The organism is Azohydromonas lata NBRC 102462, assembly GCF_001571085.1.
Lineage (GTDB): Bacteria > Pseudomonadota > Gammaproteobacteria > Burkholderiales > Burkholderiaceae_C > Azohydromonas > Azohydromonas lata.
In genome coordinates, this window is the sequence record NZ_BCTC01000059.1 from 1 (window position 1) to 41,014 (window position 41,014).

Sequence of the window (41,014 nt, forward strand, 5' to 3'; positions counted from 1 at the left end):
ACCCTCGGCCGGCACGAACTCGTACACGCCCGCGGGGCAGTAGCGGCTCTCCGGCCCGGCGAACTTGGGCCAATTGATGCGTGTGGGCACGCTGGCGTCCTTGAGCGTGAGGTGCGCCGGCTGGTTCTCCTCGTGGTTGGTGTTGCTGATGAACACCGAGGACAGCCGGTCGAAGCTCAGCACGCCGTCGGGCTTCGGGTAGTCGATGCGCGGGAAGTCGGACGCCGGGCGCAGGTTGACGTGGTCGGGCAGCTTGCGCTCCACGGTCCACGGCGCCTTCTTCACCCCCAGGCGCGGCAGCAGCCACTGCTCGATGCCGGTCATCAGCGTCGCGGTGGTGCGGCCCTTCTTGAACCACTGCTTGAAGTTCCTGGCCTGCTGCAGCTCGGTGAACAGCCAGCTCTTCTCGAAGGCCTCCGGGTAGGCCGCGAGCTCGTCGCCGCTGCGCCCGGCCTGCAGTGCCTCGAAGGCGGCTTCGGCGCACAGCATCCCGCTCTTGATCGCGGCGTGGCTGCCCTTGATGCGGCTGGCGTTGAGGTAGCCCGCGTCGCAGCCCACCAGCGCCCCGCCGGGGAACACCGTCTTGGGCAGGCTCAGCAGCCCGCCGGCGGTGATGGCGCGCGCGCCGTAGGAGATGCGCCGCCCACCCTCCAGGTGCTGGCGCACGGCCGGATGCGTCTTGAAGCGCTGGAACTCCTCGAAGGGCGACAGCCAGGGGTTCTGGTAGTCCAGGCCCACGACGAAGCCGATGGCGATCTTGTTGTCGGCCGCGTGGTAGAGAAAAGAGCCGCCATAGGTGTCGGGCTCCAGCGGCCAGCCGGCGGTGTGCACTACCAGGCCCGGCTTGTGGTTGGCGGCGGGCACTTCCCACAGCTCCTTCAGCCCGATGCCGTAGCTCTGCGGCGCCTTGCCCGCGTCCAGGCTGAAGCGCTCGATAAGTTGTTTCCCAAGATGTCCCCGGGACCCTTCGGCAAACACCGTGTACTTCCCGAGCAGCTCCATGCCAAGTTGAAAATTCTCAGTGGGCTCGCCGTCCTTGCCGATGCCCATGTTCCCCGTGGCGATGCCGCGCACGGCGCCGTCCTCGGTGTACAGCACCTCGGCAGCGGCGAAGCCGGGGAAGATCTCCACGCCCAGAGCTTCAGCCTGCTCGGCCAGCCAGCGCGTCACCTCGCCCAGGCTGACGATGTAGTTGCCGTGGTTCTTGAAGCAGTCGGGCAGCAGCCCGTGCGGGGTGGTCTTGAAGCCGGCCTCGGAGAGGAACAGGAACTCGTCCTCGGTGACCGGCTGCTTCAGCGGCGCGCCCTTTTCTTTCCAGTCCGGGAACAGCTCGGTGAGCGCGATGGGGTCCATGATCGCGCCGGAGAGGATGTGCGCCCCGGGCTCGGAGCCCTTTTCCAGCACCACCACCGACACCTCGCGGTCCGCCGCGGCGGCGAGCTGCTTGAGCCGGATGGCGGTGGCCAGCCCCGCGGGGCCGGCGCCGACGATCACCACGTCGTAGTCCATGGACTCGCGCGGGCCGTATTGCTCAAGCAGTTGCTGCGGAGTGGTCATCGGGCACCTCGTGGACTGTGACTCACAGCGCGTTGACCAGCTGGGGCACGACCTCGAAAACGTCGCCCTCCAGGCTGTAGTCGGCCACCGAGAAGATCGGCGCCTCTGGGTCCTTGTTGATCGCCACGATCACCTTGGAGTCCTTCATGCCGGCCAGGTGCTGGATGGCACCGCTGATGCCGCAGGCGATGTACAGGCTCGGCGCAACGATCTTGCCCGTCTGGCCCACCTGCCAGTCGTTGGGCGCGTAGCCCGCGTCCACCGCGGCGCGCGAGGCGCCCAGGGCGGCCCCCAGCTTGTCGGCCAGCGGCGTGAGCAGTTCCGTGAACTTCTCGGCCGAGCCCAGCGCACGGCCACCCGACACGATGATCTTGGCGGCCGTCAGCTCGGGGCGGTCGCTCTTGGTCAGCTCGCGGCCGACGAAGGCGCTCTTGCCGCTGTCGCCCACGGCGGCCAGGTTTTCAACCGCGGCGCTGCCGCCGGTGGCGGGCGCGGCGTCGAAGCCCGTGGTGCGCACGGTGACCACCTTCACCGCGTCGGCGCTCTGCACCGTGGCGATGGCGTTGCCGGCGTAGATCGGGCGCTCGAAGGTGTCCGCACCCAGGACCTTGGTGACGTCGCTGAGCTGTGCCACGTCCAGCTTGGCGGCCACGCGCGGGGCGGCGTTGCGGCCGTTGGCAGTCGACGGAAACAGGATGTGGCTGTAGCTGCCGGCCACGGCCAGCACCTGCGCCGCCACGTTCTCCGCCAGCTGCGTGCCCAGCGCGGGCGAGTCGGCGTGCAGCACCTTGGCCACGCCCTGCACCTGGGCGGCGGCCTGCGCCACGGCGGCGGCGTTCTCGCCGGCCACCAGCACGTGCACCTCGCCGCCGCAAGCCAGCGCGGCGGTGACGGTGTTGAGGGTCGCGCCCTTGAGCTGCGCGTTGTCGTGTTCGGCAATGACGAGTGCGGCCATGTCAGATCACCTTGGCTTCGTTCTTGAGCTTGTCCACCAGCGTGGCCACGTCGGGCACCTTCACGCCGGCGCCGCGCTTGGGCGGCTCTTCCACCTTCACGGTCTTGATGCGCGGCGCCACGTCCACGCCCAGGTCGGCCGGCTTGATGGTCTCCATTGGCTTCTTCTTGGCCTTCATGATGTTGGGCAGCGTCACGTAGCGCGGCTCGTTCAGGCGCAGGTCGGTCGTGACGACCGCCGGCAGCGTGACTTCCACGGTTTCGAGACCGCCGTCCACTTCACGGGTCACCTTGGCCTTGCCCTCCAGAACTTCGACCTTGGAGGCGAAGGTGGCCTGGGGCAGGTCGGCCAGCGCGGCGAGCATCTGGCCGGTCTGGTTGTTGTCGTCGTCGATGGCCTGCTTGCCCAGGATCACCAAGCCCGGCTGCTCCTTGTCGATGAGCGCCTTGAGGATCTTGGCCACGGCCAGCGGCTGCAGCTCGAAGGACGGATCGTTGGGGGTCTCGACCAGGATGGCGCGGTCCGCGCCGATGGCCAGCGCGGTGCGCAGCGTCTCCTGGCAGGCGCTTGCGCCGCAGGAGACCACGATGACCTCCGTGGCGACGCCTTTCTCCTTGAGCCGCACAGCTTCCTCGACGGCGATCTCGTCGAAGGGGTTCATGCTCATCTTCACGCCGGCGAGGTCCATGCCGGAGCCGTCTGACTTCACGCGGACCTTGACGTTGTAGTCCACCACCCGTTTCACGGGCACGAGGATCTTCATGGCTGTCTCCTTGTCTGTCAGAACGCGGCGATGCCGGTCTGGGCTCGGCCCAGGATCAGCGCGTGGATGTCGTGCGTGCCCTCGTAGGTGTTGACCACCTCCAGGTTCACCAGGTGGCGGGCGATGCCGTACTCGTCGCTGATGCCGTTGCCGCCGAGCATGTCGCGCGCCAGGCGCGCGATGTCCAGCGCCTTGCCGCAGCTGTTGCGCTTCATGATGGACGTGATCTCTACCGCATCGGTGCCTTCATCCTTCATGCGCCCCAGCCGCAAGCAGCCCTGCAGACCGAGCGTGATCTCGGTCTGCATGTCGGCCAGCTTCTTCTGGATCAGCTGATTCGCCGCCAGCGGCTTGCCGAACTGCTTGCGGTCCAGCACGTACTGGCGCGCGCGGTGCCAGCAGTCCTCGGCCGCGCCCAGCGCGCCCCAGGCAATGCCGTAGCGCGCGGAGTTCAGGCAGGTGAACGGACCCTTGAGGCCGCGCACTTCCGGGAAGGCGTTCTCCTCGGGGCAGAACACCTGGTCCATCACCACCTGCCCGGTGATGGAGGCACGCAGCCCCACCTTGCCGTGGAGGGCAGGGGCTGACAGGCCCTTGAAGCCCTTTTCCAGCACGAAGCCGCGGATCTTGCCCTCGTCGTCCTTGGCCCAGACCACGAACACGTCGGCAATCGGGCTGTTGGAGATCCAGGTCTTGGTACCGGTGAGCTCGTAACCGCCGGCCACCTTGCGGGCGCGCGTGATCATGCTGCCGGGGTCGGAGCCGTGGTCGGGCTCGGTCAGGCCGAAGCAGCCGATCCACTCGCCGGTGGCGAGCTTGGGCAGGTACTTCTGCCGGGTCGCCTCGTTGCCGAACTTGTAGATCGGCACCATCACCAGCGAGCTCTGCACGCTCATCATCGAGCGGTAGCCCGAGTCCACGCGCTCGACCTCGCGCGCGATCAGGCCGTAGGCCACGTAGTTCAGGCCCGGGCCGCCGTACTGCTCGGGAATCGTGGGGCCGAGCAAGCCCATTTCTCCCATCTCGCGAAAGATGGCCGGATCGGTGTGCTCGCTTCGGAAGGCCTCCAGCACGCGCGGCGCCAAGCGACCCTGGCAGTAGTCGTGCGCGGCTTCGCGCACGGCGCGCTCGTCGGCATCAAGCTGCTGTTCCAGCAGCAGCGGATCGTCCCATTGGAAGGGGCTGGACATCATCGTCTCCTTGGGAATTCAGGCCTGGGCTGCCTGCAGCGCCTCGCGCTGCGACAGTGCGGCGAAGCGCTGCAGGTGGGTGTCGGTGTCGCCCATGCTGGTCTCGATGGCCAGCAGGCGCTTGAACCAGTGGCTGAGCACGAGCTCGTCCGTCATGCCCATGCCGCCGTGCAGCTGCACCGCTTGCTGGCTGATGAAGCGGCAGGCCTGGCCTACCACCACCTTGGCCGCGGACAGCGCCTGGCGACGGGCCTGGTCGTCGGGGTCGGTGCAGCGCATGGTCGCCAGGTAAGTCATCGAGCGCGCCTGCTCCAGGTGCAGCAGCATGTCCGCGGCACGGTGCTGCAGAGCCTGGAAGCGGCCGATGGGCTGGCCGAACTGCTGGCGCGTGCGCAGGTACTCGGTGGTGGCATCCACCGTGGCCTGCAGCAGGCCCAGCGCCTCGGCGCACAGGGCCGCCAGTCCGATGTCGAGCGCACGCTCGATGGCCAGCAGCGCCTGCCCCGGCGTGCCCAGCACGGCCTGCGCCGGCACGAAGCAGCCGCGCAGCTCGACCTCGGCGGCGCGGCGGCCGTCGATGGTGGCGTATTCGCGCAGGCTCAACCCCGCCGCCCCGCGCGGCACGCGCAGCAGCAGCACGCCGTCCGCATCCTCGGGCGCGCCCGACAGGCGTGCCGACACCAGCAGCTCGTCGGCCGCGGCGGCGTCGCAGACCACGGCCTTGCGGCCATCGAGCACGTAGCCGTCGCCTTCCACCGCCGCACGCGTCTGCACCCAGGCAGCCATGCCGCGTGCCGGCGCCTCGTGGTGTGCCAGCACGACGATGCGCTCACCCGAGGCCATCGCGGGCAGCAGCTCGGCCTGCGCCGCCTCGTCGCCGAAGTCGCGCACCAGCACGGTGGTGATCACGGCGCTGGAGAGCAAGGGCTCGCACGGCAGCGCCGGCGCGCTGGCCTGCATGGCGAGCATCGTCTCCACGGGGCCGAAGCCCAGGCCGCCCTGCGCCTCCGGCACGTTGATGGCCAGCACCCCGAGCTCGGCCAAGCTCTGCCACGCCTGGCGGCTGAAGCCTTCGGCGCTGGCGGCGATCGCGCGGCGCTTCTCGAAGCCGTAATCGTTGCGCACGAAGCGCTCGATGGTGTCCTGCAGCTGCCGCTGCTCTTCGCTGAAATTGAAGTCCATGGCAGGTCCTTAGAGGCCGAGGATGATCTGGGCGACGATGTTCTTCTGGATCTCGTTGGAGCCGCCGTAGATGGACAGCTTGCGCAGGTTGCAGTAGGCGGCTGCCAGTGGCAGCGCGTGGGCCGGGCCGGGCGGCTCGACGTCCTGGCCTTCCAGCGCCTCGGGCAGGAAAGGCAGTGCATAGGGCCCCACGGCCTGCACCAGCAGCTCGGAAATCTGCTGCTGGATCTCCGTGCCCTTGACCTTGAGGATTGAGGCCTCGGGCCCCGGCGCGCGGCGCTCGCTTTCGGCCGAGAGCACGCGCAGGTTCGTGACCTCCAGCGCCATGAGGTCGATCTCCACCTGGGCCACGCGCGCGGAGAACAGCGGGTCCTCCAGCAGCGGGCGGCCGTTCTTGCGCTCGCGCGCGGCCACGGCCTTGAGCCGCGCCAGCTCCCGCTTGGCGATGCCGATGCCGGCGATGTTGGTGCGCTCGTGGCCGAGCAGGAACTTGGCGTAGGTCCAGCCTGCGTTCTCCTCGCCCACCAGGTTCTCGGCGGGCACGCGCACGTTCTCGAACCAGACCTCGTTGACCTCATGCGCGCCGTCGAGCGTGATGATGGGCCGCACGCTGATGCCCGGGCTCTTCATGTCGATGAGCAGGAAGCTGATGCCGCGCTGCGCCTTGGCCGCGGGGTCGGTGCGCACCAGGCAGAAGATCCAGTCGGCATGCTGTGCCAGCGTGGTCCAGGTCTTCTGGCCGTTGACGATGTAGTGCTCGCCCTGCGCATCGGCGCCGCGCACCGCGCGGGTCTTGAGCGAGGCCAGGTCCGAGCCCGAGCCGGGCTCGGAGTAGCCCTGGCACCACCAGTCGAGACCGGCCTGGATGCGGGGCAGGAAGCGCTGCTGCTGCGCCGGCGAGCCGAAGGCCATGATCACCGGCGCCACCATCTTGATGCCGAAGGGGATCAGCCGCGGCGCGCCCGCGGCAGCGCACTCCTCGTCAAAGATGTACTGCTGCGCCGCGCTCCAGCCGGGGCCGCCGAACTCGCGCGGCCAGCCGGGCGTGCTCCAGCCGCGCCCGTGCAGCGTGCGCTGCCACAGCAGGTGGTCGTCGCGCGTGAGATGCACGCCGTTCCTGACCTTGTCACGAATGGGCTCGGGCAGCGACTCATGCAGGAAGCCACGCACCTCCTCGCGAAAGGCCTGGTCCTCGGGGCTGAAGTTCAGATCCATGGGGTCTCCGGTCTGTTTGGTTCCGCTGTGCAAAACTGAATTCTGCAAAACAGCACAAATGCATTGTTGATGCGCAGCGCGACCCTGTCAACTTCTCCATAGCGGAACTGGGTCCATTTCCGGCGGGATGGCGCCGACCGTCACGCGGTTTTGTGTTCCACTAGAAGGATCAGAACTACAGAGTGACGTCATGGACAGGCCTGCCAACATCCAGCTCGAGCCGGAGGCCGAAGGCAGCGAATCCGGTGCCAAGGAAGACCGCCACTTCGTCACCGCGCTGGCGCGCGGGCTGGAGGTGCTCGCGTGCTTCCGCTCCGGCGACAAGACGCTGGGCAACCAGGAGATCGCGCAGCGCTGCGGCTTGCCCAAGTCCACCGTCTCGCGGCTGACCTACACGCTGACCAAGCTGGGTTACCTGATCCAGCTGGAGGACAGCGGCAAGTACCGGCTGGGCACCGCCACGCTGTCGCTGGGCAGCGCGATGCTGGCGAAGCTGGACGTGCGCGCGGTGGCGCGTCCGCTGATGCAGGAGCTGGCGGACTTCTCCCGCGCCATGGTGTCGCTGGGCGCGCGCGACCGCATGTCGATGATCTACGTCGAGAACTGCCGCTCGTCCTCGGCGCTGACGCTGAGCCTGGACATCGGCTCGCGCATCCCGGTGGCGGCCACCGCCATCGGCCGCGCCTGGCTGGCGGCCATTCCCGAGCGTGAGCGCGTGGAGTTCATGGAGCGGGTGCGCGAGTTCGACGAGACGGCCTGGCCCGAGACGGAGCGCGGCATCCGCAAGGCGCTGGAGGACTACCGCACCCTGGGCGTGACCTGCTCCTTTGGCGACTGGCAAAAGGACGTCAACGCCATCGCCCGGGCCTTCAACCCCGGCGGCGGCCTGCCGCCCATGGCCATCAACTGCGGCGCGCCGTCCTTCCTGCTGTCCAAGGACTTCCTGTTGGAAGAGGTGCGCCCGCGCCTGATCGAGACGGTGAGCCGGCTTGAAGGGATGCTGGCGCGTTGAAGACACTTGTCATGCCTGCGAAGGCATGACGGCGTCGTTCCCGAGCCGGCCCGCTGCTGCCCGGGGAACACGCTTTTGGCTGGCCTGCCTCGCGGTGGACCGTCCGTCAAAGGTGCCAGGCACTCTTCCGGGACAGCGGCGCCAGCCGGCCAGCACCGGGTTCAGCCTGCCACAAGCCGCTCGCCGTCCATCCTGGGCACCACCTCCAGCACGCTCTCGCGCGCCGCGTAGTCCAGGTCGGCCGCGTGCGCCTTTTCCACCATCCGCTGCCCCACGCGGGCCTGCCACAGCGGGTGCCCGTTCCCGTGCGGCAGGCCGCGCGTGTGCGTGTAGAGCAGGGCCGCCGCCAGTGCCGCGTCGCTGAAGCGCCGCGAGCCCGGGGCTTGGCTCAGCAGGGACACCAGGCAGCCCGCGCCGTAGAAATCCTCCAGGTTGAAGCGCCCGGCCGAGCCGGCGCAGGCCAGCACCACGGTGCGCTCCGGATGCACGCGCAACAGGTACTGCGCGACCGCCGCGGCATTGACCAGCGCGCTGGCCAGCACCTCGGCTGCACCCCGGGCGCGCAGCAGCGCCACGGTGCCATTGGTGGTGCTGTAGATCAGGCGCCGCCCGGCCAGCGGCTGCGCCAGGACCGCCAGCGGGGTGGCCGCCACGAAGCCCGGCAGGGTCTCGGCCATCCATTCCCCGGCGGCCACGCCGGGTGGCGCGTCCGGGCGCTGCAGCTCGGCCCGGGCCGCCTCGGCATCCGGCATGGGCCGCACCTCGGTGCAGCCGCCGTCCAGCGCCGCGGCCATGGTGGTGGTGGCGAACAGCACGTCCAGCACCACCACGACCTTGCCGGCCAGGCGCTGCGGGTCGATCTCTTCCTTGCGGGTGAGCACGTGTACCTTCATCAGGCGTCACCGGCAGGTTTGCGGCCGGTGTCCGCCACGGCGAACACGCCGGTGGCACGCAGCACCAGGCGCTCGCCGGCGCCGATGAGGCAGTCGGCAAAGGCCAGCCGGCCGCCCAGGCGCCGGAACTCCACCCGGGCCTCCAGCCACTCGCCCAACTGCGCCGACGACAGGAAGTCGGTGTTGAGGTTCACCGTCACCAGCGGTCGGTTGTAGCGCGGGTGGCGCGACAGGTTGATGCCCAGCGCGCCGTCGGCCAGCGTCGTCAGCATGCCGCCATGCGCCACGCCGATGTGGTTGGCGTGCTGCGCCGCCACGCGCAGGCCGAGCACGCTGCGGCCGTCCTCGGTACGGCGCCGGTACAGCGGACCCAGCACGGAGAAGAAGGGGCCGGCGCCGGCAAAGGGCTCGAAGCCGGCGGGAAGGTCGAGGCAAAGGGCGTCCATGCGGCAGCACCGTCCAGGGTTGTGGTGGTGAGACTATAGTCTGCAATGCAGAACATGGTTGCGATTCCAAGGTGCCGTGTCCTGCAGGCTGCGTACCTGCGAAAAGCCCACGTCTCCTCTGCAGGTCAATAACTAGGCGTTTACCCGTGGTCGCTTTACAGCGCGGTGAAGCACCACTAGCATGGCGCTTAATCGGAACCGTGTACTGCATTGCAGAACAGTGAGTTCAACTTGTTGTCGAGGACCCGCGCATGAACTTTTCCGCTTCCTGCATCCGGCATGGCGCCGTCGCCGTCATCACGCTGGACAACCCGCCGGTCAACGGCATCAGCCATGCGCTGCGCAGCCGCGTGCTGGCGTTGCTGGACGAGGCACTGGCCGATGCACAGGTGCGCGCGATCGTGCTCACGGGCGGCGAGAAGCTGTTCTCGGGAGGTGCCGACGTACGCGAGTTCGGCACGCCCAAGTCCAGCCAGCAGCCCAACCTGCCTGCGCTGATCGCGGCGCTGGAGTCCTCGGCCAAGCCGGTGGTGGCTGCCATCGCAGGCACCTGCCTGGGCGGCGGACTGGAGCTGGCGCTGGGCTGCCATTTCCGCATCGCCAAGGCGGACGCCTCGCTGGGCCTGCCCGAAGTGAAGCTCGGCCTGCTGCCCGGCGCCGGCGGCACGCAGCGCCTGCCGCGGGCCATCGGCCTGGAGGCGGCACTGAACATGATCCTCTCCGGCGAGCCGCAGCCGGCGGCACGCTTCGAAGGCAGCGGGCTGCTCGACGCGGTGGTGAAGGAAGGCGACCTGGTGGAGGCCGCCGTTGCCTTTGCCGAGCAGGTGGTGGCCGAGGGCCGGCCGCTGAAGCGGCTGCGCGACGTGAAGTTGGAGCAGGCCGGCTCGGAAGCCTTCCTGCAGTTCGCCCGCACGCAGGTCAAGGCGTCGAGCCGCTTCCTGCCGGCGCCGCTGAAGTGCGTGGACGCGGTGGCGGCCTGCGTCTCGCTACCCTTTGACGACGGCCTGCGCTTCGAGCGCGAGCTGTTCCTGGGCCTGATGAACACGCCCGAGTCGCGCGCGCTGCGCCACGTGTTCGCGGCCGAGCGCGCCGCCTCGAAGGTGGACGTGCCGGCGGGCGCGCCGCTGCGCGAGGTGCGCCAGGTCGGCATCATCGGCGCGGGCACCATGGGCGGCGGCATCGCCATGGCCTTTGCCAACGCGGGCATGCCGGTCGTGCTGCTGGAGGCCAGCCAGGCGGCCCTGGACAAGGGCTTCAACACCATCCGCGCCAACTACGAGGGCTCGCTGAAGAAGGGCAAGCTCACCCAGGCGCAGCTCGAGCAGCGGCTGGCGCTGATCACCCCCACGCTGAGCTACGAGTCGCTGCGCGACGCCGACCTCGCCATCGAGGCGGTGTTCGAGAGCCTGGAAGTGAAGGAACAGGTGTTCCGCACCCTGGACGAGGTGATGAAGCCGGGCGCGATCCTGGCGTCCAACACCTCGGCGCTGGACCTGGATGCCATCGCCCGCTTCACGCGGCGTCCGCAGGACGTGATCGGGCTGCATTTCTTCAGCCCTGCCAACGTGATGCGGCTGCTGGAAGTGGTGCGCGGCGCCGCCACCGCGCCCGAGGTCCTGGCCACCGCCATGCAGCTGGCCAAGCGCATCAGGAAGGTCGCCGTGGTCTCGGGCGTGTGCGACGGCTTCATCGGCAACCGCATCCTGGCGCGCTACGGCGCCGCGGCCAACGACCTGCTCAACCGCGGCGCGCTGCCGCAGCAGGTGGACCGGGCGCTGGAGGACTTCGGCTTCGCGATGGGGCTGTTCCGCGTCGGCGACCTGGCCGGCCTGGACATCGGCTGGGCCGGCCGCAAGCGCCGCGCCGCGGCCAACCCGGGCCAGGACTTCAGCATCGTCGCCGACCGCGTCTGCGAGGCCGGCCGCTTCGGGCAGAAGACCGGCGCGGGCTGGTACCGCTACGAGCCGGGCCGGCGCGATCCGATCCCCGACCCCGTGGTCACGCAGATCATCGAGCAGTGGCGCGCCGAGCGTGGCCATGCCACGCGCGCCATCGACGCGCAGGAGATCGTCGAGCGCTGCGTGTTCGCGATGGCCAACGAGGGCGCCCGCATCCTGGCCGAAGGCATCGCGCAGCGCGCCTCCGACATCGACGTGGTCTATCTCAATGGCTACGGCTTCCCCAAGCACCGCGGCGGCCCGATGAAGTACGCCGACGAGGTGGGCCTGCCCTACGTGGTGCGCCGCTTGAAGGCCTTTGCCGCCGAAGCCGGCGCTGACCCGGCGCTGTGGACACCCGCGCCGCTGCTGCTGCAGCTCGCCGCCGAGGGCGGCAGCTTCAACTGAAGGCCGTTCGCCGGCCCGAACAGGAATTCCGCACCATGACCGACGCCGTCATCGTCTCCACCGCCCGCACCGGCCTGGCCAAGAGCTGGAAGGGCGCCTTCAACATGACCTATGGCGCCACGCTGGGCGCGCATGCCGTGCGGCACGCGGTGGCGCGCGCAGGGGTGGACCCGGCCGCGATCGAGGACGTGGTGATGGGCGCCAGCTTCCTCGAAGGCACCACCGGCGGCAACGTCGCGCGCGCCATCGCGCTGCGCGCCGGGCTGCCCGTGAGCACCGCGGGCATGAGCCTCAACCGCTTCTGCGGCTCGGGCCTGCAGGCCATTGCCATCGCGGCGCAGCGCGTGATGGCGGGCGAGGTGCAGGCCATCGTCGCCGGCGGCGTGGAGAGCATCTCCTGCGTGCAGAACGAGGCCAACCAGCACATGCGCCGCGACCCCTGGCTGCTGCAGCACAAGCCCGAGCTGTACTGGAGCATGCTGCAGACGGCCGAGCAGGTGGCATGCCGCTACGGCATCGACAAGGCGTCGCAGGACGCCTACGGCGCGCGCAGCCAGCAGCGCGCCGCGGCGGCGCAGGCGGCCGGGCGCTTCGATGCCGAGATCGTGCCCATGACCACGACCATGGGCGTGGTGGACAAGGCCAGCGGCCGCATCACGACCCGCGAGGTCACGATCTCGGCCGACGAGGGCATCCGCCCGGACACGACGCTGGAGGCGGTGAGCCGCATCCGTCCCGCGCTGCCCGGCGGCGTGGTGACGGCGGGCAACGCCAGCCAGTTCTCCGACGGGGCTTCCGCTTGTGTCGTGATGAGCGCCCAGCGGGCCGAGCAGCTGGGCCTGCAGCCGCTTGGGATTTTCCGCGGCTTCGCGGTGGCCGGCTGCGAGCCCGACGAGATGGGCATCGGCCCTGTGTTCGCCGTCCCGAAGCTGCTGCAGCGCGCCGGCCTCAAGACCGAGGACATCGGGCTGTGGGAGCTCAACGAGGCCTTTGCCTGCCAGGTGCTGTATTGCCGCGACCGGCTGGGCATCCCGGACGAGCTGCTCAACGTCGACGGCGGCGCGATCGCCGTTGGCCATCCCTATGGCGTGAGCGGCTCCCGGCTGACGGGGCATGCGCTCATCGAGGGCAAGCGCCGCGGCGCCAGGTACGTCGTGGTGACGATGTGCATCGGCGGCGGCCAGGGCGCGGCCGGGCTGTTCGAGGTCTGCTGATCACCGCAGCCCTCACTCCCCGGCGGAACGCCCGCCGGGCAGGCAAGCAACGACACAGGAGACATGTATGGGCGTGATGGACCTGTTCCGGCTCGACGGCCAGGTGGCACTGGTTACCGGCGGCTCGCGCGGGCTGGGGCTGCAGATGGCCCGGGCACTGGGCGAAGCGGGCTGCAAGGTGGCGATCAGCGCGCGCAAGGAAGGCGAGCTGGCCGAGGCGAAGGCGGCCCTGGAGGCCGAGGGCATCGAGGTGTTCACCATCGTCAACGACCTGCAGCAGTTCGACCGCATCCCGGCGCTGGTCGAGGCGGTGGTGCAGCGCTTCGGCGACATCGACATCCTCGTCAACAACGCCGGGGCCACCTGGGGCGCGCCGGCCGAGGAGTACCCGGACGAGGCGTGGCACAAGGTGATGAACCTCAACGTCAACGCGCCGTTCTTCCTGGCGCGCGAGGTGGGCCGGCGCTGCATGATCCCGCGCGGGCGCGGCAAGATCGTCAACGTCGCCTCGGTGGCGGGCCTCAAGGGCATGGCACCAGGCGTGCACACCATCGCCTACAACACCTCCAAGGCCGCGGCGATCAACTTCACGCGGGCCCTGGCTTCGGAGTGGGGGCGTTACGGCATCAACGTCAACGCGATCTGTCCCGGCTTCTTCCCTTCGAAGATGTCGGCTGGCCTGCTGGAGAGCATCGGAGAGCAAGTCCTTGCCCGCGCGCCGCTGCGGCGTTTGGGCGGAGACGAGGACCTGATGGGCGCCGTGGTGTTCCTGGCCAGCGAGGCCTCCCGCCACATCACCGGCCAGTACCTGGCGGTGGACGGCGGCACCTCGGCGCTGTGAGTAGCCCCATGAGCGACGCACAGGCGCAATTCAGCGGCACCCGAGCGGTGGCGCCGCAGCATGCCTTCGACATCGGGGCCCTGCAGGCCTGGATGCGCAAGCAGGTGCCGGGCTTCGAGGGCACTGTGGAAGTCGAGCAGTTCAAGGGCGGCCAGTCCAATCCCACCTTCAGGCTCACGGCGGGCCAGCGGCGCTACGTGATGCGGCGCAAGCCCCCAGGGCAACTGCTGCCCTCGGCGCACGCGGTGGAGCGCGAGTTCCGCGTTATGCAGGCGCTCGCGGCGACCGACGTGCCGGTGCCGCGCGTGCACGCGCTGTGCGAGGACGCGTCGGTGATCGGCTCGGCCTTCTACGTGATGGACTGCGTCGAAGGGCGCATCCTGTGGGACCCTGCCCTGCCGGGCATGGAACCGGCCGAGCGTGCGGCGCACTACGAGGAGATGAACCGCGTCATCGCCGCGCTGCACGGCGTGGACCCGGCCGCGGTGGGCCTGGCGGACTACGGCAAGCCGGGCCACTACATCGAGCGCCAGGTGGCGCGCTGGACGCGGCAATACCGCGCGGCAGAGACGGAGCCCATCCCCGCTGCCGACGCGCTGATCGACTGGTTGCCCAGGCACCTGCCGGTGGCGGTGCCGGCGCGCATCGTGCACGGCGACTTCCGGCTCGACAACGTGGTGTTCCACCCCACGCAGCCGCGCATCCTGGCCGTGCTGGACTGGGAGCTCTCGACGCTGGGAGACCCGCTGGCCGACTTCGCCTACCACTGCATGCGCTGGCGGCTGCCGGCGCCCGGCGGCCTCGCCGGCGTTGATCTGCAGGCGCTGGGCATCCCGTCTGAAGGCCAGTACCTGCGCCGCTACCTGGAGCGCATGGGCAGCGGTGCGGCGCTGAGCGAGGCCGACTGGGGCTACTACCTCGTGTTCAACATGTTCCGCCTGGTCGGCATCCTGCAAGGGGTGGCCCATCGTGCGCTGCAGGGCAATGCCTCCAGCGCCCAGGCGGTGGAAACGGGCAAGCGCGCCCGCCCGCTGGCCGAGCAGGCCTGGGCGCTGGCGCAGACGATCCGATAGGGAGACGACGCATGGATTTCGAGTTTTCGCCCAAGGTCAAGGAGCTGCTCCAGCGGTTGTCGGCCTTCATGGACGAGCATGTGGTCCCGGCCGAGGCGCGCTTCGAGCGCGAGATGCAGGCCCACCGCGACGCCGGTAATCCCTGGCAGCCCGCGCCAGTGATGGAGGAGCTCAAGGCCAAGGCCCGGGAGGCTGGGCTGTGGAACCTGTTCCTGCCCGAGTCGAAGTACGGTGCGGGCCTCACCAACCTGGAGTACGCCCCGCTGTGCGAGCTCATGGGCCGTTCGCCCATCGGCAGCGAGCCCTTCAACTGCTCGGCGCCCGACACCGGCAACATGGAGACGCTGGTGCGCTACGGCACGGCCGAGCAGCAGGAGCGCTGGCTGCTGCCCTTGCTCGATGGCCGCATCCGCTCGGGCTTTGCCATGACCGAGCCCGATGTCGCCTCTTCCGACGCCACCAACATCGAGGCGCGCATCGAACGCGACGGCGACGAGTACGTGATCAACGGCCGCAAGTGGTGGACCTCGGGCGCCAACGACCCGCGCTGCGAGATCCTGATCTTCATGGGCAAGAGCGCGCCTGATCATCCCGACCGCCACAAGCAGCAGTCGATGATCCTGGTGCCCATGGACACGCCGGGCGTCAAGGTGCTGCGCCACCTGCCGGTGTTCGGCTACGACGATGCACCGCACGGCCATGCCGAGGTGATGTTCGAGAACGTGCGCGTGCCCGCGGCCAACATGCTGCTGGGCGAGGGCCGCGGCTTCGAGATTGCGCAGGGGCGGCTGGGCCCCGGGCGCATCCACCACTGCATGCGCGTCATCGGCCGCGCCGAGCGCGCGCTGGAGGCGATGTGCCGGCGCTCGCTGCAGCGCACCGCCTTCGGCCGCAAGCTCGCGGACCAGGGCGTCACGCGCGAGCGCATCGCGCAGTCGCGCATCCTCATCGACCAGGCACGGCTGCTGGTGCTGCACGCGGCCTGGAAGATGGACACCGTGGGCAACAAGGCCGCGCGCCAGGAGATCGCGATGATCAAGGTCGCGGCCCCTTCCATGGCGCTGAAGGTGATCGACTGGGCGATGCAGCTGCACGGCGGCGGCGCCGTCAGCGACGACTTCGGCCTGGCCCGCGCCTGGGCCAGCACCCGCACGCTGCGCTTTGCCGACGGGCCCGACGAGGTGCATCGCAACGCCATCGCCAAGATGGAGCTCGCCCGCCACCAGCAGCAGGAGCACTGAAGCCATGACCGAGCAATCGCATTTCAAGCACTGGCCGCCGGGCGTGCCGCGGCACCTGACGCTGCCGCAGACGCACCTGTTCTACAACGCCGAGGTGTCGGCCACCCGCTTTCCCGACAAGCCCTTCATCGTTTTCTACGACTCGGTGCTCACCTTCGCACAGTTCCGCGAGGAGGCCGAGGCGCTGGCCGGCTGGCTGCAGCACGAGGCCGGCGTGAAGCGCGGCGACCGCGTGCTGCTGGACATGCAGAACAGCCCGCAGTGGGTGCTGGCCTTCTACGCCATCCTGCGCGCCGACGCGGTGGTGGTGCCGGTGAACCCGATGAACCGTTGCGAGGAGCTGCGGCACCTGGCGGCGGACAGCGGGGCCGCGGTGGCCTTCGTCGGGCAGGAGCTGCTGGACGAGCTGAGGCCGCTGCTGGGGCAGGGGCTGGAGCGCGTGGTGGTGGCGGCCTACAGCGACCACCTGACGGCGCCGACCGACCTGCGCGTGCCGGAGTTCGTCAGCGCGCCGCGCGTGCCGCTGGACGATGTGCGCCTGACGGCATGGAGCAGCGCGCTGGCGCGGCAGTTGCGGCCGCTGCCCGTGCAGGCGGGGCCCGACGATCCGGCCGTGATGCCTTATACCTCCGGCACCACCGGCAACCCCAAGGGTTGCGTCCACACCCACCGCAGCGTGATGAGCACGCTGGTGGGCGGCACGACCTGGTTCTCGCGCACGCAGGACGCGGTGTACCTGGCGGCGCTGCCCTTCTTCCACGTCACCGGGCTGTCGGGCAGCATGAACGGACCGCTGTACGTCGGCGCCACCGTGGTGGTGCTGCCGCGCTGGGACCGCGACGCCGCGGCGGCGCTGATGCAGCGCTACGGCGTCACGGTCTGGCAGGCGATCACGGCGATGGTGGTGGACTTCGTGGCCAACCCCCGGCTGCCGGCGTACGACCTCTCCAGCCTGCAGGGTATCCGCGGCGGCGGCGCGGCCATGCCCGAGGCCGTGGCGCATCGGCTCAAGGAGCTCACGGGACTGGACTTTGTCGAGGGCTACGGCATGTCCGAAACCATGGCGGCCACGCACATCAACCCGCCGCAGCGCCCCAAGCCGCAGTGCCTGGGCATCCCGGTGTTCGACGTCGATGCCCGCATCATCGACCCCGTGACGCTGCAGGCGCTGCCGCAGGGCGAGAGCGGCGAGATCGTCGTGCACGGCCCGCAGGTGATGCAGGGCTACTGGAACAACCCGGGCGCCAACGCCGGGGCCTTCATCGAGCTGGACGGCAAGCGCTTCCTGCGCACCGGCGACCTCGCGCGCATCGACGAGGACGGCTACTTCTTCATGACCGACCGTCTCAAGCGCATGATCAACGCCTCGGGCTACAAGGTCTGGCCGGCCGAGGTCGAGGCGCTGATGTACCACCACCCTGCCGTGCAGGAGGCCTGCGTGATCGCTGCGCCCGATGCCAAGCGCGGGGAGACCGTCAAGGCGGTGGTGGTGCTGCGCCCGGGGTTCGAGCATTTGACCGAGCAGGACCTGATCGACTGGGCGCACGAGCACATGGCGGCCTACAAGAGCCCGCGCATCGTGCAGTTCGTCAGCGCGCTGCCCAAGTCAGGCTCGGGCAAGGTGATGTGGCGCCAGCTGCAAGAGACCGAGGCTGGAGCCGCGGGAGCGCGCGCATGAAGGCCCTGGTGTGCAGCGCCTTCGGGCCGATCGCCGACCTGCGCCCGGGCACGCTGCCGGACCCGGTGCCGGGCCCGGGCCAGCTGCTGATCGAGGTGAAGGCCGCGTCGGTGAACTTCCCTGACGCGCTGATCGTGCAGGGCCGCTACCAGGCGCGGCCCGAACTGCCCTTCGCGCCGGGGGCCGAGGCCGCGGGCGTGGTGCGCGCGCTGGGCCCGGGCGTGCAGGGTTTCAGCGTCGGCGACGCGGTGGTGGCCTCCACCGGCCACGGCGCCTTTGCGGAGCTGTGCCTGGCGCAGGCCGCGAAGGTGTCGCGGCTGCCCCAGGGCATGAGCTTCGAGCAGGGGGCGGCCTTCGTGCTGACCTACGGCACCTCGCTGCACGCGCTGCAGCAGGTGGGCCGGCTGCAGCCCGGCGAGTCGCTGCTGGTGCTGGGCGCCGCGGGCGGCGTGGGGCTGGCGGCCATCGAGATCGGCAAGGCGCTGGGCGCGCGCGTGATCGCGGCGGCCTCCAGCGAGGAAAAGCTGGCGCTGTGCCGCCGCAGCGGCGCCGATGCGAGCATCGACTACACCCAGCCCGAGTGGCGGCGCCGGGTGGAGGCGCTGACGGACGGGCAGGGGGCCGATGCGGTCTATGACGCCGTGGGTGGCGTCTATGCCGAGCCGGCGCTGCGGGCCACGGCCTGGCGCGGGCGCTACCTGGTGGTCGGCTTCGCGGCGGGCGAGATCCCGCGCCTGCCGCTCAATCTCGCGCTGCTCAAGGAGCGGCAGATCCTGGGCGTGTTCTGGGGCGAGGCCATGCGCCGCGACCCGGCGCAACACGAAGCCAACATGGCGCAGCTGGGGCGCTGGTTCGAGCAGGGGCTGCTCAGGCCTGCCATCACCGAGCGCGTGCCGCTGGACCATGCCGCCGCGGCCATCCAGCGCCTGGCCGACCGTCAGGCGATGGGCAAGCTGGTCGTGCTGCCGGGGGCTGACGCATGAACAGCTACCAGATGGATGAGCTCCCGGCGCTGGTTGGCCAGCCGCTGGGCAGCAGTGGATGGCTCCAGGTGGACCAGGACCGCATCGACCGCTTCGCGCAGGCCACCGGCGACGAGCAGTGGATCCACGTGGACCCGGCGCGTGCCGCGGCCGGGCCTTTCGGCGGCACGGTGGCGCATGGCTACCTCACGCTGTCGCTGCTGCCGGCCCTGGCGGCCACGGCCTTTCGCTTGGCCGACAGCCGCATGGGCGTGAACTACGGCCTCAACCGCGTGCGCTTTCCGGCGCCGGTGCCCGTGGACAGCTTGCTGCGCGGGCACTTCACGCTGCTGCGCTGCGAGCCCTGCGAGGGCGGGCTGCAGCTCACCCTCGAAGCGCGCGTCGAACGCCAGGGCAGCGACAAGCCGGTGTGCGTGGCCGAGACGCTGTCGCGCCGCTACCGCTGAAACGTATTTCTCGATGGCCCCGCCAAGGGCCGCACCAACCGGAGACAACGATGACCGCAACCTCCAAGACCCGCCGCCTGCTACTGGCCGGCTGCGCCGCCGCGCTGCTGGCCCCGGCCGGCGCCGCGCTGGCGCAGGGCTTTCCAGCCAAGCCGATCACGCTGATCGTGCCCTGGCCCGCGGGCGGCTCCACCGACCGGCACATGCGGCTGCTGGCCGAGCTCGCGTCCAAGCAGCTGGGGCAGAACATCATCGTCGAGAACAAGCCCGGCGCCGGCGGCACGCTGGGCCCGGGCATGATGGCGCAGACCGCCAAGCCCGACGGCTACACCATCGCCCAGTTCCCCATGGGCATGCTGCGCGTGCCGCACATGCAGAAGACGGCCTGGAACCCGCTCAACGACTTCAGCTACATCATCGGCGTCTCGGGCTACACCTTCGGCTTCACGGTGCGCGCCGACTCGCCCTACAAGAGCTTCAACGACTACATCGAGGCCGCACGCAAGGCGCCCGGCAAGGTGGACTACGGCTCCACGGGCATCGGCACCAGCCCGCACTTGCTGATGGAGGAGCTGGCCGAGAACGCCAAGGTGCAGCTCACGCACGTGCCCTTCAAGGGCAACGCCGACTTGCAGCAGGCGCTGCTGGGCGGGCATGTCAGCGCGCAGAGCGACGCCACCGGCTGGGACAAGTTCGTGGACGGCGGGCAGATGCGGCTGCTGCTGACCTTCGGCGAGCAGCGCACCAAGCGCTGGCCCAGCGTGCCCACGGCCAAGGAGCTGGGCTACAACGTGGTGTCCGCCTCGCCCTACGGCATCGTCGGCCCCAAGGGCATGGACCCGGCCGTGATGAAGACGCTGCACGACGCCTTCAAGAAGGCGATGGACGACCCGCGGCACCAGGAAGTGCTGGAGCAGCTCAACCAGCAGCCCTGGTACCGCAGCGGCGAGGACTACCGCAAGTGGGCCGCCGAGACCTTCCAGCGCGACAAGGCGCTGATCGAGCGGCTGGGCCTGGCGATGAAGTGAGCCGCGAGCCGGGCCGCGTTGTAGCAGGGGCGCTTGGCGCCCTTTTCCCTTGGAGCATCGCGATGACCTTGATGAACCGCCAGATCCTGCTCGCCTCGCGCCCCCAGGCCGCAGCGAGCACCGACAACTTCAGGCTGGTCGAGACGCCGCTGCCGCCGCTGCAGGACGGGCAGGTGCTGGTGCGCCATCACTGGCTGAGCCTGGATCCGTACATGCGCGGGCGCATGAGCGACGCCAAGAGCTACGCGGCGCCGCAGCCGCTGGGCGAGGTCATGCTCGGCGGCACCGCGGGCGAGGTGGTCGAGTCGCGCCACCCGAAGTTCGCGCCGGGCGACAAGGTGGTGGGCATGGGCGGCTGGCAGCTCTACCAGGTGGCGGATCCTTCCCGGCCCGGCGCACTGCGCAAGGTGGACGACCGCCGCGTCCCGCTGCAGGCCTACCTGGGCGTGGTCGGCATGCCGGGCGTCACGGCCTGGTACGGCCTCAACCGCATCCTCGACCCGCAGCCGGGGCAGACCGTGGTGGTCAGCGCGGCCAGCGGCGCCGTCGGCGGCGTGGTGGGGCAGCTGGCGAAGCGGCGCGGTGCCCGGGCCGTGGGCATCGCCGGCGGCTCCGAGAAATGCCGTTTCGTGGTGGAGGAACTGGGCTTCGACGCCTGCGTGGACCACCGCGCGCATGGCGACCTCGCCTCGTTGGCGGCGGCGCTGCGCGAGGCCTGCCCGCAGGGCATCGACGCCGATTTCGAGAACGTCGGCGGGCGCGTGCTCGATGCGGTGATGCTCAACGCCAATGCCTTCAGCCGCGTGGCGCTGTGCGGCCTGATCGCCGGCTATGGCGGCGAGGACATCCCGATGGCGAACCCGCGACCCATCCTTGCCAACCGCATGCGCATCGAGGGCTTCATCGTCAGCGAGCACCCGGCGGTGTGGCCGCAGGCGTTGCAGGAGCTGGCTGAGTTGGTCGGCGGCGGCGAGCTGAAGTACCGCGAGAGCGTGGCCCAGGGCCTGGAGGCCGCCCCAGACGCCTTCCTGGGCATGCTGCAGGGCCGCAACTTCGGCAAGCAGCTGGTGCGGCTGGCCTGAACGCCGGCGCAGTGCCGCCGCGCTGTTCATCCCATCACGTTCTGCATAACGGAACATATTTGTGAGGAGCGGAATCGGTCGGAATGACATTCCGCACCCGTGCGGGCGCCCCGCGTCCCTGTGGGCCGCATATTTGGCTACCAGGGTCAGCCTGGTTGCCATGCCGAGCTCATGTCTGTAGATTCCGCATAGCAGAAGCAAATTCTGCTAAACCCGTAAGGATGCATATCATGACCCGGACCCTGGACATCCCCAACCTGCGCGAGGCCGTGACGCCGCAGGAATGGCGGGCGCGCGTGGACCTGGCCGCGTGCTACCGGCTGGTGGCGCTGTTCGGCTGGGACGACCTGGTGTTCACGCACATCTCGTTGCGGGTGCCCGGGCAGCCCGAGCAGTTCCTCATCAACCCCTACGGGCTGGGCTTCGACGAGATCACGGCCTCCAGCCTGGTGAAGGTGGACCACGAGGGCCGGCCGTTGATGGATAGCCCCTTCGACATCAATCCTGCAGGCTTTGTCATCCACAGCGCGGTGCACATGGGCCGTCCAGGCGTGAACTGCGTGCTGCACACGCACTCGCTGCACGGCACGGCGGTATCCGCGCAGGCCGACGGCTTGCGGCCGATTTCGCAGCAGGCGGCGCTGGTGCTGCCGCGCCTGGCCTATCACGCCTACGAGGGCTTGGCACTGCGCGAGGACGAGAAGGCTCGCCTGGTGGCCGACCTGGGCTCGCGCAACTTGATGATCCTGCGCAATCACGGCCTGCTCGCCTGCGGCCGCAGCGCGGCGGAGGCCTTCAACGGCATGTACCTGCTGGAGGCGGCCTGCCGCATCCAGGTGCTGGCGCAGGCTGGCGGCGGCGCGCTCGTGGAGGTGCCTCAGGACATCGTCGACGGCATGCCGCAGCAAAGCCGCGAGGTCACGCGCGGCCAGGGCGCGGACCTGGTGTGGCCTGCATTGCTGCGCCGCCTGGACCGCCGCCTGCCGGGCTACGACGCCTGAGGTCCGCCATGGCAATCCTGGTGCTGTCCCGTCCCTTGCCTGCGCAACCCTTCGTCGAGGCGCTGCGTGCGATCGCGGGCGACACACCGGTGTGGACGGAGGGCGATGACTTCGACCCCCGCCGCGTCGAGGCGCTGCTGGCCTGGCGGCTCAAGCCCGGCATCCTGCCGCGCTACCCGGGCTTGCGAGTGCTGTGCTCCACCGGCGCGGGCGTGGACAAGCTGATGGTGGGCGATCTGCCTGCGGCGACGCCCGTCACCCGCGTGGTGGACCCGCTGCAGGCGGTGCAGATCGCGCAGTACGTGGTCGCCTGCACGCTGCGCTTCACCCGCGAGCTGCCGCGCTACGAGGCACAGCAGGCGAGCGCGCAGTGGCTGCGCCACCCGGTGCGCTCTCCCGAGGCGTGTCGGATCGGGGTGCTGGGTCTGGGGGCGGTGGGGCAGGCGATCGCGCGTGCCTTCGCGCCGCTGGGTTTCGAGGTGGCAGGCTGGGCGCGCCGCCCGCGTGAGTTGCCCGGCGTTCAGGTGTTCGCGGGCCGCGAGCAGCTGGGTGCGCTGCTGTCGCGCAGCGACATCCTGGTCAACGCGCTGCCGCTGACGCCCGACACGCGCGCGCTGCTGGGCCGCCACACGCTCGGCGCGTTGCCGCGCGGAGCCTTCGTGGTCAACGTGGGCCGCGGCGAGCATGTGGTCGAGCCGGACCTGCGCACGCTGCTCGATGACGGTCACCTGGCCGGAGCCGCACTGGATGTGTTCGAACGCGAGCCCCCGGCACCGGACAACTGGGTGTGGACGCATCCGAAGGTGCTGGCCACGCCGCACATCGCGGCGCAGGCCGCTTTCCAGACCGTGGCCGAGCAATGCCTGGACGCGCTGCGTCGTGCCCGCGCCGGCCTGCCGCAGCCCCACGCCGTGGATCGCCAGGCGGGCTACTAAGCCCCTCACCAACTCAGGCGCCCAGCGCCGCGGACAGACCTGTCCTCGTCAAGGAATGCTTCATGACCGACACCAGCAACCTGCCCGGCTTTGACGCCATGCCGGAGCGCATCCGGCTGCATGCCCGACTCGCGCCCGAAAGGACGGCGCTGGTGGTGGCCGGCTGCCGGCTGGGCTACGCGCAACTCGATGTGCTGATGGACCGCATCGCCGCGGCGCTGCAGCGTGACGGCATCCGGCCCGGCGACGCGGTGGCGGTGTGCGCGACCACTTCTGTCGAATACGCGGCGCTCTTCCTGGGGGCACTGCGCGCCGGCGCGGTGGTGGCGCCGCTGGCGCCGGGCGCCACGCCCGAGAGCCTGCAGCGCATGCTCGCGGATGCCGACGCCAAGCTGCTGTTCCTCGACGCCTTCGTCGAGCCGGGCGAGGGCGGCCCGCCGCGCATCGCGCTCGACGGTTCGGCTGCGGGGCGCGCGCTGTCCGAGTGGCTGGAAGGCGCCAGGCGACCCGCGCCGGTCGAGATCCGGCCCGAGTGGCCCTTCAACATCATCTATTCCTCGGGCACCACCGGCGAGCCCAAGGGGATCGTGCAGCCGCATTCGATGCGCTGGGCCTATGCGCTGCGCGCCGCGCGCTATGGCTACGGGGCCGACACTGTCACGCTGCTGTCCACGCCGCTGTACTCCAACACCACGCTGGTGGTGTTCTTCCCCACGCTGGCCTTTGGCGGCTGCGTGGTGCTGATGCCCAAGTTCGACGCCCGCGCGTACCTGGCGCTGGCGCAGGAGCACCGCATGACGCACACCATGCTGGTGCCGGTGCAGTACCAGCGGCTGATGGCGCTGCCGGACTTCGACGCCTACGATCTCGGCAGCACCCGCTACAAGTTCTGCACCAGCGCGCCGTTTCCGGCCGAGCTCAAGGCCGAGGTGCTGCGGCGCTGGCCGGGTGGGCTGGTGGAGTTCTACGGCATGACCGAGGGCGGCGGCAGCTGCGTGCTGGAGGCGCACCTGCATCCGGACAAACTGCACACCGTGGGCCGCCCGGCACCGGGACACGAGCTGCGCCTCATCAATGCCGAAGGCCGCGAGCTGCCGGCCGGCGATCCGGCCGCCGTCGGCGAGGTGGTGGGCCACTCCGCCGGGATGATGCGCGGCTACCACAAGCGCCCCGAGGCCACGCGCGAGGCCGAGTGGTTCGATGCCGCGGGCAAGCGCTTCATCCGCACCGGCGACATCGGGCGCTTCGACGCCGACGGCTTCCTGACACTGCTGGACCGGCGCAAGGACCTGATCATCTCCGGCGGCTTCAACATCTACCCGAGCGACCTGGAGGCCACGTTGCGCGAGCATCCGGCCGTGGCCGACGCCGCGGTGGTGGGCGTGCCCAGCGCGCGTTGGGGCGAGACGCCGGTGGGCTTTGTCGTCAGGCGCGAAGGCCATGCCATGGACGAAGACGAGTTGCTGCAGTGGGCCAACGCACGGCTGGGCAAGACGCAGCGGCTGCAGTCACTGCATTTCATCAACGAGCTGCCGCGCAGCGCCATCGGCAAGGTGCTCAAACGCGAGCTGCGCGAGCGGCACCAGACCGCCTGATCACGCCAAGGAGACAAGACATGATGCAACGTCGCCAATTCAACGTCGGCCTGGCCGCGGCGCTGGCCGCGCCGGCCGCTGCCTTCGCGCAGAACTGGCCTGGTAAACCCATCCGCCTGATCGTGCCGTACCCGCCGGGTGGCTTCACCGACGTGACGGCACGCCTCATCGGCCAGAAGCTCGGCGAGCGCCTGGGCCAGACCGTCGTGGTGGACAACAAGTCCGGCGCCAACGGCACCCTGGGCGTCGATGCCCTGGCCAAGGCGCCGGCCGACGGCTATACCCTAGCAGTGGTGATCGCCGCGCATGCGGCCAACACCACGCTGTACGCCAAGCTGCCCTACGACCCGCGCAAGGATCTGGCCGGGGTGTCGCTGATCGGCATCTCGCCGCTGGTGGCGGCGGTCAACAATGACGCGCCATTCAAGACCGTGCCCGAGCTCATCGCTTATGCCAAGAAAAACCCCGGCAAGGTCAGCTTCGGCTCCAGCGGCAACGGCTCGGCGGTCCACCTGACGACCGAACTGCTCAAGTCGGTGACGGGCGCGGACATGGTTCACATCCCGTACCGCGGCGCGGCTGCCGCGCTCACCGACCTGATGGGCGGCCAGATCCAGCTGTTCATGGATGCCGCGCAGGGACTGATCCAGCCCGGGCGCAGCGGGAAGGTGCGCCTCATCGGCGTGGCGGCCGAGAAGCGCCTGCCGGTGCTGCCGGAGGTGCCCACCTTCATCGAGCAGGGCGTGAGCGGCTTTACCGGCAGCACCTGGGCCGGCCTGCTGGCCCCCGCGGGCACCCCGCAGCCGGTCCTGCGCCGGGTGTCCGAGGAGGTGGCGCAGATCGTGCGCCTGGACGACGTGAAGGCCAAGCTTGAAGCCATGGGCACCATCCCGATGGGCAGCAGCCCCGCGGAATTCGACGCCTTCATCAACGCGGAGACCGCCAAGTGGGGCAAGGTCATTCGCGAGGCCAAGGTGGTGCTGGAGTAATCATGGAATCCACGCTGATCCAGCGCCGCGAAGGTGCGGTGCTGGTGCTGACCCACGACAACCCTGGCGTGCGCAACGCATTGAGCCCGGCGTTCTACGCGGCGCTCACGGAGGCGCTGGCCGAGGCGCAGGCCGACGCGCAGATCGGCGCCGTGGTGCTCACCGGCGCCGGCGGCTTCTTCTGCGCCGGCGGCGACCTTCGCCAGCTGGCACGGCGCCGCGAGCTGGCGCCCGAAGAACGCCGCGAACGCCTGGAAGGGTTGCACGGCCTCGTGCGCACGATTCGCGACTGCGGTAAGCCTGTCATCGCCGCGGTGGAGGGCGGTGCGGCCGGCGCGGGCGTGTCGCTGGCGCTGGCCTGTGACCTGTTGGTCATGGCGCGCGATGCCTACTTCAGCGTCGCCTACGTCAAAGTCGGCCTTACGCCGGATGGTGGGGCCACGTTCTTTCTCTCGGAATTGCTGCCACGCCAGCTGCTGACGGAGCTGTGCCTCACGGGCGAGCGCATCGCGGCCGAGCGGCTGGCGCAGTCCGGTGCGGTGAACCGGCTGGCCGAGCCCGGGCGGGCCGTGGACGAGGCCGTCGCGCTCGCGCAGCGCCTGGCTGCGGGCCCGGCGCGGGCCACGACCCGCATCAAAGACCTGTGCCGCCATGCCGCTGGCGCCACGCTGGACGAGCAACTGGAGCGCGAGGCGCGCCACATGGTGGATGCGCTCGGCGACGCGGAGTCGGCCGAGGGCATCTCGGCTTTCTTCGACAAGCGCGCCGCCGACTTCCGCACGCTGCGCAGCGCCCACGAGGCAACAACGAAATGACGACTTCAACTCCTTCCGCGTCGCTGCCACTGGCCGGCGTGCGCGTGCTGGACCTCTCGCGCGTGCTGGCCGGGCCGATGTGCGCGATGGTGCTGGGCGACCTCGGCGCCGAGGTCATCAAGGTGGAGCATCCGCGCCGCGGCGACGACACGCGCGACTGGGGCCGGCGCGTGGGCCACACCGAGACTGCCTACTTCAACAGCGTCAACCGCAACAAGCGCTCCGTCGCGCTGGACCTTCAGACGGCGGAAGGACAGGCCCTGGCGCGCGCGCTGGCCCTGCAGAGCGACGTCGTGATCCAGAACTTCAAGCTCGGCGGCGTGGAGAAGATGGGCCTGGGCTACGAGCAGTTGCGCTCGCAGCGGCCAGGGCTGGTGTACTGCTCAATCTCGGGCTACGACCGCAGCGGTCCGGAAGCTGCGCGCCCGGGTTACGACCTGCTGGTCCAGGGTGAGGCGGGACTGATGGCGCTCAACGGCGAGGCCGAGCGCCCGCCGCTGAAGTTCGGCATCGCGGCAGTGGACATGTTCACCGGCATGTACGCGGCGCAGGCCGTGCTTGCGGCGCTGTACGAGCGCGAGCGCAGCGGCCAGGGCCGGCACATCGAGATGGCGCTGTTCGACTGCGGGCTGATGATCACCTCCTACTACGGGCTGGAGGCGTTGCTGCAAGGCGAGGACCCGCCGCGCTACGGCAATGCGCATCCGTCCATCGTGCCCTACGGCGTGTTCGATGCCGCGGACGGGCCACTGGTGATCACGGTGGGCAACAACAGCCAGTTCCAGCGCTTCTGCCGCGAGGTGATCGAGCGTCCGGAACTGGCCGAGGACCCGCGCTTTGGCACCAACCTTGACCGCTCTGCCCACCGTGCCGAGCTGCTGCCGCACATCGAGCGCGAGCTTGCCCGCCGCACGCGCCGCGAGCTGCTGGACCGACTCAACGCGTGCGGCATTCCCTGCGGCGAAGTGCTGGGCCTGCACGAAGCGCTGACCTCGCCGCGCGCCGTCGAGGCCGGGCTGGTGACGCAGCAACCCCATCCCGAGGTGGGCAGCACCCCAGTACTGGCGCCACCCTATCGCTTCGACGGCACCCGGATGCCCGTGCGCCGGCCGCCGCCCCAGCTCGGTGGCGACACCCGGCAGGTGTTGCAGGAGCTGCTGGCACTCTCCGATGACGAGCTCGCCGGCCTCAAGGACCGCGGCGTCGTCTGACGCACGACAGGCGCAGGGCGCCAAAGGGAGGGCTTCCATGCAGCAAAGCCATTGGCCGACGGCGGTCACCGCGCTGTTCGGCACGCGGCTGCCCATCGTGGCGGGCGGATTGATGTGGCTGTCGAACGCGGACTACGTGGCTGCCGCCGCGCGCAGCGGGATGATCGGCTTCATCACGGCGGCGAGCTTTCCGGAGTGCGGGGCGCTGCGGGCCGAGATCCGGCGCTGCCGCGATCTGTGCGAGGGCGCGCCCTTCGGCGTCAACGTGTCGATGCTGCCCAAGCTCGTGCCTGGCGAGAGGACGCGCGAGGTCTTCGAGACCATCATCGAGGAAGGCGTGCGCTTCGTCGAGACCTCCGGCCGCAATCCCGAGGAGTTCATGCCGCTGCTCAAGTCGGCCGGCATCAAGGTGCTGCACAAGGTGCCGGCGCTGCGCCACGCCGTGAAGGCAGCCTCGATCGGCGTGGATGCCGTGGCCATCGTCGGGGCGGAGTGCGGCGGGCATCCGGGCCTGGACATGGTGGGCACCATCGTCAACGCCGCCTGGGCCGACAGTCGCCTGGAGATTCCGTACCTGATCGGCGGCGGCATCGGCCATGGGTCGCAGATCGTGGCCGCGCTGGCCATGGGCGCCGCGGGCGTGGTGATGGGCACGCGCTTTCTCGTCGCGGACGAGGTCTGGGCCCATGCCGACTACAAGCGCCGCCTCGTGCAGGCGCAGCCCACCGACACCGATCTGTGCATGCAAAGCGTCGGCAACACGGTGCGCAGCCTGCGCAACGAGACGACCGGCGCCGTCAGGGCGCTGGAGACCACGCAGCCGGGCCTGACGATTCAGGACCTCATGCCGCTGGTGTCGGGGCGCATCGGCCGCGAGGCCTACCTCAGTGGCGACTGGTCCAAGGGGCTGCTGTCCGCCGGCCATGCCCTGGCCTTCGTCGACCGCCTGGAGCCGCTGGCCGCGATCGTCGCGCGCCTGGAGCAGCAGATGCACGAGGCGCTGCGCCGGCTGGCCCCGCTGTCGGCCGCGACCTGACGAAACCGGGTCCCGCACTTTCTTCCAACACTGACAAAGGCAGACCATGAACAAGCCCCACTACGCACAACGCCGCCGCCTGCTGGGTCTGGCCGGCGCGACCCTGGCCTCGGCGGCCTGGCCGGGCCTGGCGCGGAGCCAGGGCTTTCCGTCCCGGCCGCTGACGCTGGTCGTGCCCTTTGCGGCGGGGGGCACGACCGACATCCTGGGCCGTCTCATGGGCAAGCAGCTTGGCACCCGGCTGGGAGTGGCCGCGGTGGTGGAGAACAAGGCTGGCGCCGGCGGCAACATCGGCGCAGCCCAGGTGGCCAAGGCCCCGGCCGACGGTCATACCCTGCTGGTCGGCACCGTCGGCACGCATGCGATCAACCAAGCGCTCTACAAGAAGCTGCCCTACGACCCGGTCAAGGATTTCGCCCCGATTGCGCTGATCGCCACGCTGCCCAATGTGCTGGTGGTGCACCCTTCGATGCCGGTGCGCAGTGTCAAGGACCTGGTTGCCCGCGCCAAAGCCGATCCCGGCAAGTTGACTTATGCCTCCGCGGGCAACGGCACGTCCATCCATCTCTCGGGCGCCATGTTCGAGCAGATGGCGGGCGTGCAACTGCAGCATGTGCCCTATCGCGGCAGCGCACCGGCGGTGGCCGACCTGATCGGCGGCCAGACCGCGATGATGTTCGACAACCTGCCCTCGGCCCTGCCGCACATCCGGTCGGGCGCGCTGCGCGCGATCGCTGTGACTTCGGCCAAGCGCTCGCCCGCCTTGCCCGCAGTGCCCACCATCGCCGAGAGTGGTGTGCCCAGCTTCGATGCCAGTTCGTGGTTCGGCCTGTGGGCTCCCGCCGCCACGCCGGCGGCTGTACTGGCGCGGCTGGTTGCGGAGTCACGCGCCAGCCTGGAGGACGCGGAGGCGCGGCGCGTGATGGCTGAGCAGGGCGCCGAGCCCGGCCACATGGGGCCCGAGCAGTTCGCAGCCTTCATCCGCCAGGAAGCAGACAAGTGGGCGCAAGTAGTGCGCAGGGCCAACGTCACCCTGGAATAATGAAAGGTTCCATCTCGACAATGGCGTGTCCATGGCAGCCTTCGCATACATGGCATCGCTGCGCTCGTTTACTGCAATGGCGCCTTTGCTGTTCGATTTGGCAGATTGAATGGGCTTCCACTCGAATCGGCATTGGTGTGCCCGAGGTGGTAGACATTGACCACTTGAACTGAGAGGAACGTTCGCCAAGAATATTGCGACAACCAGCGGATTTGACATAAACGCCGTTGAATATTGGCGACGCTGGCTAGCGCTGTCATACGCGCATCGGACGCAAGGTGCCAGCTTTCCGTAGGACCACTGCGTGTTCGACGAGGTGGCATTCCCACTGAGGGTTGCTTGGAAACCGCAGCGACCCACGCGGCGACGCTGAGTGCCGAAGTCAGACTGGTGCGCGAAGTCCTTCGGCAGCGTCCCGTCCGGGCCCCTCACGCTCCAGCAGCGTCACGTTGCCGCACGAGATATTCTCGCACTGCATTGATTCGGCCCGTACGGATCACGCCGACGCCACGATCAACTTGGTTGAGATTCTCCCTGAATATCCTGGAGGAGGTCTTGGAACAAGCGCTGCTCCTGTACCGTCAACGCGTCTTTGATCTTCCAATAGCGGCGCGGATTCCCGCACATATGGCAGGAGCACAGCGCAGCAGTTGAGATCACGATACCAAGACGGCGATCATCCGGAGCGTTTTCCGCCCCAGTTCCCATACCCCAATATAAGCGCCTAGCTTTTTTAAGGCGGCAAGAGTGGTGGCGACGCAATGCACGACTGCTATCGCTTGCTTGTTTCATGATCAGTCCCATGACCGCAGGCCACTGAGGACCCTCCCCAGCTGCTCTGGAGCCTGCGGCCGGTTATATGATCAGCGTGTATTTTCCTTGCCTCATATCAATTAACCTCAGGATGCATTGATGAATTAAGTGTGTGCCCGTCTATTGGTAAGTGATGGAGCACTTGAGCGTCCACACTTGCACTCCGCCATTGCGCAGTTCAACACGAAGGCAGCTTGAGCTGCCATTGCCGGTCATGCGACATTTCAACTTTGTCTTGACATACGCAAATAGACTTGAGCAAGCAGGATGAAAATGCATTACGGCTGGCATGCCACGCGCGTTTTCAATGAACCATAAATGCTATCCCAGACGTTCCAGGTCTTGGAGATCTTCACGGCGCTGCTTTTCCCGTCTCTCGTAGCTGGCTTGGTTCTTGGTGCATACAAGGCTGTAGGGACTGCCGCGTCGTTGTGTGACGAGGTCCAGATCGCAGCGGCAGTGTTGCACGGTCGAAGTGACGTGGGCTCGGACGGCTTCGGCGGCCTTGAGTGTCCATGATTGCTCGTCTGGGTTCCGCAGAAACCTGGCGAGCTCGGTGCAATGGGCGCACCGGCAGTTGAGTGTGGCGGCTCGGGTCCAGTTGGTCGGCGGCTCCAGCGGCTCGGCCGTGCGCGCGCGAAGGTGTTGCACGCACGCGGCGCGCAACCGTTGCACGCCAGGGGTGTCGCGTGTCGTGGCCTGGCTGGTCAGGTGCCTGAGCGCAGGCAGGATGACGGCATCCAGATCGTAGGTCTTGGGCCAGGCCAGGAGGTGGTCGACGGCCAGCCGGGCCAACGTCGCGTCGATGCGCTCGAGCGCCGCCACGAGATCGACGATGAAATCGGAGCTGATGTCCTGGCGCCGCCACCACGCGTTGGCCGGTGGCTGCGGTGCTCGCGCCGGGTCGCCGGGCAGCGCATCCACCAGCGCCCCGGCCGCAGCGATGAGGTCTGGCGCAGGGCGTCCGAGCGGCGGTGCAGCAGCGCCACGGGCAAGCAGGTCCGCACAGGCACCGGGGTCCTTCGCAGCGTTCGCCCTGACGATGTGCTCGATCAGCACGGCCGCGCGCCGCGGCGCGAGCAGCGCTGCGGCCGCGAGCAGGGCCTCGTTGTCGCTCTTGCCGTAGTCGCCAGCGGCGCTGATATCGGCCAGGAAGGCGTCGATGCGCGCTGCGTCCTGGAGCTGTGCCAGCGTGGCCAGCATCCTGGCCGCCGTGCTGGGCGCCTCGCCGTGTCGGGGCCACTCACCTCTGTCGGGCCAGGCATCGAGCATGTGCCCAGCGAGCTCATGGGCCTCCTTCCACAGCGGCGAATCGGTGGGGGCGCCGCTGTCCTGCCAGCGCCGGGCCAGTGAGGCGAGCCAGGGCAGGCCCACCTGAAGGCCTGCCTGGCTGATGACCTCCAGCCGCCTCGCCCTCGGCCACAGCACCAGGGCGGCGCGTCGGTAGCTGCGCTCGAAGGAAGCGCCTTCGTTGCCAGTGGCTTCCTGGAACTCCTGCTCGTCAGGCTCCATGTCATCGAACATGTCCGGCGGACACAGCTCGCCGTCTTCGACGGGAAAGATACCGAGCTCTGCCGCCGTGCCGTCGGGGCTTCGCCAGTCCGACAGCACCGCGCTGCTGCTGCAGACCTCGACGATCTCGAACTCGTCGTCGCGCCAGGAGCGGCCGGAGTAGCCGCTGTACTCAGCGCTGCCGCTTTCCTCGATGGTGAGCAGCGCCACGTGCAATTCGCAGCCCGAGCGCTGCGCCGCGGCGGCCAGCACGGCGGCGGCGGCGGCATCCGCGCCCTTGAGGGCCTGGAAGGACAGCTCCGCTGGGGTGTACGCATGCTCCAGCGGATAGACCAGCTTCGCCGGGGCTTCGTCATCCGGCCCCCATTCGCCTGCACCCCAGGCTGCCAGCAGCGCCGCGATGCGCTGCGTCTCGGCCTCGTAGTCGGGAGGCTGGGGCAGCCGGCCTCGTCCCTCGCGCACCAGGTTGTAGACCAGCACCAGGCGACACCCCGAGGTGACGGGCAGCACCTCGTGCACGCAGTCGGCGTAGAACGCGGCAAACGCCGCCATCGACGGGTCCGGGCCGTGCAGGTCCAGGCGGACCTCCCGGCCCTTGTGGCGCACGACAAGCTCACCCCCGGTGTGGATCGAAGGCAGCGCGACGACGAGGGTGGCAAACATGCCCGGCACCTTCTCGGTGTCGCGGTGTTCAATGAAGAAGCTGCCTTCGTCGTAGACGAGCAGCTTGTAGAGCTGCGCCGTCACGGCCTCCGTGACGCCCAGCCCCTCGGCCACCCTCTCGGCGATGGATCGAAGCGTCCGTGCCCAGGAGGCGCCTTCGATGCGCACGCGCTCGGCGCCGATCTGCCAGGTCCGTCGCACCGAGGTGTCGACGAGCGTCTGCGCGCCGCGGCCGTAAGGTGCACGGTCGGCGATGGCGATGAGTTGTTCGGCCTGTTGCGGCAGCAGCGGCAGCGCGACCGCCCCGACGCCTTGCACCGTCAGCAGCGGGAGTGCCAGCTCGATCGTGCCTGCGGTGCAGAAGTCGCCCGGCGTGCGCACCGTGCTCAGCAGCGCGGGCAGTTCGCGTGCAATGGACAAGGTCAGATCCTCCCGTCGTCATGGTGGCGTGCCAGAAATGCGTCGGCCAATGTGGCAGTGCCTCGGGGAACCGGCAAGTCCGAGCTCATCTGGCGGGCGTCGCTGACGCCAGTGGGACCACCAGCCATCGTCGCTCCCGAGCTCGGCGTGCCGCCCCGGCGCGTCCGCGCCCTCGAGGCTGGCGCAACGCCGTCCACACGACGTGGGGGCGTCGGCGTGGTGCGGCACGAGCCGCCCGATGCGCGGCCGCCCTTGAGCCATGGGTCAGAATCAAGCCCTCATGGACACCAGACGCCCTCCCATGCCATGCAGGCCGGGCAGGAGCGCTGCGCGGGCGGCGCACCAGGGTGCGCCATGACCGCACTGGAGCAGCTCGATTCGGTCCTCGCGGCTGCGTCCTTGCCGGACTGGCCGGCGTGGCTGCGGGCCTGCTCAATCGACATCGAGTCCAACCCGGCGCAGGACAACTGCATCTTCCGGCTGGCGGCCTTCGCCGAGCAGATGCAGCGTGCGGCCGACAAGGGCGATGCCGAAACGCTCGATGCACTGGGCGAGCAACTGCGCGACGTGCTCGATGAGGACCTGTGCGCCACGCTCAGCGACATGCACGAGCGGCTGCACGCGGGGCTGGATCAGCCGCCGCGCCAGCAGCCACCCGCTGCTCCCGTGCCGCAGCCACGCCGCCGTACTGCGCCCTGAAACGGCCCGCCGCCGGGTTCAAGAGGCTTTCCAGGGTGATCGACAGCGGGGTAGGGCACTTCTTCTCTCCCTACTTCCCAACCCGCGCAGCTGGAGGCAGCCGCCCTTTTTCATTGCCCCACGCCACGCGGCTTTCTCCGCGGCGTGCAGGCCGCCGGCGTCATGCCGCCTTGCAACGTGTGGGCCCGGTCGCGTGGGGCCGAACGGAGCGGTCAGATCCCGCGGCAGGCTGTCACGACGCCGGAATGCCCGCGTGTTGCCAGCCTTGAGCTGAGGCCGAAGCAAGACACGTGGGCGCATACCGGTGCCCGCAAGCGAGCCGAGAGTGATGGCCGTGGGTAACGTTTCAATGGTTTCGCAGGTTTTCTAAGTTTCTGTGGTTAAATTGCTCCGACTCAAAGGAGGTTCCTCATGGCCGCTGCAACGCCAGCAACGAAGACCAGCCGGCGGGTACCTGCAACCGCCTCTGCCGCGGCAGCCAAACCGCCTGCTAAGCGCGCGCGGCCGGCAGCCACCCCGGTCAAGCGCTCGCTCAAGGCCGAGCCCGCCGAGCCGCTCGTGATCACGGAGTTCTTCGAGACGCTGGATGTCTTGGAGCAGGCCGCAGCCAAGCTTCAGAAGATGCCCATGGGCACAGTCATCCGGCATCTGAAGGCCCAGCCGGAAAAGCTGGCGCAACAGCGCCAGCGCACCGCCCTGCGTCAGGCGCGGCGCATGGCCGCCGCGGCCAACATCGTCCAGACCAGACTGGCGCAACCCTCCACGGCCGCGGTCGAGGAGGCCTCTGCACAGGAGGCCCAGGCGTTCGTGCAAGCGACCGAGCGGGAAGCCGACACGGGGCTGCGCCGCATGATCGACAGTGGCGAGCTCGTGAGCCGCGAGGAACTGGCCGGACGTCTGGGCTGTACCACGCAAGCCTTGAGCAAGGCGCTGGGCGCCAGGCGGATGTTCTACGTGGAATACCAGCTCAGGCAGTACTTCCCGGCCTGGCTGGCAGATCCGCGCTTCGAACGCAGGCAGGTTGAAGCGGTTTCCAGGGCCCTGGGAGACCTGCCGGGCGGGGCCAAGCTGGCCTTCTTCAGGACCCCGTTCATTTCGCTGGAAGGCAAGACCCCGCTGGAAGCGTTGGCCAGCGGCAAGCTGGAGATGGTGGTGCGCACGGCCAGGGGGTATGCCCAAGCATGACGAGGCCCGGCACCACGCCTTCCGCGAGTGTCCTTCAGGCGCCATCGCAGTCCTTCAACACGCTCGACATCAAGGCCAAGGAGGTGCGGCCCTCCGCTCTGCTGCGCAGCGGCCCCAGAAACTCTGGCGAGCCGTACTTCGGGAAGCTGGGCCTGCACCGATTCGACGATCCGGGCTGCACCTACGGCACGTGCTATCTCGGCTTCGATCTCTCCACCGCGCTGGCCGAGACGCTGCTGCATGACGTCTCGGCGGTGGACGGCCAGTTCGTGGTGGAGCGCACCCGGTTCAACGCGCGCTGGATTGTCCGGTTCGACGACGTGCCGGGGCAGGTGCTGAAACTGGCGGACATGACCGGTGCAAGCCTGCTCAAGGCCGGCGGGGATGCCGCGCTCTCCGCGATCTGGCCTTACGACATCCCCCAACGCTGGAGCCAGCAGATCCACGCGCACCCGTACGATTTCGACGGCATCTACTACGTGTCGCGCAGGCTCAACACCAAGCGCGCGGTCGTGCTGTTCGACAAGCCAGCGACGCTGAGAAAGCTGGGCCAGGCACACTACACCCCGTTGCCCAAGGTCCGCGGAGCCGAGCAGGCCCGCAAGGCACTGGGCATTGTCTTAGCACCCTGAGCCAAGGCCCCAATGCATCTGTTTCTGCAGGCGCGCTCGCTCAAGCTGCCCTGTATCGACGCTTGGCAGCAACGAATGCATGTCGAGGTACTGGGATTTCAGGCCAGCTTTTTCCAGCCAGCAGCCTTGCAGAGAAGCGTCCGGCCTTGGCTCAAGGCTCATCCAGGCCCGCCAGACCAGCGACGTCGCCCTCGCGCTCAATCAGCGCCAGCCAGCTCTGGAGCCCAGCCTCGCTGCTTTCAAGCAGCCGCAGGGCCAGTGATGTGTCATTGGCCTTGGCCAGCATGTTGTGCAGGCCCAGGTGCGCCACGAGCAGGTAGTGCATCGGCGCAAGCAGCGCCTGCCGCTGCTGTGGATGTTGACGGGCGAAGCGATGAAGTTCCTCGATCGCATGGCTCAGCTTCTCGCCAACGTAGTCCAGCGGCACGCCATGACGCTGCTGCGGTGTGGTGTAGGCCGGGCCGTTGGCATCGAGCGGGAGGTCGTCCTGGCTCATGGGTTCCCCGACTCAGTGCAGTGTCTGCGCGCAGCAGTGCTTGTACTTCCGCCCGCTGCCGCAGGGGCAGGGCTCGTTGCGACCAACCTTGGGAGCATGCCGGCGCAGCGGCGTATGCCCGACAGCGCCAGCGCGCCGGGCCGGCTCGTAGTAGCGGTAGCACCGGGTTGCGCCGGCAATCATGGTTGCGATCACTTCCTGGCGCTTGTCGGCATCGATGGGCGGCGGCCGCATCCCTGGATCCGGATCGTGCTCGTGTACGAGCATCATCATCGGCACCAGGCAGCCTCCATCCTTGTCGCTGGTAACCAGCTCGTTCCAGCTGCCCGGGTGCGCCTGCACGCCGCGCATGAAACCGTGCGCCCAGTCGTTGCCGTACGCCACGCCCGTGTCGTCTTCTAGCAGTACCGGCAGGTACACATGCGGCTCGATAAGGGTACGCTGCAGCTCCGCGGCAATCCAGTTCCAGTGCCGCATCATCAGGCCGATGATCTGGCCGGCTTGCTCCTCGCTGTCGAAAGTGAACTTGCTACCCAGCACCTGCTGCACGGCCTCGTGGGGGGACACAAACTCCGGGCCGCAGATCAACGCCGTGAAGTACCCGTCCATCGCCTCCAACTTCATGGCTGCATGGCCCGCTTGAAGGGCATCTTGGAGCTGGTCGAGTTCCTGCTCGGTCAGGGGAGCGGAGGTCGCGGCGGCAAGCATGGGCGTGAGAGTCAGGAGTGTGGCGCAGTGCCGCGGCATTGTGACGCAACGGGGGAGACCTGCAGCCACACATCAGTGCCCGGTACAGATTCGCAGCTCGGTTATCCGGGCCTTTAGAGATGCAAGGGTTGGCTTGGCAACGGGCTTGATTCAGCCGTGAATGCATCCGTTTCTGCGTGCCGCGGCAGCCGCGCCAAATGCCGGTCTGTCAAATCCCAACTTTTCAACGGCATATCAGGCGGCGGTACGGCAGCGTCGCTGCGCTTCGACCAAACACCCGGTCAGAGAAGCGCTTCCTGCGGCCCGTCGCCCCACAGTTCCTTGGCCAGCCAGTTCATGAACGCGACTTCGGTGATCTTGGTGACGCGGGCTTTCACACGCAAATTGGCCAAGTGCTGCTGGGCGTTGTAGCGCTGACGCAGGGCCTCCTTCTCGGCGCTGGGCAGTTTGTCGTAGTGGCCGCGGGCCAGCTCGCGACGTCTACTGGAAGCTACATCGTTTTCGTCGGGAGCACCTGCGGCGTCCACGACAGCGAACCTGGCCGGATCCGGGGCTGCCGGCGTGGAAATGTCGCCTGCGTAGCCCCAGCCCAGCTCCAGCGCGCGCCGAAAGTACGCCGCAGGCGACTCCAGCGGCGCTTGCTCGGTATCGGTCTGGCGCAGCTCGGTGTAGCGCAGCGCGGCGTGCAGGCGCGGCACGGGGTAGAGGCCGGCCATGCGCTTGGCCTCGATGGCCGGCACGCCCAGCCGGACGATGCGCTCGACCAGCCGCTCTGCCTCCATCGGGACCTTGGTGCCCTGCTTCTTCGGCCACACGCGGAACTGGACTTCGGCGACGCGGCGGCCATCGCGGAACTCGAGCATCTCGATCTCGTGGTCCGAGCGGGCGTTGATCTCCGCGATGGCGGGAACGAGTGCCCGCTTCCTAAGGACCTTCCATTCGCTGAAGGAAGCCTTGTCAGCGCCGTCGAGCACGGCGTCGCGCAGCTCTTCCCACCGCAGCCGCCTGGTCACCCCGATGTTCTCGAAGCGCACGCAGAACTCCCACAGCTGCAGCGCCGCCGTGGTCGTGAACCGGCGCATGACGGACATGTTGATGAGCGCGTAGACCTCCGGGCGCTGCAGCTCGCGGTAGATGTTGTCGCTGATCTGCCAGCGGATGTAGCCGTTGGAGATGGCCACGGCGTGGAACAGCACCTGCGCCTGCCACTCGTCGGTGCGGCGCTCGCTCGGCGCGAACACGTCGAACTCGAAGATGATGCGCATGAGCGCCTTGGCCGCTTCCTTGAGGTGCACCGTGTTGGTCGAGGCAAAGCCGGTTTCCTGGCGCAGCTTCACGATGGGCATCTGCCACCAGCCATCCCTGCCTCGCGGGTTCTCGATCGCGTGCTTCATCCAGGCATTGGCGATCTTGCGCTGCACCAGCGTCAGCGAGTGCCCGCGCGGGACGCTGTGAAGCACCTTGACGGTCTTGCGCCACAGGTCGTCGGGCGGCTGGGGTGCCGTCGGGATCAGGCTGCCCTGCGGCGTTTCAGCGACTTCGCGCGATCGGCGGTTCAAGCAGCGACTCCAGGCTACGGGGACAGCATTACGTTGTAGTGTACCCGTTTGGTGTTTCCGTTGAGCGGCCTTGTTGTCCCGGCGGCATCTCCGCCTTCGGCCATGAATCTAGGGTTTGGCTTTTGCAGGTGGGCGCTGTTTTTAACCTTTAAGCCTTTAATAACCTTTAATCTGTTTTAAACCTTTAGGTGGCGATTTCTTCTTTGCCGGCAAGCACTTGGAAGGGTTTGGGGGACATCTTTTGAGTAATTGCGGGGCAAATTTTGAGTGATTGGGGGTGTGGATATGAGTACCAGGGGGGCAAATTTTGAGTGATTGGGGGTGTGGATATGAGGGCTGGGGGTACACCTTTTGAGTGCTGGCGGCCCGTGCCTGGGCGCCGACACTGCGCAGTGGGGCGCCCAGCCGGGGCCGGTGGCGCACGCCAGCGCCGTTGGAGCCGGTATGGGGGCGTTGCAGGCGGCGGCGCCGCCTGCAGCGAGCGGCTGCCGGCTCGCGGCCACGCGAGGCGCTAGGCCTCTGCCTGGCACGGTGCGGGCGCTGCCTGAACGCCTGGATCGACCTGGGCCGCCCCCGGCGGTGCTGGCCGGCGCGGCCAGGACGTGCGAGCGGGCCGCCCGCTGCGCGTGCAAAAAGCCTTCGATGCAGGCCCCTGCTGCTTGGCGCGCTGGGCCGTTGGAACGCTGCGGCGGGGACACTTTTTGAGGGCTCGCCGGCGCGGAGGTGCTTCAGCACTTAAATCCCGTCACCCTTCGGCCGTTCAAGGGCACAGGTTTTGAGTGCTGCAAGACCTTGGAAACGCTTCTGGCGCTCAAAAGGTGCCCCCCTTGCGGCCTTTCCTGGCCTGAAGGGGACGCGGTTTGAGTGCTGGAAGGGCTTGTAAGCGCTTGGAACCCTCAAAAGTTGACCCCTTAGGCGCTTGCGCAGCCTGAAAGGGACAGATCTTGAGTGCTGCAAGGGTGTGCAAACGCCTCGGCCCCTCAAAAGTTGTCCCCCTTGCGGCGCCTGCCACCTCCTGGAGGGACAGGTTTTGAGTGCTGGCAAGCGCTTGGAAGCTCGTCGGGCCCTCAGAAACTGTCCCCGGGAGGGGCTGCAAGGCCGCCAAGGGGACACTTTTTGAGTGCTGGAACGCCTTGGAAGTGCTTCGAGCTCTCAAAAGATGTCGCTTGACGCCTTGCACCAGGGCGATGAGGACACTTATTGAGTGCCCGAAGGCCTTGGAGATGCTCCGACCCCTCAAAAGTTATCCCCCTTAGGCCCGCCGGAGCCTGCAGCCAGGGCCCGGGTGGAGGCCGGGCCGTCACCGCGCGGGCTGGCGGCGACGCTGCTGCCCAGAGGGCGTCTGGCGTGGGTGCTGCGCGGCCACGCAGGTGGTACGGAAGGTGGAAAGCTATGCCCAGGATTTACTCGACGGCACGGGGGTGTTGGCGCCGTTGGATGCTCCTGGCTTGAAGGAAGCGGGCAATGCACTGCACCCGCTGCTGCCTGTCCAATTCTTCGACGAGTTCCGGCATGGCGCCTTCTTGCGTCGGAACGGCGGCGGCGCGCAACGCGTGCGGCACCTCTTATACAACATACCGGGGATTTCTTGCTAAGTAGGTGTCCCTCCGCGCGACCCTGATCCCTTTGAAGCCGGCCGAGGCCCAGCCCTTCTCTCCTGCGCGCGCCGTGGCTTTGAAGGGAGTCAGGCGAAGGCCATGTCCCTGTCCTGCTCCACCTTCTGTCCCGTCCCTTTCCCGGCCGCGCTGTTGAAGGGGGGAGAAGGGGAAGACAGGGTGGGGTAGGAGGAAGGGGGGTGAGGGAACCGGGTTCAGGTATGTTGCTTCAGTGGTTGGGCGTGCATGCCGATCTCCTTTGAGCCAGCGGCGTGCGCGCGACCGCCTTGTTCGTGCAGGCCGTCGGCACGCTGACCGATACCACCAGGACGCTCATCGAGCAGGACCACGAGGTGCACGGGGTCGATGACCAGGCGCAGCAGCAGTCCAGCTGCGAGGACCTGCTGGCGCTGGCGGCGGCATGATCCCGGACATGGACGACGACAAAGAGCTCGGCCCCATCCCGGCACACCTCCGTGCCCAGGCCAGGCCCGAGTGCGAAGGCACGGCACCGCCATCTGCCGACGACTACTCCAACCACGCGTGCTGGGTCTTCCCCAGCAAACGGCCGATCCATCCCAGGTCCGAGATCGCGTGCATGTTGCGGGCTGGTGACCGGCGGCGCGGCAGCTCCGACTCGCTGATGGTCATCAACTACGGGCCGGTCGAACTCCGCCTGCGCAAGCTGCTGGCGCGGCTCAATTGGCGGCGTTGGTGGCGCTGACCGCAGCGGCGGCGCAGGCCTCGCTGCTGAACCACCAGTGATGGAGGGCAACCGATGGTCCAGGGAAGGCGATAGATGACGCCAGGCGCGCGGATCGACGTCGAGGTGGGGCAGCAGGTAGCAGCGCTGGTTTCCGACGCCTCCACGCGCGATGCTGACACTGCTGCAATCTATACCTCCAACTACTTCGCCTCCCAGGCCGAGCCGCACCCGTGCTGGCAGTGCCACCACTACGGCGGG

At 68.8% G+C, this 41,014-nt stretch carries 37 protein-coding genes; 24 read left to right on the top strand and 13 right to left on the bottom strand.

The window, feature by feature from the left end:
- From ALA01S_RS19235 to ALA01S_RS19260, 6 genes are all read right to left on the bottom strand, one after another.
- Positions 1 to 1,557 (bottom strand): electron transfer flavoprotein-ubiquinone oxidoreductase (locus ALA01S_RS19235; protein WP_066339781.1); only part of this gene is annotated, 1,557 nt, incomplete at its 3' end.
- Positions 1,558 to 1,579: 22 nt separating this feature from the next.
- Positions 1,580 to 2,512 carry an electron transfer flavoprotein subunit alpha/FixB family protein gene (locus tag ALA01S_RS19240; RefSeq protein WP_066339710.1) on the bottom strand — a complete coding sequence of 311 codons (933 nt, stop codon included), beginning with the start codon at positions 2,510 to 2,512 and terminating at the stop codon, positions 1,580 to 1,582.
- Position 2,513: 1 nt separating this feature from the next.
- Complete coding sequence (locus ALA01S_RS19245; RefSeq protein WP_066339713.1) at positions 2,514 to 3,275, bottom strand: electron transfer flavoprotein subunit beta/FixA family protein; 762 nt, start codon at positions 3,273 to 3,275, stop codon at positions 2,514 to 2,516.
- 17 nt (positions 3,276 to 3,292) lie between these two features.
- The gene (locus ALA01S_RS19250; protein ID WP_084267723.1) at positions 3,293 to 4,468 is read right to left on the bottom strand and encodes an acyl-CoA dehydrogenase; all 1,176 of its coding nucleotides are present in this window, start codon (positions 4,466 to 4,468) and stop codon (positions 3,293 to 3,295) included.
- Between the two features lie 15 nt (positions 4,469 to 4,483).
- Positions 4,484 to 5,647, bottom strand: coding sequence for an acyl-CoA dehydrogenase family protein (locus ALA01S_RS19255; RefSeq protein WP_066339718.1), 1,164 nt, complete (start codon positions 5,645 to 5,647; stop codon positions 4,484 to 4,486).
- A gap of 9 nt (positions 5,648 to 5,656) precedes the next feature.
- Entirely contained in the window at positions 5,657 to 6,862 is a 1,206-nt protein-coding gene (locus ALA01S_RS19260; RefSeq protein ID WP_066339724.1) for an acyl-CoA dehydrogenase family protein, read from the bottom strand.
- A 190-nt stretch (positions 6,863 to 7,052) separates the two neighbouring features.
- Here ALA01S_RS19260 and ALA01S_RS19265 point away from each other — a divergent pair, with 190 nt between their 5' ends.
- Positions 7,053 to 7,874, top strand: coding sequence for an IclR family transcriptional regulator (locus ALA01S_RS19265; RefSeq protein ID WP_066339725.1), 822 nt, complete (start codon positions 7,053 to 7,055; stop codon positions 7,872 to 7,874).
- A gap of 161 nt (positions 7,875 to 8,035) precedes the next feature.
- Here ALA01S_RS19265 and ALA01S_RS19270 read toward each other — a convergent pair whose 3' ends face one another.
- Complete coding sequence (locus tag ALA01S_RS19270) at positions 8,036 to 8,767, bottom strand: 2-phosphosulfolactate phosphatase (protein ID WP_066339727.1); 732 nt, start codon at positions 8,765 to 8,767, stop codon at positions 8,036 to 8,038.
- Positions 8,767 to 9,213, bottom strand: coding sequence for a PaaI family thioesterase (locus ALA01S_RS19275; protein ID WP_066339728.1), 447 nt, complete (start codon positions 9,211 to 9,213; stop codon positions 8,767 to 8,769). The genes ALA01S_RS19270 and ALA01S_RS19275 overlap by 1 nt, the downstream gene beginning before the upstream one ends.
- A 251-nt stretch (positions 9,214 to 9,464) precedes the next feature.
- On the opposite strand from ALA01S_RS19275, the gene ALA01S_RS19280 reads away from it, so the two are divergent.
- From ALA01S_RS19280 to ALA01S_RS19365, 18 genes are all read left to right on the top strand, one after another.
- Positions 9,465 to 11,558 (top strand): 3-hydroxyacyl-CoA dehydrogenase NAD-binding domain-containing protein, encoded by a 2,094-nt coding sequence (locus tag ALA01S_RS19280; RefSeq protein ID WP_066339731.1) that lies wholly within the window; start codon positions 9,465 to 9,467, stop codon positions 11,556 to 11,558.
- 35 nt (positions 11,559 to 11,593) lie between these two features.
- Entirely contained in the window at positions 11,594 to 12,772 is a 1,179-nt protein-coding gene (locus ALA01S_RS19285) for an acetyl-CoA C-acyltransferase (RefSeq protein WP_066339733.1), read from the top strand.
- A 67-nt stretch (positions 12,773 to 12,839) separates the two neighbouring features.
- Complete coding sequence (locus ALA01S_RS19290; RefSeq protein ID WP_066339736.1) at positions 12,840 to 13,613, top strand: SDR family oxidoreductase; 774 nt, start codon at positions 12,840 to 12,842, stop codon at positions 13,611 to 13,613.
- Between the two features lie 8 nt (positions 13,614 to 13,621).
- Positions 13,622 to 14,686, top strand: a complete 1,065-nt coding sequence (locus tag ALA01S_RS19295; RefSeq protein WP_066339739.1) for a phosphotransferase family protein — start codon at positions 13,622 to 13,624, stop codon at positions 14,684 to 14,686.
- A gap of 11 nt (positions 14,687 to 14,697) precedes the next feature.
- A complete protein-coding gene (locus ALA01S_RS19300) occupies positions 14,698 to 15,927 on the top strand; it encodes an acyl-CoA dehydrogenase family protein (protein ID WP_066339740.1) in 1,230 nt (409 codons plus the stop codon).
- Positions 15,928 to 15,931: 4 nt separating this feature from the next.
- The gene (locus ALA01S_RS19305) at positions 15,932 to 17,605 is read left to right on the top strand and encodes a long-chain fatty acid--CoA ligase (RefSeq protein ID WP_066339742.1); all 1,674 of its coding nucleotides are present in this window, start codon (positions 15,932 to 15,934) and stop codon (positions 17,603 to 17,605) included.
- Entirely contained in the window at positions 17,602 to 18,588 is a 987-nt protein-coding gene (locus ALA01S_RS19310; RefSeq protein ID WP_066339744.1) for an NADPH:quinone oxidoreductase family protein, read from the top strand. The genes ALA01S_RS19305 and ALA01S_RS19310 overlap by 4 nt, the downstream gene beginning before the upstream one ends.
- Entirely contained in the window at positions 18,585 to 19,034 is a 450-nt protein-coding gene (locus ALA01S_RS19315) for a MaoC family dehydratase (RefSeq protein ID WP_066339746.1), read from the top strand. Before ALA01S_RS19310 ends, ALA01S_RS19315 begins: the two co-directional genes overlap by 4 nt.
- Before the next feature lie 50 nt (positions 19,035 to 19,084).
- On the top strand, positions 19,085 to 20,062 hold the full coding sequence (locus tag ALA01S_RS19320) for a tripartite tricarboxylate transporter substrate binding protein (protein WP_066339748.1): 978 nt from the start codon (positions 19,085 to 19,087) through the stop codon (positions 20,060 to 20,062).
- A gap of 62 nt (positions 20,063 to 20,124) precedes the next feature.
- Positions 20,125 to 21,144: an NADP-dependent oxidoreductase gene (locus ALA01S_RS19325; protein ID WP_066339750.1), complete on the top strand. Its 1,020-nt coding sequence runs from the start codon at positions 20,125 to 20,127 to the stop codon at positions 21,142 to 21,144.
- A gap of 230 nt (positions 21,145 to 21,374) precedes the next feature.
- Complete coding sequence (locus tag ALA01S_RS19330) at positions 21,375 to 22,145, top strand: class II aldolase/adducin family protein (RefSeq protein ID WP_066339783.1); 771 nt, start codon at positions 21,375 to 21,377, stop codon at positions 22,143 to 22,145.
- 8 nt (positions 22,146 to 22,153) lie between these two features.
- On the top strand, positions 22,154 to 23,080 hold the full coding sequence (locus ALA01S_RS19335; protein WP_066339752.1) for a 2-hydroxyacid dehydrogenase: 927 nt from the start codon (positions 22,154 to 22,156) through the stop codon (positions 23,078 to 23,080).
- Positions 23,081 to 23,142: 62 nt separating this feature from the next.
- Positions 23,143 to 24,675 (top strand): class I adenylate-forming enzyme family protein, encoded by a 1,533-nt coding sequence (locus ALA01S_RS19340; protein WP_066339754.1) that lies wholly within the window; start codon positions 23,143 to 23,145, stop codon positions 24,673 to 24,675.
- A gap of 20 nt (positions 24,676 to 24,695) precedes the next feature.
- The gene (locus ALA01S_RS19345) at positions 24,696 to 25,664 is read left to right on the top strand and encodes a tripartite tricarboxylate transporter substrate binding protein (RefSeq protein ID WP_066339755.1); all 969 of its coding nucleotides are present in this window, start codon (positions 24,696 to 24,698) and stop codon (positions 25,662 to 25,664) included.
- Positions 25,665 to 25,666: 2 nt separating this feature from the next.
- Positions 25,667 to 26,479, top strand: coding sequence for an oxepin-CoA hydrolase, alternative type (locus ALA01S_RS19350; RefSeq protein ID WP_066339756.1), 813 nt, complete (start codon positions 25,667 to 25,669; stop codon positions 26,477 to 26,479).
- On the top strand, positions 26,476 to 27,690 hold the full coding sequence (locus ALA01S_RS19355) for a CaiB/BaiF CoA transferase family protein (RefSeq protein ID WP_066339757.1): 1,215 nt from the start codon (positions 26,476 to 26,478) through the stop codon (positions 27,688 to 27,690). The genes ALA01S_RS19350 and ALA01S_RS19355 overlap by 4 nt, the downstream gene beginning before the upstream one ends.
- Before the next feature lie 37 nt (positions 27,691 to 27,727).
- Positions 27,728 to 28,726, top strand: coding sequence for an NAD(P)H-dependent flavin oxidoreductase (locus ALA01S_RS19360; protein WP_066339760.1), 999 nt, complete (start codon positions 27,728 to 27,730; stop codon positions 28,724 to 28,726).
- Positions 28,727 to 28,772: 46 nt separating this feature from the next.
- The gene (locus ALA01S_RS19365; protein WP_066339761.1) at positions 28,773 to 29,768 is read left to right on the top strand and encodes a Bug family tripartite tricarboxylate transporter substrate binding protein; all 996 of its coding nucleotides are present in this window, start codon (positions 28,773 to 28,775) and stop codon (positions 29,766 to 29,768) included.
- 513 nt (positions 29,769 to 30,281) lie between these two features.
- Here the strand turns inward: ALA01S_RS19365 and ALA01S_RS34315 are convergent.
- A complete protein-coding gene (locus ALA01S_RS34315; RefSeq protein ID WP_174548639.1) occupies positions 30,282 to 30,572 on the bottom strand; it encodes a hypothetical protein in 291 nt (96 codons plus the stop codon).
- A 330-nt stretch (positions 30,573 to 30,902) separates the two neighbouring features.
- Positions 30,903 to 33,176, bottom strand: a complete 2,274-nt coding sequence (locus ALA01S_RS19370; protein ID WP_066339763.1) for a 2OG-Fe(II) oxygenase — start codon at positions 33,174 to 33,176, stop codon at positions 30,903 to 30,905.
- A gap of 354 nt (positions 33,177 to 33,530) precedes the next feature.
- Here ALA01S_RS19370 and ALA01S_RS19375 point away from each other — a divergent pair, with 354 nt between their 5' ends.
- From ALA01S_RS19375 to ALA01S_RS19385, 3 genes are all read left to right on the top strand, one after another.
- A complete protein-coding gene (locus ALA01S_RS19375; RefSeq protein WP_066339769.1) occupies positions 33,531 to 33,875 on the top strand; it encodes a hypothetical protein in 345 nt (114 codons plus the stop codon).
- A gap of 411 nt (positions 33,876 to 34,286) precedes the next feature.
- Positions 34,287 to 35,060, top strand: a complete 774-nt coding sequence (locus ALA01S_RS19380; protein ID WP_157119121.1) for a hypothetical protein — start codon at positions 34,287 to 34,289, stop codon at positions 35,058 to 35,060.
- The gene (locus ALA01S_RS19385; protein ID WP_066339772.1) at positions 35,057 to 35,692 is read left to right on the top strand and encodes an RES family NAD+ phosphorylase; all 636 of its coding nucleotides are present in this window, start codon (positions 35,057 to 35,059) and stop codon (positions 35,690 to 35,692) included. The genes ALA01S_RS19380 and ALA01S_RS19385 overlap by 4 nt, the downstream gene beginning before the upstream one ends.
- A 151-nt stretch (positions 35,693 to 35,843) precedes the next feature.
- Here ALA01S_RS19385 and ALA01S_RS19390 read toward each other — a convergent pair whose 3' ends face one another.
- The 3 genes from ALA01S_RS19390 to ALA01S_RS19400 all read right to left on the bottom strand — a co-directional run bounded on the left by ALA01S_RS19390 (position 35,844) and on the right by ALA01S_RS19400 (position 38,455).
- Positions 35,844 to 36,188 carry a hypothetical protein gene (locus tag ALA01S_RS19390; protein WP_066339773.1) on the bottom strand — a complete coding sequence of 115 codons (345 nt, stop codon included), beginning with the start codon at positions 36,186 to 36,188 and terminating at the stop codon, positions 35,844 to 35,846.
- Positions 36,189 to 36,200: 12 nt separating this feature from the next.
- Entirely contained in the window at positions 36,201 to 36,896 is a 696-nt protein-coding gene (locus tag ALA01S_RS19395) for a UPF0149 family protein (protein ID WP_066339786.1), read from the bottom strand.
- A gap of 281 nt (positions 36,897 to 37,177) precedes the next feature.
- Positions 37,178 to 38,455 carry a replication initiation protein gene (locus ALA01S_RS19400; RefSeq protein ID WP_066339775.1) on the bottom strand — a complete coding sequence of 426 codons (1,278 nt, stop codon included), beginning with the start codon at positions 38,453 to 38,455 and terminating at the stop codon, positions 37,178 to 37,180.
- Between the two features lie 1,867 nt (positions 38,456 to 40,322).
- Here ALA01S_RS19400 and ALA01S_RS33225 point away from each other — a divergent pair.
- Together ALA01S_RS33225 and ALA01S_RS19405 are read left to right on the top strand one after the other, a co-directional pair.
- Complete coding sequence (locus ALA01S_RS33225) at positions 40,323 to 40,475, top strand: hypothetical protein (protein WP_157119122.1); 153 nt, start codon at positions 40,323 to 40,325, stop codon at positions 40,473 to 40,475.
- A gap of 8 nt (positions 40,476 to 40,483) precedes the next feature.
- Positions 40,484 to 40,774 (top strand): hypothetical protein, encoded by a 291-nt coding sequence (locus tag ALA01S_RS19405; RefSeq protein ID WP_157119123.1) that lies wholly within the window; start codon positions 40,484 to 40,486, stop codon positions 40,772 to 40,774.
- The last annotated feature ends 240 nt before the right edge of the window (positions 40,775 to 41,014 follow it).

Excerpts from the sequence above, each read along its gene's own strand:
- ALA01S_RS19290 (WP_066339736.1), top strand. The coding sequence starts at position 12,840 with ATGGGCGTGATGGACCTGTTCCGGCTCGACGGCCAGGTGGCACTGGTT.
- ALA01S_RS19260 (WP_066339724.1), bottom strand. The coding sequence starts at position 6,862 with ATGGATCTGAACTTCAGCCCCGAGGACCAGGCCTTTCGCGAGGAGGTG.
- ALA01S_RS19375 (WP_066339769.1), top strand. The coding sequence starts at position 33,531 with ATGACCGCACTGGAGCAGCTCGATTCGGTCCTCGCGGCTGCGTCCTTG.
- ALA01S_RS19390 (WP_066339773.1), bottom strand. The coding sequence starts at position 36,188 with ATGAGCCAGGACGACCTCCCGCTCGATGCCAACGGCCCGGCCTACACC.
- ALA01S_RS34315 (WP_174548639.1), bottom strand. The coding sequence starts at position 30,572 with ATGGGACTGATCATGAAACAAGCAAGCGATAGCAGTCGTGCATTGCGT.
- ALA01S_RS19275 (WP_066339728.1), bottom strand. The coding sequence starts at position 9,213 with ATGGACGCCCTTTGCCTCGACCTTCCCGCCGGCTTCGAGCCCTTTGCC.
- ALA01S_RS19340 (WP_066339754.1), top strand. The coding sequence starts at position 23,143 with ATGACCGACACCAGCAACCTGCCCGGCTTTGACGCCATGCCGGAGCGC.
- ALA01S_RS19285 (WP_066339733.1), top strand. The coding sequence starts at position 11,594 with ATGACCGACGCCGTCATCGTCTCCACCGCCCGCACCGGCCTGGCCAAG.
- ALA01S_RS19335 (WP_066339752.1), top strand. The coding sequence starts at position 22,154 with ATGGCAATCCTGGTGCTGTCCCGTCCCTTGCCTGCGCAACCCTTCGTC.
- ALA01S_RS19250 (WP_084267723.1), bottom strand. The coding sequence starts at position 4,468 with ATGATGTCCAGCCCCTTCCAATGGGACGATCCGCTGCTGCTGGAACAG.
- ALA01S_RS19395 (WP_066339786.1), bottom strand. The coding sequence starts at position 36,896 with ATGCTTGCCGCCGCGACCTCCGCTCCCCTGACCGAGCAGGAACTCGAC.
- ALA01S_RS19345 (WP_066339755.1), top strand. The coding sequence starts at position 24,696 with ATGATGCAACGTCGCCAATTCAACGTCGGCCTGGCCGCGGCGCTGGCC.
- ALA01S_RS19380 (WP_157119121.1), top strand. The coding sequence starts at position 34,287 with ATGGCCGCTGCAACGCCAGCAACGAAGACCAGCCGGCGGGTACCTGCA.
- ALA01S_RS19270 (WP_066339727.1), bottom strand. The coding sequence starts at position 8,767 with ATGAAGGTACACGTGCTCACCCGCAAGGAAGAGATCGACCCGCAGCGC.
- ALA01S_RS19255 (WP_066339718.1), bottom strand. The coding sequence starts at position 5,647 with ATGGACTTCAATTTCAGCGAAGAGCAGCGGCAGCTGCAGGACACCATC.
- ALA01S_RS19320 (WP_066339748.1), top strand. The coding sequence starts at position 19,085 with ATGACCGCAACCTCCAAGACCCGCCGCCTGCTACTGGCCGGCTGCGCC.
- ALA01S_RS19360 (WP_066339760.1), top strand. The coding sequence starts at position 27,728 with ATGCAGCAAAGCCATTGGCCGACGGCGGTCACCGCGCTGTTCGGCACG.
- ALA01S_RS19330 (WP_066339783.1), top strand. The coding sequence starts at position 21,375 with ATGACCCGGACCCTGGACATCCCCAACCTGCGCGAGGCCGTGACGCCG.
- ALA01S_RS19240 (WP_066339710.1), bottom strand. The coding sequence starts at position 2,512 with ATGGCCGCACTCGTCATTGCCGAACACGACAACGCGCAGCTCAAGGGC.
- ALA01S_RS19280 (WP_066339731.1), top strand. The coding sequence starts at position 9,465 with ATGAACTTTTCCGCTTCCTGCATCCGGCATGGCGCCGTCGCCGTCATC.
- ALA01S_RS19405 (WP_157119123.1), top strand. The coding sequence starts at position 40,484 with ATGGACGACGACAAAGAGCTCGGCCCCATCCCGGCACACCTCCGTGCC.
- ALA01S_RS19350 (WP_066339756.1), top strand. The coding sequence starts at position 25,667 with ATGGAATCCACGCTGATCCAGCGCCGCGAAGGTGCGGTGCTGGTGCTG.
- ALA01S_RS19265 (WP_066339725.1), top strand. The coding sequence starts at position 7,053 with ATGGACAGGCCTGCCAACATCCAGCTCGAGCCGGAGGCCGAAGGCAGC.
- ALA01S_RS19325 (WP_066339750.1), top strand. The coding sequence starts at position 20,125 with ATGACCTTGATGAACCGCCAGATCCTGCTCGCCTCGCGCCCCCAGGCC.
- ALA01S_RS19300 (WP_066339740.1), top strand. The coding sequence starts at position 14,698 with ATGGATTTCGAGTTTTCGCCCAAGGTCAAGGAGCTGCTCCAGCGGTTG.
- ALA01S_RS19315 (WP_066339746.1), top strand. The coding sequence starts at position 18,585 with ATGAACAGCTACCAGATGGATGAGCTCCCGGCGCTGGTTGGCCAGCCG.
- ALA01S_RS19305 (WP_066339742.1), top strand. The coding sequence starts at position 15,932 with ATGACCGAGCAATCGCATTTCAAGCACTGGCCGCCGGGCGTGCCGCGG.
- ALA01S_RS19385 (WP_066339772.1), top strand. The coding sequence starts at position 35,057 with ATGACGAGGCCCGGCACCACGCCTTCCGCGAGTGTCCTTCAGGCGCCA.
- ALA01S_RS19245 (WP_066339713.1), bottom strand. The coding sequence starts at position 3,275 with ATGAAGATCCTCGTGCCCGTGAAACGGGTGGTGGACTACAACGTCAAG.
- ALA01S_RS19310 (WP_066339744.1), top strand. The coding sequence starts at position 17,602 with ATGAAGGCCCTGGTGTGCAGCGCCTTCGGGCCGATCGCCGACCTGCGC.
- ALA01S_RS19295 (WP_066339739.1), top strand. The coding sequence starts at position 13,622 with ATGAGCGACGCACAGGCGCAATTCAGCGGCACCCGAGCGGTGGCGCCG.
- ALA01S_RS19355 (WP_066339757.1), top strand. The coding sequence starts at position 26,476 with ATGACGACTTCAACTCCTTCCGCGTCGCTGCCACTGGCCGGCGTGCGC.
- ALA01S_RS19365 (WP_066339761.1), top strand. The coding sequence starts at position 28,773 with ATGAACAAGCCCCACTACGCACAACGCCGCCGCCTGCTGGGTCTGGCC.